Origin of the sequence: Methylophaga sp. (assembly GCF_048266885.1) — a bacterium.
GTDB lineage: Bacteria > Pseudomonadota > Gammaproteobacteria > Nitrosococcales > Methylophagaceae > Methylophaga.
The window spans coordinates 1-52745 of the sequence record NZ_JBLWYR010000022.1 but is presented as its reverse complement, the minus strand read 5'-3'; the positions used below and the strand labels follow the sequence as shown (position 1 = coordinate 52745).

47 protein-coding genes are annotated in these 52745 nt (G+C 44.5%); 41 read left to right on the top strand and 6 right to left on the bottom strand.

Annotated elements, in window-relative coordinates:
* From ACN0V2_RS11255 to ACN0V2_RS11200, 12 genes are all read left to right on the top strand, one after another.
* Nucleotides 1–895, top strand: an 895-nt coding sequence (locus ACN0V2_RS11255) for an urease accessory protein UreD (RefSeq protein ID WP_417550913.1), incomplete at its 5' end; no start/stop codon positions are given.
* Nucleotides 896–922: 27 nt separating this feature from the next.
* Nucleotides 923–1225, top strand: a complete 303-nt coding sequence (gene ureA, locus ACN0V2_RS11250) for an urease subunit gamma (RefSeq protein WP_226076361.1) — start codon at nucleotides 923–925, stop codon at nucleotides 1223–1225.
* Nucleotides 1226–1236: 11 nt separating this feature from the next.
* The gene (locus ACN0V2_RS11245) at nucleotides 1237–1545 is read left to right on the top strand and encodes an urease subunit beta (protein WP_417550912.1); all 309 of its coding nucleotides are present in this window, start codon (nucleotides 1237–1239) and stop codon (nucleotides 1543–1545) included.
* Entirely contained in the window at nucleotides 1542–3260 is a 1719-nt protein-coding gene (ureC, locus tag ACN0V2_RS11240) for an urease subunit alpha (protein ID WP_417550911.1), read from the top strand. The genes ACN0V2_RS11245 and ureC overlap by 4 nt, the downstream gene beginning before the upstream one ends.
* Before the next feature lie 22 nt (nucleotides 3261–3282).
* Entirely contained in the window at nucleotides 3283–3789 is a 507-nt protein-coding gene (gene ureE / locus ACN0V2_RS11235; RefSeq protein ID WP_417550910.1) for an urease accessory protein UreE, read from the top strand.
* A 1-nt stretch (nucleotide 3790) separates the two neighbouring features.
* Nucleotides 3791–4471 (top strand): urease accessory protein UreF, encoded by a 681-nt coding sequence (locus ACN0V2_RS11230; RefSeq protein ID WP_417550909.1) that lies wholly within the window; start codon nucleotides 3791–3793, stop codon nucleotides 4469–4471.
* Nucleotides 4472–4487: 16 nt separating this feature from the next.
* Nucleotides 4488–5096, top strand: a complete 609-nt coding sequence (gene ureG / locus ACN0V2_RS11225; RefSeq protein WP_069295852.1) for an urease accessory protein UreG — start codon at nucleotides 4488–4490, stop codon at nucleotides 5094–5096.
* 25 nt (nucleotides 5097–5121) lie between these two features.
* Entirely contained in the window at nucleotides 5122–5691 is a 570-nt protein-coding gene (locus ACN0V2_RS11220) for a HupE/UreJ family protein (RefSeq protein ID WP_417550908.1), read from the top strand.
* Nucleotides 5692–5890: 199 nt separating this feature from the next.
* Nucleotides 5891–9277, top strand: coding sequence for an ATP-binding protein (locus ACN0V2_RS11215; protein ID WP_417550907.1), 3387 nt, complete (start codon nucleotides 5891–5893; stop codon nucleotides 9275–9277).
* Nucleotides 9270–10226 (top strand): response regulator, encoded by a 957-nt coding sequence (locus ACN0V2_RS11210; RefSeq protein WP_417550906.1) that lies wholly within the window; start codon nucleotides 9270–9272, stop codon nucleotides 10224–10226. The genes ACN0V2_RS11215 and ACN0V2_RS11210 overlap by 8 nt, the downstream gene beginning before the upstream one ends.
* A 113-nt stretch (nucleotides 10227–10339) precedes the next feature.
* On the top strand, nucleotides 10340–11218 hold the full coding sequence (locus tag ACN0V2_RS11205) for an MOSC domain-containing protein (protein WP_417550905.1): 879 nt from the start codon (nucleotides 10340–10342) through the stop codon (nucleotides 11216–11218).
* A 141-nt stretch (nucleotides 11219–11359) separates the two neighbouring features.
* Nucleotides 11360–12004, top strand: coding sequence for a hypothetical protein (locus ACN0V2_RS11200; protein ID WP_417550904.1), 645 nt, complete (start codon nucleotides 11360–11362; stop codon nucleotides 12002–12004).
* Nucleotides 12005–12077: 73 nt separating this feature from the next.
* Here ACN0V2_RS11200 and ACN0V2_RS11195 read toward each other — a convergent pair whose 3' ends face one another.
* Complete coding sequence (locus ACN0V2_RS11195) at nucleotides 12078–12788, bottom strand: 4'-phosphopantetheinyl transferase family protein (protein WP_417550903.1); 711 nt, start codon at nucleotides 12786–12788, stop codon at nucleotides 12078–12080.
* Complete coding sequence (locus tag ACN0V2_RS11190; protein ID WP_417550902.1) at nucleotides 12778–13218, bottom strand: hypothetical protein; 441 nt, start codon at nucleotides 13216–13218, stop codon at nucleotides 12778–12780. The genes ACN0V2_RS11195 and ACN0V2_RS11190 overlap by 11 nt, the downstream gene beginning before the upstream one ends.
* Before the next feature lie 189 nt (nucleotides 13219–13407).
* Between ACN0V2_RS11190 and ACN0V2_RS11185 the strand changes: the two genes are divergently transcribed.
* From ACN0V2_RS11185 to ACN0V2_RS11100, 18 genes are read left to right on the top strand one after another with little or no spacing between them, the layout of a single operon-like run.
* Nucleotides 13408–14136 carry a beta-ketoacyl synthase chain length factor gene (locus tag ACN0V2_RS11185; RefSeq protein WP_417550901.1) on the top strand — a complete coding sequence of 243 codons (729 nt, stop codon included), beginning with the start codon at nucleotides 13408–13410 and terminating at the stop codon, nucleotides 14134–14136.
* Nucleotides 14136–14906 (top strand): lysophospholipid acyltransferase family protein, encoded by a 771-nt coding sequence (locus tag ACN0V2_RS11180; protein ID WP_417550900.1) that lies wholly within the window; start codon nucleotides 14136–14138, stop codon nucleotides 14904–14906. The genes ACN0V2_RS11185 and ACN0V2_RS11180 overlap by 1 nt, the downstream gene beginning before the upstream one ends.
* A complete protein-coding gene (locus tag ACN0V2_RS11175) occupies nucleotides 14899–15159 on the top strand; it encodes a phosphopantetheine-binding protein (protein ID WP_417550899.1) in 261 nt (86 codons plus the stop codon). The genes ACN0V2_RS11180 and ACN0V2_RS11175 overlap by 8 nt, the downstream gene beginning before the upstream one ends.
* Before the next feature lie 9 nt (nucleotides 15160–15168).
* Nucleotides 15169–15420 (top strand): acyl carrier protein, encoded by a 252-nt coding sequence (locus ACN0V2_RS11170; RefSeq protein ID WP_417550898.1) that lies wholly within the window; start codon nucleotides 15169–15171, stop codon nucleotides 15418–15420.
* A gap of 4 nt (nucleotides 15421–15424) precedes the next feature.
* The gene (locus tag ACN0V2_RS11165; RefSeq protein WP_417550897.1) at nucleotides 15425–15970 is read left to right on the top strand and encodes a hypothetical protein; all 546 of its coding nucleotides are present in this window, start codon (nucleotides 15425–15427) and stop codon (nucleotides 15968–15970) included.
* A gap of 3 nt (nucleotides 15971–15973) precedes the next feature.
* A complete protein-coding gene (locus ACN0V2_RS11160) occupies nucleotides 15974–17662 on the top strand; it encodes an AMP-binding protein (RefSeq protein ID WP_417550896.1) in 1689 nt (562 codons plus the stop codon).
* Entirely contained in the window at nucleotides 17655–18419 is a 765-nt protein-coding gene (locus ACN0V2_RS11155) for a glycosyltransferase family 2 protein (protein WP_417550895.1), read from the top strand. The genes ACN0V2_RS11160 and ACN0V2_RS11155 overlap by 8 nt, the downstream gene beginning before the upstream one ends.
* A gap of 49 nt (nucleotides 18420–18468) precedes the next feature.
* On the top strand, nucleotides 18469–19353 hold the full coding sequence (locus ACN0V2_RS11150) for a hypothetical protein (RefSeq protein ID WP_417550894.1): 885 nt from the start codon (nucleotides 18469–18471) through the stop codon (nucleotides 19351–19353).
* Nucleotides 19350–19757 (top strand): acyl-CoA thioesterase, encoded by a 408-nt coding sequence (locus ACN0V2_RS11145; RefSeq protein WP_417550893.1) that lies wholly within the window; start codon nucleotides 19350–19352, stop codon nucleotides 19755–19757. Before ACN0V2_RS11150 ends, ACN0V2_RS11145 begins: the two co-directional genes overlap by 4 nt.
* Entirely contained in the window at nucleotides 19754–20317 is a 564-nt protein-coding gene (locus tag ACN0V2_RS11140) for an outer membrane lipoprotein carrier protein LolA (RefSeq protein ID WP_417550891.1), read from the top strand. Before ACN0V2_RS11145 ends, ACN0V2_RS11140 begins: the two co-directional genes overlap by 4 nt.
* Nucleotides 20314–22653: an MMPL family transporter gene (locus ACN0V2_RS11135; RefSeq protein WP_417550890.1), complete on the top strand. Its 2340-nt coding sequence runs from the start codon at nucleotides 20314–20316 to the stop codon at nucleotides 22651–22653. Before ACN0V2_RS11140 ends, ACN0V2_RS11135 begins: the two co-directional genes overlap by 4 nt.
* Nucleotides 22628–23869 carry an NAD(P)/FAD-dependent oxidoreductase gene (locus ACN0V2_RS11130; protein WP_417550889.1) on the top strand — a complete coding sequence of 414 codons (1242 nt, stop codon included), beginning with the start codon at nucleotides 22628–22630 and terminating at the stop codon, nucleotides 23867–23869. The genes ACN0V2_RS11135 and ACN0V2_RS11130 overlap by 26 nt, the downstream gene beginning before the upstream one ends.
* Entirely contained in the window at nucleotides 23854–24402 is a 549-nt protein-coding gene (locus ACN0V2_RS11125) for a DUF3261 domain-containing protein (protein ID WP_417550888.1), read from the top strand. Before ACN0V2_RS11130 ends, ACN0V2_RS11125 begins: the two co-directional genes overlap by 16 nt.
* Complete coding sequence (locus tag ACN0V2_RS11120) at nucleotides 24402–25577, top strand: beta-ketoacyl-[acyl-carrier-protein] synthase family protein (RefSeq protein WP_417550887.1); 1176 nt, start codon at nucleotides 24402–24404, stop codon at nucleotides 25575–25577. Before ACN0V2_RS11125 ends, ACN0V2_RS11120 begins: the two co-directional genes overlap by 1 nt.
* Entirely contained in the window at nucleotides 25574–26026 is a 453-nt protein-coding gene (locus tag ACN0V2_RS11115) for a hypothetical protein (protein WP_417550886.1), read from the top strand. Before ACN0V2_RS11120 ends, ACN0V2_RS11115 begins: the two co-directional genes overlap by 4 nt.
* The gene (gene fabG, locus ACN0V2_RS11110; protein WP_417550885.1) at nucleotides 26023–26748 is read left to right on the top strand and encodes a 3-oxoacyl-ACP reductase FabG; all 726 of its coding nucleotides are present in this window, start codon (nucleotides 26023–26025) and stop codon (nucleotides 26746–26748) included. Before ACN0V2_RS11115 ends, fabG begins: the two co-directional genes overlap by 4 nt.
* Nucleotides 26748–27974 carry a beta-ketoacyl-ACP synthase gene (locus tag ACN0V2_RS11105; RefSeq protein WP_417550884.1) on the top strand — a complete coding sequence of 409 codons (1227 nt, stop codon included), beginning with the start codon at nucleotides 26748–26750 and terminating at the stop codon, nucleotides 27972–27974. The genes fabG and ACN0V2_RS11105 overlap by 1 nt, the downstream gene beginning before the upstream one ends.
* A gap of 25 nt (nucleotides 27975–27999) precedes the next feature.
* Nucleotides 28000–28731 (top strand): hypothetical protein, encoded by a 732-nt coding sequence (locus ACN0V2_RS11100; protein ID WP_417550883.1) that lies wholly within the window; start codon nucleotides 28000–28002, stop codon nucleotides 28729–28731.
* On the opposite strand, the gene galE is transcribed toward ACN0V2_RS11100, so the two are convergent.
* Nucleotides 28728–29759, bottom strand: a complete 1032-nt coding sequence (gene galE / locus ACN0V2_RS11095; protein WP_417550882.1) for a UDP-glucose 4-epimerase GalE — start codon at nucleotides 29757–29759, stop codon at nucleotides 28728–28730. The two genes, ACN0V2_RS11100 and galE, sit on opposite strands and share 4 nt — an antisense overlap.
* 239 nt (nucleotides 29760–29998) lie before the next feature.
* Between galE and ACN0V2_RS11090 the strand changes: the two genes are divergently transcribed.
* The 7 genes from ACN0V2_RS11090 to ACN0V2_RS11060 all read left to right on the top strand — a co-directional run bounded on the left by ACN0V2_RS11090 (nucleotide 29999) and on the right by ACN0V2_RS11060 (nucleotide 38887).
* Nucleotides 29999–33589, top strand: coding sequence for a DUF748 domain-containing protein (locus ACN0V2_RS11090; protein WP_417550881.1), 3591 nt, complete (start codon nucleotides 29999–30001; stop codon nucleotides 33587–33589).
* Nucleotides 33590–33647: 58 nt separating this feature from the next.
* On the top strand, nucleotides 33648–34280 hold the full coding sequence (locus ACN0V2_RS11085; protein WP_417550880.1) for a DUF1294 domain-containing protein: 633 nt from the start codon (nucleotides 33648–33650) through the stop codon (nucleotides 34278–34280).
* 347 nt (nucleotides 34281–34627) lie between these two features.
* Nucleotides 34628–35140: a hypothetical protein gene (locus ACN0V2_RS11080; RefSeq protein ID WP_417550879.1), complete on the top strand. Its 513-nt coding sequence runs from the start codon at nucleotides 34628–34630 to the stop codon at nucleotides 35138–35140.
* A gap of 96 nt (nucleotides 35141–35236) precedes the next feature.
* The gene (locus ACN0V2_RS11075) at nucleotides 35237–35965 is read left to right on the top strand and encodes a hypothetical protein (RefSeq protein ID WP_417550878.1); all 729 of its coding nucleotides are present in this window, start codon (nucleotides 35237–35239) and stop codon (nucleotides 35963–35965) included.
* Between the two features lie 67 nt (nucleotides 35966–36032).
* Complete coding sequence (locus tag ACN0V2_RS11070) at nucleotides 36033–36908, top strand: hypothetical protein (RefSeq protein ID WP_417550877.1); 876 nt, start codon at nucleotides 36033–36035, stop codon at nucleotides 36906–36908.
* On the top strand, nucleotides 36901–37134 hold the full coding sequence (locus tag ACN0V2_RS11065; RefSeq protein ID WP_417550876.1) for a hypothetical protein: 234 nt from the start codon (nucleotides 36901–36903) through the stop codon (nucleotides 37132–37134). Before ACN0V2_RS11070 ends, ACN0V2_RS11065 begins: the two co-directional genes overlap by 8 nt.
* Complete coding sequence (locus ACN0V2_RS11060; RefSeq protein ID WP_417550875.1) at nucleotides 37127–38887, top strand: DUF2326 domain-containing protein; 1761 nt, start codon at nucleotides 37127–37129, stop codon at nucleotides 38885–38887. The genes ACN0V2_RS11065 and ACN0V2_RS11060 overlap by 8 nt, the downstream gene beginning before the upstream one ends.
* A 168-nt stretch (nucleotides 38888–39055) precedes the next feature.
* On the opposite strand, the gene amt is transcribed toward ACN0V2_RS11060, so the two are convergent.
* On the bottom strand, nucleotides 39056–42481 hold the full coding sequence (gene amt, locus ACN0V2_RS11055; protein ID WP_417550874.1) for an ammonium transporter: 3426 nt from the start codon (nucleotides 42479–42481) through the stop codon (nucleotides 39056–39058).
* Between the two features lie 272 nt (nucleotides 42482–42753).
* On the opposite strand from amt, the gene ACN0V2_RS11050 reads away from it, so the two are divergent.
* The 3 genes from ACN0V2_RS11050 (at nucleotide 42754) to ACN0V2_RS11040 (ending at nucleotide 43598) form a co-directional block, all read left to right on the top strand.
* A complete protein-coding gene (locus ACN0V2_RS11050) occupies nucleotides 42754–43017 on the top strand; it encodes a BrnT family toxin (protein WP_417550873.1) in 264 nt (87 codons plus the stop codon).
* On the top strand, nucleotides 43007–43255 hold the full coding sequence (gene brnA / locus ACN0V2_RS11045) for a type II toxin-antitoxin system BrnA family antitoxin (protein WP_417550872.1): 249 nt from the start codon (nucleotides 43007–43009) through the stop codon (nucleotides 43253–43255). Before ACN0V2_RS11050 ends, brnA begins: the two co-directional genes overlap by 11 nt.
* Nucleotides 43256–43322: 67 nt before the next feature.
* Nucleotides 43323–43598, top strand: a complete 276-nt coding sequence (locus tag ACN0V2_RS11040) for a hypothetical protein (RefSeq protein WP_417550871.1) — start codon at nucleotides 43323–43325, stop codon at nucleotides 43596–43598.
* A gap of 137 nt (nucleotides 43599–43735) precedes the next feature.
* Here the strand turns inward: ACN0V2_RS11040 and ACN0V2_RS11035 are convergent, their stop codons facing one another.
* Nucleotides 43736–45910 (bottom strand): glutamine synthetase III, encoded by a 2175-nt coding sequence (locus tag ACN0V2_RS11035; RefSeq protein WP_417550870.1) that lies wholly within the window; start codon nucleotides 45908–45910, stop codon nucleotides 43736–43738.
* Between the two features lie 687 nt (nucleotides 45911–46597).
* On the opposite strand from ACN0V2_RS11035, the gene pqqA reads away from it, so the two are divergent.
* Nucleotides 46598–46669 (top strand): pyrroloquinoline quinone precursor peptide PqqA, encoded by a 72-nt coding sequence (pqqA, locus tag ACN0V2_RS11030; RefSeq protein ID WP_081443609.1) that lies wholly within the window; start codon nucleotides 46598–46600, stop codon nucleotides 46667–46669.
* A gap of 80 nt (nucleotides 46670–46749) precedes the next feature.
* On the opposite strand, the gene ACN0V2_RS11025 is transcribed toward pqqA, so the two are convergent.
* A complete protein-coding gene (locus ACN0V2_RS11025) occupies nucleotides 46750–52728 on the bottom strand; it encodes a GH36-type glycosyl hydrolase domain-containing protein (RefSeq protein ID WP_417550869.1) in 5979 nt (1992 codons plus the stop codon).
* Nucleotides 52729–52745 lie beyond the last annotated feature (17 nt).

Below are 52745 nucleotides of genomic sequence, written 5' to 3'. Positions count from 1 at the left end.
TGGCATGAATGTGCGCTCAGAAACGGCTTTACCAGTAACACAACAAATTGAAAAATCTGCAATTAATCAGTTGATGACTGGCTGGGATGCCAGTCTGAAACTGATATTCGATAGCCGCTCCAACAAAACCATCCTCGCCCGACGCCAGCATCATGGCCCTTTAGTCATTCAAAAAGTACTGTATCCAGAAGGTAATAATCCAGCACACGGTGTCATCATTCATCCTCCGGGTGGTGTTGCTGGTGGCGATCGTTTACAGCTAACGGTAGAAATGCAACCCGAAAGCTCCGCCTTATTGACCACTCCCGGTGCAACTAAATGGTATAAATCAGCAGGAAGACAAGCCAGTCAGCATATTGAAATGACATTGGATGAACATAGTCATTTGGAATGGCTGCCTCAGGAAAATATCGTATTTGATGGGGCGGATGTGGCATTAAAAACCCAGGTTAATCTTAATGAAGCTGGCACTTTTGCAGGTTGGGAAGTGATTTGTCTGGGCCGACAGGCCAGTGGTGAACGTTGGCAAACAGGTCGTTTTCGTCAACAATTACTGATAAAACGTGAAGGTAGACTAATTTGGAACGAATCCGCCGTTCTCACCCCTGAGAGTAAGGTTTTGAATGCGATGGCGGGTTTACAAAATCACGTTGTGTTTGGCAGTTTTGTGGTGGCCGCCGGGCAAACGCCGACTGATATTTTACAGGCTTGTCAGGAAATCAGCCTGGACTCTTCTGCCCGTGTCGGCGTGTCAGCATTGCCGGAAATTTTTACTGCACGTTATATCGGCCCCTGTGCACAAGAAGCTAAACACTATTTTGAAAAAGTATGGCACTGCTTACGACCATGGTATGCCAAGCGTGAAGCTGTTCGACCACGTATTTGGGCGACTTAGACATAGATAAACAAGGCTGGAAAAGCAATGGAACTGACACCAAGAGAAAAAGATAAATTACTGATATTCACCGCAGCTTTAGTGGCTGAACGACGTAAAGACCGTGGCTTAAAACTCAATTATCCCGAAGCAGTAGCCTATATTTCTGCGGCAATTATGGAAGGTGCACGCGATGGCCGAACCGTCGCCGAATTGATGGATTACGGTGCCACCCTGCTGGGACGAGATGATGTGATGGACGGTATTGCTGAGATGCTGCCAGAAATTCAGATCGAAGCGACTTTTCCTGACGGCACCAAACTGGTCACCGTGCATAACCCAATTATCTGAGGACACGCACTATGATTCCTGGAGAAATGCGAATAAAAGCGGGTGATTTACAAATGAATGTGGATCGCGCCGTTGTCACCATTGATGTTTCAAACAGTGGTGATCGACCAGTGCAGATAGGATCGCATTATCATTTTTTTGAAGTGAACGATGCGCTGCAATTTGATCGCGAAAAGGCTTATGGTTTTCGCCTGAATATTGCTCCCGGCACTGCAGTTAGGTTTGAGCCCGGCCAAACGCGAACCGTTGAATTAGTTGCCTTAGCGGGATTGCGACAAGTTTTTGGATTTGCTGGAAGAGTCATGGGAGCCCTGTCATGAGCTTAAAAATTGGACGACAAGCCTATGCCGAAATGTTTGGGCCCACGGTGGGCGATAAAGTCCGGCTAGCCGACACCGAATTATGGATTGAAGTCGAACAAGATCTCACCACTTATGGTGAGGAAGTGAAGTTCGGCGGCGGTAAAGTCATTCGCGATGGTATGGGACAATCTCAGCTAGTTGCTAAGGAGGTCGCAGATACGGTTATCACTAATGCGCTGATCGTAGACGCCATTACTGGCATTATTAAAGCCGATGTGGCCATCAAAGACGGCCATATCTGGGCTATCGGCAAAGCCGGAAATCCAGATATTCAACCGAATGTGACTATCCCCATTGGTGCCGGTACCGAAATCATTGCTGGTGAAGGCATGATTCTTACTGCAGGCGGCATTGATAGTCATATTCACTGGATTTGCCCACAACAGATTGAAGAAGCGTTAATGTCGGGCATTACCACGATGCTTGGTGGCGGCACTGGACCAGCAACTGGAACTTATGCCACAACCTGTACTCCAGGACCTTGGCATATTCACCGGATGCTGGAAGCTGCTGAAGCCTTTCCGATGAATCTAGGTTTTTTTGGCAAAGGCAATGTATCTCAGCCGGAACCAGCCCGTGAACAGGTCGAAGCCGGCGTTATCGGGTTGAAGCTACATGAAGACTGGGGCACCACCCCTGCGGCGATCGATAATTGTTTATCCGTGGCTGACGAGATGGATATTCAGGTGGCGATCCACACCGATACCTTAAACGAATCAGGTTTTGTAGAAACCACCTTGGCTGCCTTTAAAGGTCGCACCATTCACACCTTTCATACCGAAGGTGCTGGTGGCGGTCATGCGCCAGATATTATTAAAGCCATTGGTTCTTCCAATGTATTGCCATCTTCCACAAATCCAACACGACCGTTTACCGTCAATACACTGGATGAGCATCTGGATATGCTGATGGTGTGCCATCATCTGGATCCTTCGATTGCCGAAGATGTGGCATTTGCCGAATCACGAATTCGCAGAGAAACCATTGCCGCTGAAGACATATTGCACGATACCGGTGCCTTTGCGATGATGTCATCGGACTCTCAAGCGATGGGGCGGGTTGGTGAAGTAGTTATTCGTACCTGGCAGACCGCGCATAAAATGAAAGTTCAACGTGGCGCTTTAAAAGAAGACGCTGAACAAGGTGATGGTGACTGCGATAACTTTCGGATTAAACGTTACATTGCCAAATACACTATTAATCCAGCCATAACGCATGGTATTTCGCATAAAGTCGGATCCATCGAAACCGGTAAATTTGCCGATTTAGTATTTTGGCGTCCGGCATTTTTTGGCGTGAAACCGACACTGATTTTAAAAGGTGGCATGATTGCCGCTGCGGCGATGGGCGACCCCAATGCATCCATCCCAACCCCACAACCGGTACATTATCGGCCAATGTTTGGTAGCTTTGGCAAAGCCTTAAAAACTTCGTTAACCTTTGTTTCTGAAGCGGCTTTATCCAATCCTGCGGTCAAAGCGCTGGACTTACAAAAGCCCTTGGTTGCGGTGAAAAATTGTCGAAATATTAGCAAAAAAGACATGGTGTTTAACGATGCCACACCTAAGATCGAGGTGGATCCAGAAACCTATCAGGTGCTGGCCGATGGCGAGTTATTAATCTGTGAACCAGCCACCGAATTGCCGATGGCACAGCGTTATTTCTTGTTTTAGCAGCACCTAGTTAGGGACAAATATGTTATCGATTTCCACCAAGCTTGATCATATCCATACCAATACGGTGATTGATGATGTGGTTAGCCTGAGTTTTGATTTACGGCAGAAAAGCCGTATTCGGGTGACCATGCAATCGGGAAACGAAGCGGCCCTTTACATGCAACGTGGCACGATTTTACGCGGTGGTGATTTCCTACGTGCCGATACCGGGGAAGTCGTCGAAGTCATTGCTGCCGATCAGGCGGTGATGAAAGTAACTGCTACCAACTCAAAGGCTTTAACCCGAGCGGCTTATCATTTGGGTAATCGACATGTTCCACTGGAAATTGGTGATAGCTGGCTTAAGCTGGAAACCGATTCAGTGCTGAAAGATATGTTGCTGGGGTTAGGTGTTGAGGTAGAAGAACTTCAAGCGCCGTTTGAACCGGAATCTGGTGCGTATGCTGGTGGTGGACACCACCATCATCATGACGATGAGCATTCACACGATCATGTTCACCCACACGAACATGGACACAGTCACTAAAATGAGTTCAGCCTCACTTTCTCGTCTGTTACAACTTGCCAGCCCTATGCTGCCGGTAGGTGCATACAGTTATTCGCAGGGACTGGAGTGGGCGATAGAATCTGCAGACGTTAAGGATATTGATTCGTCAAAACAATGGATTGGCGATGTGTTATCGATCTATTTTGCCAGCTTTGAATTACCCGTTTTGCTGAGGTTATATAAAGCCTGGCAGCAGATGGATGGTCCGCAGATTCAATACTGGGATGAGTATTATCAAGCGGGTCGCGATAGTAGTGAGGCCTTAGCGGAAACGCGCCAAATGGCCTATTCACTACTAAGACTGCAACGGGATTTGGCCACTTGGCCGCCACAAGTTGTCTTATTAAGTGGCACTCTGCAGCAGCCTGCTTTTCCGACAATCTATTCCGTCAGCGCTTTATGTTGGGAAATTTCGCTAAGTGATATGTTGCATGCCTATGCCTGGTCGTTTCTGGAAAACCAGGTCAGCGCAATTATGAAAGCTGTGCCATTAGGCCAAGTGGCAGGGCAACGCATTTTGTCGGATTTAGCCATGACATTGCCTAAATTAGTAGACCAAGCCCTGCAGTTGCCGGATGAGGATATTCACAATTTTTGCCCTGCACTGAGCATTGCCGGTTGTCGGCATGAAACCCAATATTCCCGATTATTTCGCTCATGACTAAGAGAAATATAAGATGAAAGAACCTTTACGAGTTGGCATAGGTGGTCCGGTTGGTTCCGGTAAAACAGCATTAACGCTGGCTTTATGTAAGCGTTTGCGCGATAAATATAATATTGCGGTGGTGACCAATGACATTTATACCAAAGAAGATGCCGAGTTTTTAACGCGCAACGAAGCGCTGTCAGCAGATCGCATTATTGGGGTCGAAACGGGGGGATGTCCGCATACCGCCATCCGTGAAGATGCGTCAATGAATCTGGAAGCAGTTGCCCAGTTGAGTAAACGCTTCGACCCATTAGATATCGTATTTGTGGAAAGTGGTGGCGATAATCTGGCTGCCACCTTCAGCCCGGAATTATCCGATCTGACCCTCTACGTTATCGATGTATCTGCTGGTGAGAAAATTCCACGAAAGGGTGGACCAGGAATTACCAAATCCGATTTGCTGGTGATCAATAAAACCGATTTAGCGCCGCTGGTAGGGGCTTCATTGGAAGTCATGGATCGCGATTCAAAACGTATGCGTGGTGAACGACCATTTGTGTTTACCAACCTGAAGCAGGAAGACGGATTGGAGACTATTGTCGCTTTTATTGAAAAGCAGGGATTAATGTTGAATTAATCGTCTTAACATACAAGGAAATGACATGAAAAAAATGCTATTAACGCTATTGGGCACGCTGGCATTCCCAGCCATTGCTTTTGCGCATCCTGGTCACGATATGGCTAATTTTGCCAGTGGTTTTAGTCATCCGTTTACCGGTATTGATCATCTGCTGGTAATGCTGGCAGTGGGCTTTTGGGCGGGCCAATCTCATTCATCAGCACGTTGGCAGGTGCCGATGCAGTTTGTCATGTTTATGTTGGGTGGTGTGGCGCTAGGTGCAATGATTCCAGGCTTAGCCTTTATCGAAGTCGCCATTGCGGTCAGTGTATTAGCAATGGGCTTGGTGATTTTGTTAAACACTTCTGTCAATCGTGTATGGCAACTGCTGTTGACCGCGATGTTTGCACTGTTACATGGCTTTGTTCATGGTCAGGAACTGGTGGCTGCCGGTAATGGCATGGCTGCGGTAGTGGGTATGTTGTTGGCTACAATGATTTTGCTTGGTTTGGGTGTTTATCTTGCCAGTTTTAAAAATCAACTGGGTTTATTACTACAACGTGGGTTTGCTGCATTATTAACACTTAGCGGCGCCTATTTATTGATCATGTAAATCACATTCTAGAGACGGGGGATTGCTTATCCCCCTTCTGTTCTAGCTTTGAAAACCTCAATACGCAATATTACGTAGATAAAAACTCGTCAATCATACGTTATGATGTGACTGGGTAAGCTATGTGTATTTAACTCAATCTTAATTGAGTGCCGAGATCCATCAAGCCATGGGCTAAATTTATCGGGAAAATGCTTTGATGGAGTCATCAGAAAATAACGCACCGCAACGTATTGTTAAAATCCGCCGTGATTACAATACTTGGGTCGCCAATGAAACGCTGGAAGATTATGCCTTGCGTTTCACACCGCACTCTTTTAGAAAGTGGTCGATTTTTCGTGTCTCCAATACCGCACTAGGCGCGATTTCCTTTCTGGTTTTAGAAGTTATTGGTGGTGCACTTGCCGTCAATTTCGGTTTTGTGAATGCCTTTTGGGCAATTCTGACTATCAGTCTAATTATTTTTCTAACCAGTTTGCCCATCAGTTATTACGCGGCCAAATATGGCCTCGATATGGACTTACTGACCCGGGGTGCCGGGTTTGGCTATATCGGCTCAACCATCTCTTCGTTTGTCTATGCCACTTTCACCTTTATTTTATTCGCGCTTGAAGCGGTGATCATGGCCTATGCGCTGAGTATGTATTTCGATTGGCCTATCTATGTCTGGTATTTGATCTCTGCGGTGGTGGTTATTCCGCTGGTGACGCATGGTGTGACATTAATCAGCCGGATACAGATGATTACGCAGCCGATATGGCTGTTTTTAATGGTGCTTCCATTTATCTTTATTTTTGCCAAAGAGCCGGATGCACTTCGAGGTTTAATGAGTTTTGCCGGTGGTTCGGGCTATGACAGCGGCTTTAATATTTATATGTTTGGCACGGCCATCGCCATCGGCATGGCACTGATTCCTCAAGTGGGCGAACAGGTAGATTTTCTGCGATTTATGCCCGAAAAGACGCAAAAAAACCGATTTAGGTGGCATTTAGGGGTGATTTTCGCCGGTCCTGGTTGGATCTTTATTGGCATGATCAAGATGTTTGCCGGTGTGTTATTGGCCTATCTGGTGTTAATGGGCGCCAAGTCGGTTGAAGAAGCAGTCAACCCGACATATATGTATCACGTCGCGTTTAGCTATGTTTTTTCCAACGCCGATGTGTTGCTGGCGGTGACAGTATTTTTTGTGGTGTTGTCACAAATCAAGATCAATATCACCAATGCTTACGCTGGTTCCCTGGCCTGGTCGAACTTCTTTGCCCGCTTAACACATAGCCATCCCGGCCGCGTGGTGTGGTTGTTATTCAATGTTTTGATCGCCACCATGTTGATGTTGCTGGATGTGTTTCAGGCACTTGAACAGATTTTGGGTCTGTATTCGAATATTGCGATTTCCTGGATCACTGCCGTAGTGGCAGATCTTGTTATTAATAAACCGTTGGGTTTGAGCCCTAAAGGGGTCGAGTTCCGCCGCGCTTATTTATACGATATCAATCCAGTTGGTGTTGGCGCGATGGCCATCGCGTCAATACTCTCGGTATTGGCGTTTGTAGGCGCTTTTGGTCTGGAAGCACAGTCATTTTCCTCCTTTATTGCCATGTTTTCCGCATTGATTTGTTCGCCGTTATTCGCTTGGTGGACCAAGGGGAAATATTATCTAGCTCGTCAGCCATATAAGTTTCATCCTGGAAAAACCAAAGAAACCTGCAGTATTTGCGAACGTGAATATGAGATAGATGACGTCGCGTATTGTCCGGCTTATCAGGGGGCGATTTGTTCGCTTTGCTGTTGTCTGGATGCACGCTGTAATGATGCCTGTAAACCACATGCCAAGCTGGATTCCCAGTGGCAGGCGGCGATGACCAAACTGCTACCGAAGTCGCTTTGGGGTTATATCCAAAATGGGGTAGGTCATTACATTCTGTTGATGGGCATGACCGTGTTATTGCTGGCGTCGATATTCGGTTTGATTTATCTGCATATCTCATTAACCCTGACCGGAAATGCCGCGCAGATCCTACCTGAGATCAGGATAGGCTTTTTAAAAGCGTTTTTTGCACTGGTTTTAGTGAGTGGCATTATTGTCTGGTGGTTAATTCTGACATCACAAAGTCGTAATGTGGCACAGCAGGAATCCAACCATCAAACCAGCTTGTTACAACGCGAAATTATTTTGCATGAACAAACCGATGCTGAATTACAACAAGCCCGAGTCGTTGCCGAGCAGGCCAATCAGGCCAAAAGTCGTTATATCACCGGTATCAGTCATGAACTGCGAACGCCGTTAAATAGCATTTTGGGCTATGCCCAATTAATGGATAACAACGCCGATGTAACGACCGAAAACAAAAATGCGATTAAGGTTATTCTGCGTAGTGGTGAGCATTTACTGTCATTGATTGAAGGCACGCTGGATATTGCACGGATAGAAGGTGGAAAACTGCAATTTGACATCAAATCCCTGCGTTTTCCTGAATATATCCAGCAAATTATCAGCATGTTTGAGTTACAAGCAATTAATAAAGGGCTGAAATTTGAATATGAAATCAGCTCGGATTTGCCAAGAATCGTACGCGCCGATCATAAACGCTTAAGCCAAATCCTCATTAACATCATCGGTAATGCGGTGAAATATACTCAAGAGGGAGCGATTTATTTACGCTTTAACCATGCCCGTGAATTTTTATCGATAGAAGTCGAAGATACCGGCCCAGGCATTAAACAATCTGAGTTAGATAAGATATTTGAACCATTTGTGCGGGGCAGTGCAGCACAGGGTGTCGGTGGCACCGGATTAGGGCTGACCATCAGCAAGTTGCTCACAGAGTTAATGGGCGGTGTGTTGCATGTGGAAAGTCAGGTTGGCAAAGGCACCACATTTTTTGTCCGACTGTTTTTGCCATCTGTGCGGGTTGAAGAAGATTTACCGTTAATCTCGACCCGGATGCCTGTGGGATACAAAGGACCAAGACGTAAACTGCTTGTGGTAGATAACGAGCCGGTGGATCGTGAATTACTACTCAATATTCTTGAGCCGTTAGGCTTTGAGGTAAGAGAAGCCGCATCGGGCGCGGAATGTTTGCGTATTTATCCAGAATTTCAGCCAGAAATCATTTTTATGGATTTGGCGATGCCAGAAATGGATGGCTGGGAAACCTGTCATTTGATTCGTAATGTACACAAATCGGATGTGAAAATCGGCATAATCTCGGCCAATGCCTTTGATAAAAACCTCGAAAACTCATCGGGTATTACCGATAAAGACTTTATTTTAAAACCTGTCAATTTATATGAATTAATCAACTGGATCGGTGAGCGACTGGACCTGCAATGGATAGAAAGCAAGGAGGAATTGGCAAAGGAATCTGCCGTAATGGACTATAAATTGCCCCCAGAAGAAGTGTTGAACGACTTATTAGAGATGATCAACATGGGATATCTGGTCGGGGTACGTAAACTGATTCAGGAAATTGATGAAAAAGGGTTGGCCTGTGCACAATTTGTGGCAGAAATTCGCCAAATGTCTGAAAAATTTCAATTAGGGACGATGAAAACCTTTATAGAAGAGAAATTAGCTGATGTCTGAAAGTTCGCTTAATGCTGTGGTGTTGGTGGTTGATGATACACCCGATACGCTGGCACTTTTACACGATGCTTTAGTCGAGTCCGGTTATACCGTGTTAGTGGCTGATAATGGTAAGTCGGCCCTAAAAATTAGCCTTGAAGCCACCCCGGATATTGTGTTGCTGGATGCGCTGATGCCAGGTATGGATGGCTTTGAAGTCTGCCGTATTCTTAAGCAGGATTTGAATACCCGTCATATTCCAGTCATTTTTATGACCGGTTTGACTGAATCCGAGCATGTTGTTGCTGGATTCTCAGCTGGCGGAATTGATTATGTGACCAAACCATTGAGTCCCATCGAAGTCATTGCCCGTATTAATACCCACCTGAAAAACTCACGATTAATTAATCAGACCCAGGGCGCTTTGGATGCATTTGGCCAGGCAGCCATCGCAGTGTTACCCAAAAACGGCAAGATTGTTTGGCAGACGCCATTAGCTCGTCAATTGATTGAAAAATACATGAGTGCGGATGACGATCTATTGATTCAGGATACCCCAGAAGCATTACAGGAATGGGTGATGCAGTTGCACCAAGGCGGAGAGCGACGTTTACGTCCTCATATCGTGCACAAACCAACGGGACGACTGATATTTAATGCGGCCGATCTGCAAAGCGAAGAGCAATGGTTGATTTTATTACGCGAAGAGTCTGAAACCGCACAGATTGAAGCTTTGCGGGCGATATTCAACTTAACTAATCGTGAGTCAGAAGTTCTACATTGGGTGATTCTAGGTAAAACCGATAAGAGTATCGGAGAAATCCTCGGGACCAGCCCTCGTACAGTGAACAAACATATGGAACATGTGTTTACCAAGCTAGGGGTAGAAACTCGCACAGCTGCAGCGTCATTAGCAGTAAACAAACTTCGCTCGTTAAGTGGTAGCAACAGCTTTGGCGCGGTGGAATAACGTTTAATCAAATTATCCACACATCCCCACTAAAAATTTCGTGCATTACAACGGCGTGATCATGAAACAACACTGAATAGGCTTAACAGCCTTGAGATATTTCAGGAGTACGCATGATTAAAGTCGGAACCGTACAACAAATATGGCGTTACCCAGTGAAAGGCATGGCTGGCGAGAGCCTGAATTTCTGTCATCTTGGCGATATGGGCCTGCAAGGTGATCGCATCTGGGCGCTACAAGATACCGCACGTCAAGAAATCCAAAGCTGCAAATTCAGACCACAATTATTACGTTGTGTAGCACGTTGCCGTAGCCCACAAATGACCGGACCACATGATGAAGTGGATATTTTGTTACCTGATGGTCGAATGATGGGTAGTGATGATCCGTTGATTCACCAAGCGTTAACGGAATTAACCGGCCATGATTCAACTCTGGAATCGCTTCGCCCATTAGCAGAACTTGATTTTTACCGTCGTCACAAAAAAGATGACCATACTTGGCTGGAAGAATTAAAAGCGACATTCGATCGGGAAGAAGGTGAACCTTTGCCAGAGATCCTCGATGACTTGCCTTCAGCAGCAAAGGATTTTGTTTCTATTCCGGGGACGTTTTTTCTGGTAACACCTTTTCATCTACTCACCACCGCCACACTGGCTCATATGCAACAACTCAATCCTGAAGCTGATTGGAATGTGCAACGGTTTCGGCCCAATCTGGTGATCGAAACCCTGCCCGGAATGGAAGGTTTGGTAGAACAGGCCTGGGTGGATAATAAATTACGAATTGGGCGCGCCACCATTGAATGCAATAGCACCACTCCACGTTGTGGTGCGGTAACGAGATCTCAACAAACACTCGAATCAGATAGCAGTATTTTACGAACCATCGTGCAAAAAGCTGATCAAAATCTGGGTGTTTACGGGGCAATTAAACAAAGTGCGGTGATCCGTCTGGGCGATGAGGTTTTTCTGCAAAATAACGACTGCTAGAAGCAAGTTAGGCTTGATCCCATTTGTGCATCCAGTAAACTGCATCATCCGCAAAAGTAGTGTCGTTTCACAGTTTAATCATGCTGTGAACGGCACAAATCATTGCTCGCAATTGATATAAATATCCCGTAAGGAATCCGCATGGCGTCGCGCTCTAAGGCATTGATCTATAAAAGAGTATTGCTATTTAGTTTGTTACCGTTTTCTTTTATCAGTTTGATGTTTTTGCTGTTGCAAAAGCCCGTTTCCATCGATTTGTCTGACAATAATCAAACAGAAGTGGCATCGCTTAAATCTAGTTGGGAAAACGGTGAAGTGATTGCCGTCATTCATCATCTTGAGAGCTGTGAAGGTAAAGACGTTCAATGCTGGCACACCGAAAATGGCATCACTAAACAATCGCTTGGTGTCGGCTACGCCTTGGCAGAAGATCTGCAAATTTTAGGTTTGCACAAAGCTGATATCTATTACAGCCCACAGCAACGCAGCGAAGAAACCTCACAAGTCCTATTTGCCCATGAGGCTGTGGCCGATGAAAGTCTGGCTCAATGCAATGTTGATGATCAGCTATTAAATGCCGTAATGGAAAATAAAAAAGCTGAGCGAAATCTGATTTTTGTGGTTTACGGTGATTGTATAACCGAATTTCAAAAGAGCCTGGGAGCCACCCGAGATATCCCTAATTACGCGACCACCCTGTTTGCTATCAATCGCTCTGTAGGAAGTAAACCCCGCTTAGTAGGATTTGTGAATGCCGAGGACTGGCAGTCAACGTTCGGCTGGTAACGGTTTGGAAAAACCTATGAATGTGATAATCAGAGAGCCAAACGGGTCAGAAAATATCCTCAATTGAGGATAGTTAAAAATTATCGACTACAGGGCCGAAGTTGTTCATAAAATCTTGGTCGCTGTCATTTAGTGCAAAACAATTAATAGCATCGAGTTTTTTCTCGCTATGAACCGCCAGCACATATCCAATTAATCTATCGGTAATAATCGTGCTGCCGTTTTTGTCAGAACGGATATAGGAAGAGTCAATTTTTTGCAGAGAAAGATTCTGCTGTTCATGCGCGGGTAATGATTTGAAATAGGCTTCTTTAATGCACCAAGTTTGATAAAAATATAACTCCCTATTTACATGCTGGTGAAATAATTCCAGTTCTTCTGGAGTCATGAATAATTCAGCCATTTCAGCAACGTTTTTTCGCTGAATCTTTTTTTCGATATCAACCCCAATAGGGCCATCGGACATGGCAAACATGATTCGGTCGTGACTGTGTGAAAGGCTCAGAAAAGCGTCATCTGGCAAGTTGTGAATAACAGGGAATTTACCAGTAATCTCTTCGATATTCCAAAAAGCCATTGATTGATGGTATGCATGTGATAAAGCATGGCGTATCAACCATCGACTTAATAAATATTGTCTTTGTTTAGAGGGCGATTGGATGGCTTTGAAACGTCGGTATTCAGATATTGATAACAAACTTTTGCATGCTTCTTCGTTTTGCAGAGAAGCATGCTCAACTTTGGCGAACCAAAGTTGAGGAAATTCAGCTAGCTTATTCGGCAATTTTTACCACATCGCCTTGCAGCGCAACGCCAGCCATGATGCCACCTGCATGACATTCATATTCAGTCTCACTGCTGAAGCTGTTCTTTTTATAATAACTGTTCAGATTGACCACTGCGTTACCACCTTCGGCTTTTACCCGATCCTGAAATGAAAGCAATGCACTGAGCAGAACCCATTCACAAGCTGCTTCATCCGATTTACCAAAAGCGTTGGTTTTTTTGTTACTGACAAAATTTCCAAATGATTGCTCGATTTCTGGGTGAGCCTGAGTGCCAAAATAAAAATGAATATTGGGATCCAGTCGTTCTTTGAAATCGGCAGAGTTCATTGCTGCTTCGATGGAAAGCATGTGTTGGGTATCGCGACTAGATGCCGGGGTAGAAAACAATAATGCTGATAATGTTAGAAGAAAAAAGATTTGTTTCATGCAATTACCTCCGTGTAGGGTTGAAATAGTAAAGCGGCAGAGTATAGGTCAAGAGTTTGTGCCGCTCAATTGCATTTTTGACTTGCATAAACATTTACGCAAAGTAAAATTCACCTTCCTATAAAAAACAAAAAAGCCGAAGATGGAACTTTGGACCTGAATGATAATGATAATAAATGAGTATTTGGGGTGGTAAATCTTGAGTTAGAGTCTTGGTCTGCATTAGCACCGGGACTTAACACAAGTGAATTATGGCAAGCTTGGTTTGCCGATGCATCTAATGATGCGTTTGAAGATAAACCTCCTGCATTAAAACAAATTCCTGCATTACTGCGTCGCCGTTTCAGCACTTTGGGTAAATACGCTGCAGCATCAACCTTGAACTTGTTGGCCGAAGGTGAAAGTTTGCCAAGTATTTTTGCTTCTCGGCATGGAGATACAGGTCTTACCTTGTCATTACTCCAGGAAATTGGCCAGACTCAGCCTATCTCCCCGACCGGGTTTAGTTTAGCGGTACATAACGCCGTTGCCGGTATTATTTCCATTGCACGCGACGATAAATCACCCATTACCGCCATCTCATCAATGCAGGGTTTGTTATTACAAACTTTGTTTGAAGCAATTGCTCAGCTGGAATCACATCCGCGTGTTTTATGTATCATTTACGATATTCCACTACCGGATTTATATCGGCCATATCAATTAAGTCCACCATTTCCTTTTGCGTTGTCATTCATTGTCCGTCGTTCAGATTCTTCAGATGCAAATCTCATTTTACGGCCGACACCGGACGCAAATTCACAACTGGGTACTTATGATGAAATTTTTCAATTCATCAAAATATTAGTGGAACAACAAGGCAGCCAGGTTATTAAGGCAAATCAGATGAGTTGGTCGCTGACATTGGGTAAACGGTGATGATGAGTCGTTTGGACCGTGGTTGGCGTTTATTTGCCACGGCCTTAAGTTTTGTATTGTTTGGTTTAGGTGGTATTTTTATTTCTTTAGTGGTGGCGCCAATACTGCTTTTGATACCCGGCTCGACCGACAAACGACAACAACGCGGTAAAGCCTGCATTCATCATGTTTTTCGCTGCTATATCGCTGTGATGAGAGTTCTAGGTGTACTGAGTTATGAGGTTAAAGGCTTAGAACAATTGAAAGGTGCCAAATTGATATTGGCAAATCATCCGTCGTTAATCGACGTGATCTTTTTGATTTCGCTGGTACCTAATGCCAATTGTGTGGTGAAAAGTTCGTTGTTACGCAATCCATTTACTTATGGGCCCGTGAAAGCAGCAGGCTATATTATTAATGATGATCTGGTTGATGACGTTATAGAGTCTGCACAACAAGCTTTTGAACGAGGCGATGCATTGATTATTTTTCCCGAGGGAACTCGATCCAAACCGGGACAGCGGCTCATCTTAAAACGTGGGGCTGCCAATGTCGCGATTCGCACTGCAGCCGATGTCACTCCTGTGATTATTGACTGTAAGCCAATCACGTTAACCAAGGGTGAACCCTGGTATCGCATTCCCCCCCAACGGCCACATTTTGTGATCAGAATTGAGCGGCCTATTGAGATGGCAACTTATATAAACAACGTAAAGCCTTCAATGGCAGCCCGAAATCTGACGGCTGATTTAACTCGCTTTTTTAATGAGGAGATTGGATTACATGAGTGATCTGAATCATGAAATAAAACTAATGATAATTGAGAGCCTTGATCTTGAAGATATTGAGGTGGACGACATTGAAGATGATGCACCTCTGTTTGTGGAAGGCCTGGGATTGGATTCTATTGATGCACTGGAAATTGGTCTGGCTCTTCAAAAACGCTACGGCGTTAAGTTAAAGGCGGATTCGGAAGAAACTCATCAATATTTTGCCAGCGTCAATGCGTTAGCGATGCTGGTTGAATCTCACAGAACTAAATAAGTGATAACCATGAATAATCAGGAAGAAATTTATAGCAAAGTGGTTGCTGTCTTTGAGGAACTGTTCGAAATTGATCCCAACGATATCAGTCCCGATTCCAACCTGTATGAGGATTTAGATATCGATAGCATTGATGCCGTCGATTTAGTGATCGAGCTGCGAAAAATGACCAAGAAAAAGATCCAGCCAGATGACTTCAAAGCGGTCAGAACGCTGCAGGATATCGTGGACCAAGTTGATAAGCTGTTAAATACTCCCTAGCTAAATGAACTCAGCTATCAAAACCAGTTTATTGCTGTTGTCGTTGTTGTATCCCTTTATCGTCTATTGGGGGCTGCAGCATAACGGTTATGCATGGTTATTGATGATGATGATGGCTGGCTTGTTGGTGTTGCGCTGGTTTACAGCATCCTCCTCCCAGGAACGTTTCTTCTTAGTGTTTGCCGTCATTATTGTTGGGGCTGTGGTGTATTGGCTGGGCAGCAGAAGTGGTATCAAACTTTATCCGGTCATTATCAACCTGAGCTTGCTGGTGTTATTTGCTTCCAGTTTATTGGGCAAAGAGAGTTTCGTTGAAAAACTGGCAAGAATAACTGAGCCGGATCTCCCTGAAAAAGCGGTGATTTATACCCGTAAGGTCACGCAGACCTGGTGTGTGTTTTTTGCTGTGAATGCAACGCTATCGTTGATTACCGTGCTTATGAAAAATGATGAATTATGGTTTTGGTATAACGGTGTACTGGCCTACGTATTTATCGGCATGTTAATGGCCGGAGAATGGTTGGTCAGACAGCGAGTAAAGGCTGTTTAGCTCGTGTTGACTGCGTTATCTCAATGGTGGAATCGCCCAGCAGACAGTCAGGTGGCTGTCTCCGGCAAAGATGTAATAAGCGCAAAAGGTTTTGAAAATCGGGTTTCGGCCTGGGTCTCGCTACTGGAGCAAACTTCCGGAACACGCTGGGCCGTGTTTCATCATGATGCGGCAGAATGTTTGGCGATCATCTGTGCGTTGTGGCAGTTATCGAAAACCGCCTGTCTGGTGGGAGACAACCTTCCCGATACTGCTGATCGTTTGGCACCAGAAGTTGATGGATTTGTTGGTCAGTTTGCGATTAAAAAAACCATACAATTAGCCAGTAACAATGATGTTAATCAGAAAGTTAGCTGGAAAAAAGTATCAGCAGATCATCCAGCTATAGAGGTATATACCTCTGGCTCGACGGGTGAACCCAAGGTCATCAAAAAAACCATGCTTCAGCTTGAAACGGAGTTGATGGCACTGGATTGTCTGATGCCAGAATCTCCCTCTGAAATAGTCGCAGCAACGGTTACTCATCAACATCTATATGGACTGACGTTTCGTTTGTTCAGGCCTTTCTGTTATCAACAAGCATTCACCACCCATCGCAGCCAGTATCCTGAAGATTTAATTGCACTGGTCACCCAGTTTGCGAGCTTTAGTCTGGTATCAAGCCCATCACATTTAGGGCGAATGAGCGGTCAGCATGATTGGCATTTAATTGCCGATAAATGTGTTGAAGTTTATTGTTCTACCGCGCCTTTAAATCTGCAAGACAGTCTGAATGTAAGCCATATTCTCCAAGCGCCAGTGAAAGAGATTTATGGCAGTTCGGAGACCGGCGCACTGGCATGGCGTTGCCAGCAATCTGCTGAGCCAGCCGCTCTCTGGCAAGCATTGCCTCATGTGGAATTATCTCCAGCGGCGGATAGCAGTTTAAATGTGGTTTTTACTGAGGATGCTCGTCAGCTTAACCTGGCTGATCAGGTGACATTTTATCAAGCGGGTCGTTTTGAACTGCAGGGCAGAATCGATCAGATCGTTAAAGTGGAAGGTAAACGTGTTTCATTAAATGAAATGAATGCAATGTTGCAAGACTCAGAATGGGTGGAGCAAGCGCAAGCACTCACATTAGAAGGTCATCGATGTGAAATGGTGGTGGCCATTATTCTCAGTGATGCAGGTAATGACGCGATGCAGCAATTAGGCAGAAAACAGCTGATCGCTACATTAAAAAAACAGTTAAGCCAGCATTTTGAAGCAATCGTGATTCCCAGACGTTGGCGATTTGTTTCGGCATTTCCCGTCAATTCACAAGGGAAATTGCCTAGGCAGAATCTACTGAAGTTATTTGAAAAAGAACAGATTAAATGGCCCGACATTCTTAACGTTGAAAAAAGCGTTGAGCAAGTGACATTAACTTGTCTTTTGCCAAAGCAATTGATCTATTTTGATGGACATTTTGATCAACAGCCGATTTTACCTGGCGTTGTACAGGTACATTGGGCGGAGTTTTATGGCAGACAATTTTTCCAAGTGCAGGGGAAATTCAGCCAAATTGAAGCATTGAAATTTCAATTATTATTGCTACCTGAACAGTTGGTCTCAATCCGTCTTAGCTATGACGCCGATAAGCAAAAACTTCTATTTAGTTACCTTTCTGAAACCGGCACCCATTCAAGCGGCAGGATCTGTTATGCATGACGTTCTCAAATCACAGGCTTTTAACCCGGCCGTACTGATACCGGTCTACAATCATGAAAACGCGATTGGCAAAATACTGGAAGCGATTCTGCCCTTCGGTTATCCGGTGTTATTGGTGGATGATGGCAGTTCCCCTGCCTGTGAACAGACATTAATTCGACTACAAAACGATTATCCGGAGCAGGTTTCATTGATTCGCTTACCGCAAAATGGCGGTAAAGGCGCAGCAGTAAAAGCAGGCTTAATGTGGCTAAATCAACAGCGCTTTACTCATGCATTACAAGTTGATGCTGATGGACAGCATGATCTGGATGATGTGGAGTTATTTATGGCAACCGCTTCGGAAAACCCACATGCACTGGTCGCTGGTTATCCCGAATATGATGCCTCGGTACCCAAATTACGTTTTTACAGTCGTTATCTGACGCATATCTGGATTTGGATAAACTCACTGTCGTTTGAAGTGAAGGATAGTATGTGCGGGTTTCGGGTTTATCCTGTTGCCCCATTGGGTCAATTATTGGCTGAACAAAAATGTGGTGATCGCATGGATTTTGATCCGGAAATCATGGTGCGATGGGTGTGGCAAAAAGGCAAGGTGATCAACCTGCCTACTAAAGTGCATTATCCAATTGACGGCGTATCTCACTTCAATCTGTTCAACGATAACGTATTAATAACGGCCATGCATACGCGGTTATTTTTCGGCATGCTGTGGCGCTTGCCACGGCTACTGTGGCAAAAACTTCATGGTTAAAAAGCCCCATCACTGGTCAAAAATATCGGAGACCGGCACTGTATTAGGAATGAAAATACTGTTGCTGGTATATCGATTGCTGGGCCGGCACGGATTTCGTGTATTTCTGTTTCCGGTCATCGGCTATTACTACTGGCGAAACCGTGATGGCAGACTTGCTTCACAAGAATATCTTTCAAAAGTTCAGCCTTTTTTACCCTCACAACCGCGATTGAGCTCTTTCAAACACTTCCTCTGCTTTGGGGAAACGCTGCTGGATAAGTTTTTGGTATGGATGGGGCAAATCACCTTGCGGGATATTCAGTTTGAAACCGATGGTTTTTTTGAACAATCGCTTAGCCAAAAACAAGGCGGCATCATTGTTGTTTCTCATCTGGGTAATACCGAAGTATGTAATGCACTAGCTCACCAACAGCCGGATATGAAATTAACGTTGCTGGTGTACACGCAGCATGCTGAAAAATTTAACTCGTTAATGAAACAGGTAAATCAGCAAACAAAAATTGAAATGTATCAGGTGACTGAAATGTCACCAGCTTTTGCCATGATAATGGCCGAGCGAGTTGCCGCAGGCGAATTTCTGGTGATTGCCGGTGATCGTACGCCGGTGACCGGGCAACAAAGGGTGTCAGAAGTTGATTTCCTGAATGCTCCAGCACCGATGCCACAAGGTTGTTTTATTTTGGCGAGTTTGCTTAGCTGTCCAGTGTATTTGATGTTTTGTCTGAAACAGTCAGATCGATACCATATCCATGTTGAACGGTTTACTGAAAAAGTAAATCTGACGCGTAATCAGCGCCAGCAACAATTGGATATAGTCGTACAACAGTACGCGAATCGCTTACAGCATTATTGTCTGCAAGCTCCGTTGCAGTGGTTTAATTTTTATTCGTTCTGGTCGTCTTCCAGAGATCACAGCAGGAAATCCGAATGAAACAAACAGAAGTAATCATCGAGATACCTTTTCATGATGTCGATGTGATGAAGGTTGCCTGGCACGGCCATTACGTGAAGTATTTTGAAATCGCCCGCTGCGCCTTATTGGATGTTATTGACTATAACTATCCGCAAATGGAAGCGTCAGGTTATGGCTGGCCGGTGATTGATTTACGAGTGCGTTACGCTCAACCGTTGCGGTTTCAGCAGAAAATCCGGGTCATTGCCACATTAGCTGAATGGGAAAATCGGCTAAAAGTAGATTATTTGATTGAAGATGCCCAAACCGGTCAACGGTTAACAAAGGGCTATACCGTTCAGGTGGCAGTTGATATGCAAAATGGCGAAATGCAGTTTGTATCCCCCGAGATTTTGTTTGATAAATTGGGGCTGCAACCATGATCCGAGGCTTGATGCTATTGTTCTGTTGCCTTGCCATGCTGCCTGCTCACGCAGAGTTGTCATATGAATTGTTGACCCAATTAACCGACTCGCCAGATGAATTAAAGGGTGATTTCAAACAGGAAAAATACCTTGCAGAGTTTGATACCACATTAGTCTCAACCGGGCATTTCAACTATCAACGCGATAAATTCATTCGTTGGCACACTCAAGAGCCCATTGAAAATGAATTAATGATGCAGCCGAACCGCATCACTTCCAGCCAGGATAACGAACTGATCTCGCTCGATTCCGATAAAGACCCCGCCACCAAAGTACTGACAGAAATCTTTTTTTCGGTGTTGACCGCTGATTGGTATGCCCTGTCGGAGTATTTTTTTGCCAATGGCGAATATCAAAATAACCGTGACTGGCAGGTCAAGCTGACGCCCCGACACCAGATGCTCAAGCAGGCTATCAGTCATGTGGAATTATCGGGCGATAGTTTGATGCGTGAAGTGGTTTTATACGAAAAAAGTGGTGATATCACTCATATCAACTTCATGAATCTGCAAAAATGATGACCCGTTTGCTGGCATCGAAAGTCACGGCTTTCGCGTGGATAGTATTGGTTCTAATGTTGGTGGGTCTGGCTTGGCTGAAACAGCCGACAATTGATACCAGCATGATGAGTCTATTACCTGAATCTCAGCAGCAGCCACTGGTTCGAGAAGCCTCAGCCCAAATGGGTCAGCGATTTGCGGAACGCTTATTAATTTTGGTAGCCGGTCAGGATAAACAAGCTTTACAAAAAGCCACACAAACCATTGCTGAACGCTATCAAACTATCCCTGAAGTTGATTCGGTTCTCTGGCAAATAGGCAGTGAAGACATTGAACATTCTCAACAGGCATTAACAGAAAATCGTTATGTATTGCTTATTGACAAGATCCGCAGCGCTTTACTGCAAGACAATACCGATTTTGTAAGCAAGCGTGCTTTAAACATGATTTACAGCCCGATGCAAATGGGCGGACAAAACCTTAAAACCGATCCATTTGCCTTAGCTGCTGGCTGGCAGATGAGCCAGTCACCCTTAATAAATGTGGGCATTACGGATCAGGGATATTTTGAGCTTCCTGATGATAACGGCTTTACCAATCTGCTCATTCTGCAGCTTAAAGACGATGCTTTTTCAATCAATGTACAACGCGCCGTATTATCTGTTCTAGATGACTTTAAAACCGAGTTTAACGATCAGGGAATTGCACTATCGGCATCAGGTTTGTTGATACATGCTGATGCTGGCAGCCGTCAGGCAGAACAAGAAATTTCCACTATTGGGCTTGGATCATTAGCAGGCATTTTGCTGTTAATGTTTTGGGTATTCAAAAAACTGCGTTTAGTGGGTTTTATCTTGTTGCCGATAATGGTGGGTACTGCCGTGGCCACGGCAGTCGCCTTTTTAATTTTTGAACGGGTGCATATCGTCACGTTTGCATTTGGTGCCGGGCTTATCGGTGTCGCCATTGATTACGCCTTACATTTTATCTGTGAGCGGCAACAGCATCAGCAAGTATTAAAGCGAATCATGCCGGGTTTGTTGTTAGGACTTTCTTCCAGTGTGCTGGCTTATGCCGCAATGGCCATGACACCTTTCCCAGGACTAAGACAAATGGCGGTATTTTCGGCCGTTGGATTGATCGCCGCTTGGCTCACCGTAGTGATCTGGTTACCCAGACTGACAAAGAGTGATTCGCTTAATGAGCTTATAGCCGCCAATCGATTAAAGCGGTGGCAAGCCGTCTGTCCAGCGCTTGCTCAACAGAACTGGTTCAAGGTAGTGCTCAGCATTCTGGTCATATTAGCTATCGTATCTATCTGGACCGGAAAAGCAGAAGACGACATCCGTTTATTACAAACATCTCCACCACAGTTACTTGAACAGGAAACCCAGATCCAGACACGTTTGGGCTTGAATAGCAGTACTCAATTTTTATTGGTTCCTTGTGATGCATTAGAGCAGTGTCTGCAACAAGAAGAGTCCATCAAACCATGGTTGAATCAGCTGGTTGAGCAAGGAATATTAGTGAACTTCAGCTTACTGGCTGATCGTTTACCCTCTGAAGCCAGGCAAACTGAAAATGCCAGTTTGGTGGAAAAACTGTATCAAACAGAGCTCAGCACACTTTTTAATACATTAAACCTGCCAGAAACAGCATTAAGCCAATCTATGGAGTTGATGCAGCAGGGACTCATGTCACGATTAACCGTCGAACAGCTTTCCAATAATAACTTTGGCGGCATGCTGAGTTCGCAAATCATCCAGACAGAGCAAAATGGTTTTGCCACCATGATTAGCTTAACTGCCAGCCAGCCTAAGCAATTGTCTCAGCAATTAAATTTAACGCAACACTTCCCACAAGCCGTATTGGTTGATCAGGTTGAGGCCATTTCCAGTTTAATGGCGGATTATCGTCAGCAAATCATGATATGGGTCGCACTGGCTTATATCCTGGTGTTTATGATTTTGTTTTCACGCTATAAAATAGCCGCCTGGCGAATTATATTGCCGCCGATGTTAGCGTCATTATTCACTCTCGGTATATTGATGCAGTGTCTGCCGGGCATCAATTTATTTCATTTTATGGCCTTGATTCTGGTCCTGGGCATAGGACTGGATATGGGTATTTTTTTAATAGAAACACAGCAGGCTGCAAATACCTGGTTGGCCGTGACCTTATCAGTGATAACAAGTTTATTGGCTTTTGGCTTGCTTTCCGTCAGTCAAACGCCGGTATTGCAGCATTTTGGATTAACGGTTTTTCTGGGGTTAGCCATGGTTTGGCTATTAACAATGTTGTTACGCCAGCCTTTTCAGGGAGTTGAATGTGCAAACACAAACAGGGATTTTTGATGTCATTGTTATCGGCGCCGGTCCATCTGGCGCTGTGGCATCAGCGTTATTGAATAAACAGGACTATAAGGTTTTGGTGCTGGAACGCACCCATTTTCCCCGTTTCTCTATCGGTGAAAGCCTGCTTCCACAAAGTATGAGCTTTCTGGAACAAGCCGATATGCTCGAAGCCGTTCAAGCCGCTGGGTTTCAGTTTAAAGATGGTGCGGCATTCAGCTGCGGTGAACAATATGAGTTTTTTGACTTTAACGAAAAGTTTACCGAGGGCTGGGGCACCACGTTTCAGGTTCAGCGTGATAAGTTCGATAAAGTGCTGGCGGATGAAGCCGCCCGACAGGGCGTAGAGATCCGTTATGGTCAAGCCGTTACCGCTTTTAACTACGACGAAGAAAATGCCATTGCCAGTATTGATGTGGTAGATGAAACCGGCACCAGCCAACGGTTTTCTGCCAAGTTTGTCTTGGATGGCAGTGGTTATGGTCGAGTGTTACCGCGGTTACTCAATCTAGAAAAAGCGTCAGAGTTCGAACATAGGACTTCGTTATTTACCCACGTCGAGGATCGCATCACTGACCTGAATTATGATCGTAATAAGATCCTCATCACCGTGCACCCACAACATCGTGATGTCTGGTATTGGTTGATTCCGTTCAGTAATGGCCGAGCCTCGGTCGGCGTTGTAGCAACAAAAACGTTTATTGATTCAATGTCTGGTAACGAAGCCGACAAATTAAAGCAGCTAATTAACGAATCGGGCTGGATGAGCAATTTACTGAACGACGCTGATTTCGATACACGGGTTGGCTCATTAACTGGCTATGCCTGTGATGTGACCAATATGTACGGACCCGGTTATGCCTTGCTGGGTAATGCAGGCGAGTTTTTAGATCCAGTGTTTTCTTCCGGGGTAACCATCGCGCTCAAATCTGCCAGTTTGGCTGCCGGTGTGCTTGACCTTCACCTACAAGGCGACAAACCAGATTGGGATAAACAATTTGTTCAGCCATTGCAGCAAGGAGTGAATACCTTCCGAGAGTTTGTAGAAGGCTGGTATGACGGACGTTTACAGGATGTTATTTTTACCGCGCAAAAAAATGAACCGGTAAAACGGATGATTAGCTCCATATTGGCGGGTTATGCCTGGGACATCAAAAATCCCTATGTAAAAGATTCCTCACGACTGAGTGCGTTGGCAGAAATATGCCGAAGTATGTAATCGCTTACCTGCTGTTGAGTTTAGTGATGCTCAACGGTTGCAGCCTGAACCCATTCAAAGGTCAATCACAACAACCTTTGCTTTTACTGTCCCCAGCAATGGGGCCAGAGCCAACCTTGTTGAAGCAAAAGCTCACCTTTACCACCTCAGGCAAACAGCAGCAGTTTGTGGTGTTGAGTGATATCAAGCCGAATCAATTTAAGGTATTAGTGTTAATGCCAACCGGTATGACGTTGTTAAAGATGTCTTATGATGGCAATGATTTTAGCCAACAGAACCTGACGGATATAGACATTCCGGCTGAACAGATTATGGCCGAGATACAATTTGCTTTATGGCCAGAAAAATCGCTATTGGAAAGCTATTCAGCAGAAGCTGGATGGGATCTGCAGTTAGACGACACTGCCCGAAGCTTATATGAAAACAATACCTTACGATTACAACTGCAATACACTGAAGAAATGATACTCATTGAAAATCACCGGGATCGTTACCAAGTGAAAATACAATTACTCAACGCGGAGTCGGATTGATGCAAAACGATGTGTATCTCAATACCGTCGGTTTATTATGCGCTGCGGGAAATTGTGCTGACTCGCTGAAAAAAGGCTTGATGTCGGATAACGATTTTCTGACCAATGAAGATTCGTTTGGCGGCAACGCCATGCCGCTGGGAATGTGTAAAGAAGTACTCCCGATCATTCCATTTGAAGCGCCTTACTGGCACAGCCACAATAATCAGTTTGCCTTGGCAGCTTATCAACAAATCCAAGATGAGTTAAAACAAGCTATTGCTCATTACGGTGCCGATCGGATCGGAGTGGTGATTGGTACCAGCACTTCTGGAATTTCCGATGCCGAGCCAGCGATTAAATGTTCTATCGAATCGGGCAGCTTGCCTGAGAACTATCATTACAGTATTCAGGAAATGGGCAATACCGCTCAGTTTATTGCCGAGCTAAGCGGTGTGAAAGGGCCGGTTTATGCCATTTCTACAGCCTGTTCCTCAGGGGCAAAAGCATTGGCCAGTGCGAAACGACTGATAACCTCAGGTTTATGTGACGCAGTGATTGCTGGAGGTGTTGATACCTTATGTCAGCTCACGGTGCAGGGCTTTTCAGCTCTGGAAGCGGTGTCTTCGGAAGTGTGTAACCCGTTTAGTAAAAATCGAAATGGAATCAATATCGGTGAAGCTGCAGCGTTATTTTTAGTGTCCCGGCAACCGTCCGGGGTGATTCTGCGTGGTGTGGGTGAGAGCAGTGATGCTCATCATATTTCGGCTCCTGAACCGAATGGCGTAGGTGCAGCAAGTTGTATGCGTCAGGCACTGACAGATGCCGGGCTGGAAGCAAAGCAGATTGATTATATTAATTTGCACGGTACAGCCACCACGCTCAATGATCAGATGGAAGCGACAGCGGTGAACCAGTTGTTTGGTTCTCAAGTGTTATGTAGTTCAACCAAACCGTTTATGGGACATACATTAGGTGCGGCTGGTGCGATTGAGGCAGCAGTATGCTGGTTGATGCTGATGGATGAGCAAGGATTTACCCCCAAACATCGCTGGGATGGCCAATACGATCCGGCGATCCCAGAGCTGAATCTAACAACGGACAACCGGCATGATCAAGCTTTCAACTATGTATTAAGTAATTCATTTGCCTTCGGCGGCAATAACATCGCTCTCATTCTGGAACGAGCTTCATGACTGAGCAATATCATGTTAGCGATCTAGTTCCACACACAGGCACCATGTCGTTATTATCGAGAGTGACCGCTTACAGCGATCAATGGTTGGAAGCGGAAGTGGACATTCATTCTGCCAGCATTTTTGTTGAAGAACAGGGCGTGCCGGCCTGGATTGGCGTGGAATATTTAGCGCAGGCCATTGCGGCTTACGCCGGTTTACAACAAAGACAACAATCTAAAACACCCAAATTAGGTTTTTTGTTAGGCACCCGTCGTTATCAATGCAATATCGATTGGTTTGAAACCGGCCAGACACTTTCCATCCGGGTGGAATGCGAAATGCAAGCCGAAAATGGACTGCATGTTTTCCGTGGGCAATTAAAAGGCGAAAAGGTAGTGGCTACAGCGAATCTAAATGTTTACCAACCTGAAGATGCCAGCCAGTTTATAAAGGATGCAATTCAATGAGTCAGACCATTTTAGTCACCGGATCGAGCCGTGGAATAGGCAAAGCAATCGCCTTAAGGCTCGCCCAACAAGGTTATGACATTGTGTTGCATTGTCGGAATAATCGGCAACAAGCCGAAGCGGTATTAACTGAAATAAATGCCCTGGGCCGTCAGGGACGAATCCTGCAATTTGATATTGCTGATCGTGAACAAGCCGCTTTGATACTCGAACAGGATGTCGAACAGCATGGTGCTTATTATGGTGTGGTGTGTAACGCTGGTGTTGCTAAAGATAATGCCTTTCCAGCGATTCCGGGTGATGAATGGGATGTGGTAATTCGCACCAACCTGGATGGTTTTTATAATGTATTACAGCCGATTATCATGCCTATGATTCGTCGTAGAAAACCTGGCAGAATCGTCACCTTATCGTCAGTTTCAGGTGTGGTCGGTAATCGGGGGCAGGTCAATTATAGTGCAGCAAAAGCCGGTATTATCGGGGCTTCCAAGGCCCTTGCAGTTGAACTGGCTAAACGTAAAATAACCGTCAACTGTGTTGCCCCTGGCCTAATTGATACGGAAATGACAGAAGATGTTCATATGGAAGAAGCGATGAAAATGATCCCCATGCAACGAGTCGGCACCGTCGATGAAGTCGCGGGGGTGGTGAATTTCTTGATGGGTGAAGAGGCTGCGTATATTACCCGCCAGGTTATTTCTGTAAATGGCGGAATGTGCTGATGAAACGAGTAGTCGTCACTGGAATGGCTGGTTTTTCGCCGATTGGCAATGATTGGCCTGCTATCCGTGAGCGGTTACAAACTATGCAAACGGGTATTCAACGTATTTACGAATGGGATAAATATACCGAGCTCAATACCCGGTTAGGCGCACCGGTTGAAGACTTTGTGATGCCTGCTCACTATAAACGTAAAGATTTGCGCAGCATGGGCCGTGTTGCACAGTTGGCTGTTCGCAGCACGGAATTGGCATTGGAAGATGCTGGCTTATTGAATGACGATATCCTCACAAGCGGCGAAGTGGGTGTGGCTTATGGATCTTCTGCTGGTGATACCGATGCCATTGCGGATTTCGGCAATATGCTGCTCAACCATACTAGTGATGGGCTGAATGCCAATTCCTACATTAAAATGATGTCTCACACTTCACCAGTTAATATCGGCATCTACTTTGGTTTACAAGGCCGAATTTTAACCACCTCCAGCGCTTGTACCTCTGGTAGCCAGGCAATTGGCTATGCCTATGAGGCCATTAAATATGGTCATCAGACGATTATGGTTGCCGGTGGTTGTGAAGCGCTGTGTGCAACCGAAGCAGCGGTATTTGACACGCTTTATGCAACCAGTATCAAGAATGACACGCCTGAGTTAACACCCCGACCTTTTGATAAAAACCGTGATGGATTGGTAATTGGTGAAGGTGGCTGTACGTTGGTTCTGGAAGAACTCGAACATGCTGTCGCACGCAATGCCCCTATTTATGCAGAATTAATTGGTTTTGGCACAAACTCTGATGGCCGCCATGTTACCCAGCCTTCCGCCGTTACGATGGAAAAAGCCATTCGATTATCACTAAGTTGTGCCAACGTAAGCGCAGAGGACATTGGCTATATCAGTGCGCATGGGACGGCAACGGATCGCGGTGACATTGCTGAATCGACAGCGACGGCTGCAGTGTTTGGCAAACATACACCGATTAGCTCGTTTAAAAGCTTCACCGGCCATACGCTTGGCGCTTGTGGCGCGTTGGAATCTTGGGTAGCTATTCAGATGATGCGAGAAAACTGGTTTCATGCCACGGCAAATCTGGATGAAGTTGACCCAGAATGTGGTGATCTTGATTACATTGTCAATGAATCACGGCAGATCGAGACTGATTTAGTCATGAGTAACAATTTTGCATTTGGAGGAATCAATACCTCACTCATTTTTAAACGATGGAAATAATTTAAACAACGTAGGGATACAAAAAATGAATTTAAAACAATTAGTTATTGCTGCAAGCTTGTTGGCTTTCAGCGGCATGTTGCAGGCGTTTGAAACAGATCAACAACGTATTGAACACAACCTGAAAATCATGGATTCCGGTAGTGTTGAACAGAAAGAGCAGATGTTGGAGCGACTGCAGTGGTCTGGTCTTTCTGATCCGTTATTGTTTGATCGGTTGGAGCAAGATGTGTTGGCCGCTCAAGAAACGAAATATTTTGAGCGCGATGAATTAAGCGTTTTGTCTTATGAGATGAGGGCTTTGGGTTACAGCGGCAACGCTAAATATCAGCCAACGCTGCAATTAATGGCAAATAAAGCAGAAAACTCAAAGTTAAAACGTCATGCCTCAAAAGCTAAAACAGATCTGGTGCAATTCCAGGCTATCCAAAATAAACTTGCTACGGTAAATGTCACAGATGCCGGATTACCGGCTGAAGTTGTTAGTTACATTAAGTTATTAGAGACCAATGATGCTTACGCTCAACGATTAGCTGCCAGAGCGATTTTCCACGAGCAGAGAAAAGAGCCAGCATTATTAGAAGTGACAGCGGCCAAGCTGGAAGCGATGTATATGGATACTAATCTGGATAAAACCGCACAGGATTCTGCCGCATGGATGTGTAAAGCGTTAAAGCAGGCAGGAGGTTATGAAAGCCTATTGCAGAAAGTAGCGTCAGACACACCACATAAGAAAATCAAAAAATACGCGAGCTAGTACCCATCAGGATTGTGCGTCTGCCAGTGCCAGCTGTCAGCGCACATCCTGTTGATATCCAGCTCGGCTTTCCAGCCCAAGGTTTGAATAGCCAGTGAGGGATCGGCAATACAACGTGCCAGATCTTTGGCCCGACGAGCAACAATCTCAAACGGGATTTTGTGGCCCGAAACCTGCTCAAACGTTGAAATCATTTCCAACACGGAATAGCCCCGGCCAGTGCCAATATTCAAAGTCAAAATGTCCGAGCTTTCCAGGCTTTTTTGTAAAGCTTTAACGTGCGCCTTCGCTAAATCCGTTACATGAATGTAATCACGTACTCCGGTTCCATCCCTTGTGGTGTAATCATTTCCATAAATAAACAACTTGTCGCGTTTGCCTAAGGCTACTTGCAAAAGGCATGGCATCAAGTTGCTAGATATGGCGTTGGAGGTTTCACCGATCAGGCCGGACTTATGCGCTCCCACCGGATTAAAGTAGCGAAGCAGGGCAATCGACCAAGCCGGATCAGCGCTGTGCAAATCGGTTAATATCTGTTCAATAATTAACTTGGAACGACCATAGGGATTATTAGCTGCGAGTGGAAAATCTTCGCGGATTGGCTGTTGGGATGTTTCGTCGTAGACCGTCGCTGACGAACTGAAAATCAATGTTTTGCAGCCAAATTCAGCCATCACCTTACAAAGGGTGAGCGTTCCACTGACATTGTTATCGTAGTACTGCATTGGCTGTGACACAGATTCATTTAACGTCTTCAAACCAGCAAAATGAATGACAGCACTAATGTTGTATTGACGAAATATGGCTTCCAACGTTTCTTGGTGGCGAATGTCGCCCTGCACAAAGGTGATTGTTTGCTGAGTAATGCTTTCGATGCGAGGTAAAACATTTGCTGAAGAATTTGACAGGTTGTCCAGCACAAGCAGTTTATAACCACTTTTGGCAAGTTCAACACAGGTATGTGAACCAATATAGCCCGCGCCACCAGTGACTAAAATCACCCCATCATCCTTGTTATTTCGCTCCATATACAATCGCTTTTCTTGTTTAAGTGCTGCGTAGAGACTTACCTGAACCATGCCGCAGGATTATAGGAGGTAATTTTTATCGATGAAAGAATTTATTCCGAGTTAAGAAAGCTGAAGGCTGACGTCGCATTTTTATGTTCAATATGAATAAGCCAATCAATTTAAGCCGGTGAATTCAGATCAAACCACATTATTTCGGTAAACTGGCTTATCTCCACCACTGAGATAAGCCATCAGCCATGAAATCTGCCAAAAACACCTTTCTAAAATATCGAAGTCTGCTGATCGGGGTTATCAGTATTTTGATGTTGTATACCCTAATAGGCTTTTTGCTGCTGCCCTGGCTGGCAGAACGTCAAATGGTCAAAACACTGCAGCAAAGGCTAGGTGTTGAAGCCACGGTCGAAAAAATTCATTTCAATCCGTATACCTTTGAAGCGTCAGTCGACAAGCTACAATTAACCACTGAGCAGGATGAACCGCTGGCAGCATGGGATGCGCTTTATCTCAATCTTCAACCGTTACATATTTTCACACTCACGCTACGCATCGAAGAAATCAGCCTGGCGAATACCGAACTGCATTTCCGGCGTTATACCAATACAGACAATACGTTAACTCGATTAGCCGATAAGTGGGTTGCAACCGCCGAGGCTAAAAGCGATACCGAACCAAAAGAAGTTAGCGATCAAGATGATCCATTATTCACACTGGAAATAGGTGCGTTTGATTACACTGATGGCAAAATTCTTTATCGGGATGAGGTGCCTAAAGCGGAATTTGAAACGGTATTGAGTCCGATCAATATTCACCTTAAAGATTTTTCCACCGCCGCCGGCCAAACCGCCCACCAGGATCTGGTCATTAATTTGGAAAATGACGCCACGCTGACATTAGACGGTGATTTGAGTTTGTCACCGTTACAACTGGCAGGTCAGGTTAAGCTGCAAAATTTCAGCCTGCAAACACCTTATCGTTATCTACAGGCGCAACTGCCATTTGAACTCAAACAAGGTCGGCTGGATCTGCAATTGGCCTATGATATTGATATGGCGGGTGAAGCGGCAGAGATTGATATCAGTGCTATTGATATCGATCTGACAGACTTCAGTATTCATCCTTCCGAAGCCGCAGACGCAATATTGCAGGCGGGAACGCTTACGGTTAGAAATGGACGTTATAGCTATCCGCAAAACCAACTGATATTGGATGAGGTATCGGTGGCCGATTTCAAGCTGGCGGCGACCCGAAACAATAAAGGCAAACTTGACTGGTTACAATTAATCGCTGACATGCCCGGACAAGATTCCGAATCGGCGACTGAAGAAACCGAGCAGCCAACCGCTGAACAGACGGGGTCACCGTTCACGCTACAAATCGGAAAGTTTAGTTACAGGAATGGTGCGTTCGCTTATCGTGATGAAGTGCCCGATGAACCGTTTGAAACCGTTCTCAATCCTATTAGTGTTCAGCTAGAAAATTTTTCAACAGAGGCCGGGCAAACAGCCGACGTAGATCTGCTGATCGAGTTGGAAAATGACGCCAAACTGGCGTTAAGTGGTGATTTGAGTTTGTCACCATTACAGTTATCAGGTCAGGCGAACCTGGATAATTTTAGCTTACAGATGCCATATCGCTATTTTAAGGCGCAAATCCCCGTTGAACTGAATGACGGCCGCCTGGATCTGCAAGTGAATTACGATGTTGATTTGACCGATGAAATGCCAAAAGTGAATCTCAGCGCCATTGACCTAGCTTTGGCCGATATCAGTATTCATCAGCCTGGTGAATCTGATGCATTACTCAAAGGCGGAACGCTGGCAGTCACCAATGGTAATTATGCCTACCCCGAAAATCAGCTCAGCATGGAAAACATAGCACTGGATGATTTCAAGCTGTCAGCAAGCCGAAACAAGCAAGGCGAACTCAATTGGCTGCAATTAATGGATTCATTGCCGAAATCTCAAGACGAACCAGATCAAACTAATCAGCCAGCCTTGCAGCTGGATATTGCCAATATTGAAATCAATAACACCGCTCTGGCTGTGGAAGACCAAATGCCCACTACGCCAGCCAATCTGGCTTTGATGTTGTCTGCCAATATGCAGGACTTCAGCCTGGCACAAGATCAACAGATGCCATTTACCAGTAATATCGTTCTGGAATCCGGCGGTGACATTCAGATTGGCGGCGATTTACAGCTATTTCCTGCTGTGGCGGTAAATGCCGAGGCGAATGTAAATCAGTTATCTCTAGTGCCTCTCCAAGCCTATTTAAGTGACTATGCCCATATTGACATTCAGGATGGCAAAGTTGACGTAATCGCCAGCTTGGTTAGCGATCAACAAGAACCCTTTGCCTTACAAGGCGATCTCACACTTGTAGATCTCCAAATGGATAACCAAAAACTCAATGAAAAGCTGCTTAGTCTCGACAGTTTATCCGTTAATAAAGTGGACTTTTCAGTTGCAGAGCAACGCGTGGCCATCTCTGAAGTTGTCGTCGATGCTTTATACAGTCGGGTATTAATCAACGAAAATGGTGATACCAATCTGGCGTTGCTGATAAAAGAGCAACCGGCAAGTGAAAACCCAGAAACCGATACGTCAAAATCAGATGACTCAAACGGCTATGACATTTCACTGGGTCGGGTGAAGATTAATGATGCCAGCTCGCAGTTTACCGATCAGAACTTGCCCATTGTTTTTGATGCAAATATGCAGAAACTCAATGGTGAAATCAGTGGCTTTTCTTCCAGCTCGAAGCAACCTGTCGATATTGAGTTGGAAGGCCAAGTAGACGAATTTGGTCTGGTTGAAATCAATGGCGCATTGAATCCGTTGAATGTGACCGGTCAGACCAATATCACGCTGGCGTTCAGTAATCTGGATTTACCATCAATGACGCCCTATACCGTCAAGTTTGCCGGACGGGAGATTGCTGAAGGTAAAGCCGATATCGATCTCACTTATGAAATTGTTGAAAGCGACTTATCGGCATCAAACAATATCGTGATCCGTGATATTCGCTTAGGCGGACGCGTTGAGTCACCTGATGCCATGGATCTTCCGTTGGATCTTGCCGTGTCATTACTCAAAAACAGTGATGGTGTGATTGAACTCAATATCCCTGTTAGTGGAGATATAAACGACCCTCAGTTTGCCATTGGGCCGGTGATCCGGGGGGCTATCGGTAACGCAATAAGAAATATTGTCACAGCGCCTTTCCGGTTCCTCGGTAGCCTGATTGGTAGTGACGATGATCCCATTGATTCGATTCGCTTTCGCGCTGGGCGCAGTGATATTGCCCCTCCGGAACAGGAAAGACTGCTTAAATTAGTTGAGGCCTTATCTCAGCGCCCACAACTGGCCTTACAAATACCTGCGCCATTTGATGAAACCGCGGATAAACAAGCACTGCAAGAAACAGCGGTTGAGCAACGCATTGAGAGTCTGATGAATGAAGCAAACTCAGAAGATCAACGGGAAAAGCAACGCCAAAAAATACTGGAACAACTCTATACAGCAGCAGGTGTAAGCCCCGATTTGCAAACGATCCAGCAGCAATTGACCCGCACCGCAGAAGAACAGTCTGAAGCTAAATTAGATGTGCTGGCCTACAACGCTGAACTCAAAAAACAACTCATCGAAGTTGAATCTATCTCTGATTCACAGCTGCAAACCCTCGCCAGAGAACGACAAAATGCCGTTTTTGAGTTCATTAAACAAAACGGCAAATTAAACGCTGATCAACTGCAAACCCAAGACAGCGTTTCCGCTGAAACAGATGATGGTTGGCTGAAAATGAAATTTGATTTAGGGACCATCTAAACGATTAGCTTAGTTAGCAAATTGGCTGTGCGGTTAGATATAAAACGCGAGGGAAAGCATGAAGCTGCAAGGGCGAATATCAAACTGGAATGATGATCGAGGATTTGGTTTTGTCGAGCCAAATGGTGGTGGAGAGCGTGCTTTTGTTCATATTAAATCCTTTAACACTCCATCCCGTCGACCAGTGAATGGTGAAGTCATTATCTATGAATTAGCTCGCGATAATAACAATCGTTATAAAGCTGAAAACATCCAATTTGCTCGTGACATTTCCAAGTCCAAAAAACGAGAAAAAGTAAAAAACCAAAGAGGCTTTGGGGGCGTCTTTACGATTATCTTTTTCATTGGACTGTTGGTCTCAGTCTTTAGTGGAAAGTTGCCTTTAGTTATTTTCGGTATGTATCTAATCATGAGCCTAATTGCGTTTATCGCTTACGCAATTGATAAATCCGCAGCTCAAAATGGCCGATGGAGAACTCAAGAAAGCACATTGCACTTAATTTCTCTAATGTGTGGTTGGCCAGGTGCTTATATTGCCCAGAAGAAATTACGCCATAAATCGATTAAGAAAGCGTTTATCAATGTTTATTGGGTAACTGTTTTGTTGAATTTAGCTGGTTTGTTTTGGCTTCATACAGAGAAAGGAGCAAACTTCATGAATAATGTGGTTCTGCCATTATTCAATGGCTAATCAGCGGTGGCCCCTTATCAAGATTGCGACCAGAGACAAACTGTGAAATATTGAGAAACACTTTGTCATGCACATAACATCAGTATGACTATTTAACTGTCAGCAGCAAAGCAGCTAAAAAAAGGGGGCATGGAATCTAGTTCAAACACGACGCTGGTGTTCACAGGCAATCAACCTTGCCCGAAAATTATTACATTTCTGCATATTTGGCTTATATTTTGTCCTTCGATAAAAAGCGCACCAAAAAACATCAAACCACGGAATGATACTCAATTTGCTTTTGTAGAATCATGAATTAAAAGTTTGCCCGCTAAAATTATCAATATGAGACCAAAGGACCCATTAGCATGCCGTTAGACATTAAGATTCCTTCGCACATTTGTAATCTCGCCATGCTTTTTAAGCATCAACCAACAAGAATGATCCAGCCAGGCTATAAAATGTTTCGCGGTTGTTGGTTGGCACAAAATACCTTCCCGGGTGGAAACTGGTTTGCTCCAACCCTTGATGGGGCAGCCCAATATGTAGCATTCCATGCAAAAAGTGGTAGAGAAAAAAATTATACCCCTTATATTTTTGAAGGTAGCGTGAATCATGCTCTGGATTTTGTTGACTTGAATCAAAGCCACATAGATGCTTTTTCTCTAGCTTATAGTGGTATCTGGAGTCATGAGCAAATTATCAAGGATATTCCATTGGCGTTTGCATCACTTAGCAAAACTAACTGGGCAGGCTTTTTCTGCACCCCCTCGCAGGAGTATTTTGTCTGTAATCCAACTAGTAATCTCACACAGCAAAAAACATGGGCGAACCAACAGGCATTGGCTGAAGCTTCCCGCGTGAAGGGCTTCAATGTCTAAAAAGTTGTTTCAGAAAACTCTAGCTACAAAAAGTGTTTCATTCGTGGGGCTTCCACTCCACGGCAGCCCCTTAGCAAAACATTAAGGCTACTTGGCATGGACGACACTCCCTATAAAAAACTACGGTACACGAAGCGCTGGTTTGCCTATTTTGACCTTTTAGGCTTCGCTCAGCTGGTCCGAACACGTGAGATCCAAAGTGTTCTCCCGATATATGAGCGAGTTCTTGAAACCATTGAAGAAAAAGCTAATGCTAAGAAATCTCAAGGCATTGGTTACTCTTGGTTTTCTGATACATTCATAATTTTTTCCAAGGGGAATTCTTTGGAGGAGTTTGGGGTAATAGAGCAAATAGCCCGGTTATTTTTTCAGAAGCTGATCTTGCATAAAATCCCAGTTCGTGGGGCTATTTCTTACGGGAACTTATATTCTCAGCAAGAGAAAAATATCTTTCTTGGTGAGGCTTTGATGGATGCATATGAATACGGTGAAAAGCAAAATTGGTTGAATTTTGTAATAACGCCTTCAGCAGCGGTGGCATTGGAAAAGTTAGAATTTCCTATGAACGAAAGAGCCCATTATCGTTTAATAACGAAAAGTGGCGTTATCACACACCCGGGTGATAAAAAGATTTTCGCCTATGCATTTAATAATGGAACGGTAAATGGTATTAATCCACTACTTAAAGCATTACGCTCAATGAAAGAGGTGTCTCCTAAGGAACAAGGTATAAAATATGAGAATACTATTGAATTCATTGAGCTGTATGGTTGGAAAAGTCATAACAATTCAATGCAGCCGAATGCTAAAGCGTCTGCTGATTGAGGTGTTATGTTTAGTCGATATTCATTTCTCATGCGCCCACTTTCAAAAAATAAGCTGAGTATAAATTGTGGATAATATTTTGAGAGAGGTTTTGAAAACTAAACTTATGGCGCTAAAAGCTACCGCCTTTCAAGACGCGCTGGATCGAATATACCTGTGCATCCATGGAGAAAGCGGGTTTCAACGAGTGAAACAGAAGCATGACGGAGGTTCAGATGGAATTGTAGATAACGAAACTGTCTTGGCAGCCTATGCTCCAGAAAAATATTACTTGAATGATTTTAAAAAAAAGGTTGGAGCAGATTTTAAATCTTACGCAACAAACTGGGAATCCACGCATGGTAAGTGGCTGGTCGTAACAAATTTAGAATCTACCGCACTAATGATCAAGTTTGTGAATGGGCTTAAGCCAGGTTCATCAATTGTATGCATTGAAGGTTTATTACAAAAAATATCCAATCAAACATGGACTATTAAGATGGCTATTTTTAGAGCACTTGATATTCCAGAGCAATATTTGTCTAACGATGTCATCTCCACAATAATCGAAGATTTAATTCACATAAGTGACCAGAGTAGTTCATTTCAAGAGTATGCAAAGCCAGCTTATATAAAAGACAAAATCGAACTGAATGTTAGCGAAGAGCACCAAGCTGCATTTATCGATGAATATGAGGAATCTTTAACCATTTTTCCTTTGGTGTCGAGTATTGTCGGGGCTCGAACGCAAGTGAATATTGCTGCAATAAGAAGTAAAGTTAGATCCACCTATACCTCTTTATCTGGGAGCTTTGAAAAAAGGCTAAATGAGCTCGTTGTTATTATGTCTCAAGGTAAGTCTCAAGATGATTACTATAGACATAATATGCGTATGGTAATGCTTTATTTTTTTGAACAGTGCCTGTTTGGTCTTAAACCAGATTCGGAGATAAACAATGATTAATGCGCATATCGAAATGGATTTAAATCAACACATTTCTGTTGTGTCTGCAAGAATTATTGAGCTAGTTGAAGCTGGAGATGAATTGATTTTAGAAACTTTAATGAGAAAGTTTTTAAAAAAACATGAGTTCTATACCCCTGATCAGTTCATGGATGGACTCGTTTTCCTGTTTTCAATCGATTGTTTGAATATTCAGGACTATAGGGTGATATTAAAAAATGTTTAAGCTTATTTCTTTGACTTCACCTTCAGGACTGTTCAAAGACATTGTCTTCAAGAATGGATTAAACATTATTCTCGGAAAATACTCCAAATTGGGTAAAGACATTAACGGAATTGGCAAAACCACAATTATTAACCTTATCGATTATTGTCTCTTAGCGGATGGTGTTAAATCTGAACTATTTAAAGACAAATATAATTTTTTGAAGAATGAGAGTATTCAGCTAGATTTTATTCTTGGAGGTAAAAGATATTCAATTGAGAGAGGCTTTGAAGATAAGAAAAAAGTGCTTTTCACGGTAAACGAGGGAGAGCCTAAGGAATTTATAGATAGTGATCTTAGATTGATATTAGGGGCCGAAATGGGTAAAGGGCAAGTTGGTATATATGAACCAATTTGGTTTCGGACACTGATGTCTTTTTTTGTACAGAATGATCATAATTTTTTGCAAAGAGATGCATCGAACGTTTTGAAGTTTACAGTTGGCAAGCGCCAACCTGAGCTATTTACTTACATTTTTTTGCTTTTAGGTGTCGATAATAGCCTTGTATGGGATTTCGATAATAGTACAGTTGAATTAAAGAGCTTGCGAGCAGATCAGACGCGTATTAACAAGCAAATATTTGAGCAAACAGGGAAATCAATAGAAGACTTTAGAGGTGAGTGCGACTCCGTTGTACGGAAAATCGATAAGTTAGAAGAAGGCTTGGATAACTATCATTTTGATGAGAATAGTATTGACCTTGAAGAGAAGATCCAAGCTCTCAGTGTCCAAATATCGGCTTTAAATAAACAACATATATCATTAGTCAGTAAATACAGAGATATCCAAGAAAGTCTACAGATCGATGTTGATGTGAATCCTGATAAGGTTTCTGAATTTTACTCAGAAATTCATTCTGAGTTTTCAGACTTTATAAGGAAAAGTCTTAATCAGGTAGTTGATTTTAGACAGGAAATTTCTACCAATAGACGAAAGTTTCTTAAAGAAAGAGAATCACATTATCAACAACGTTTGAATGAAATAAAGAATAAGCTTGTTTCACTTGAAAAAGAACGCTCTACAATTTTCAGAATGTTAGATGAAAAGTCAGCTTTTGATGCTCTAAAATCTGCTTACACTAATCTGGTAGAGGAGAAGGCTCGCCTTTCTAGCCAACTTGTGTATGTTGAACAATTGGATTACATAGAAGAAGCAATAGCAACAAAGAAATCTTCAGTAAGCTCGACGATAGCAAAAATGTTGGCAAAAAAAAATGAAGCGTTAGGAGCGATAGACGAAGTAAAGAATATTTTCTTAGATCTGGTGGACGGCTCGGTAGATATTGATAGCTCGGATGTTAGTCCATACTTTAATATTGAGTTTAAATCTAATCAGAGTAGTCCAATCAAGCTTACGCTAGAGGTACCTAGAGGCAGCTCTTTGGGTAAGGGGCGATTCAAAATACTAGCTTTTGATCTCACCGTCTTTATTTCATCAGTGATGAGGCAGAATAACTTTCCTTGTTTCTTGATACATGATGGCGTTTTTCATGCGATTGCACACAAAACCCGGATAAAGTTTCTGAATTATATTAATAGAAAATTGGATTCTTTAGGCGATGTTCAATACATAATTACTGTAAATGAAGATGAAATAACCTTTCCAGAGAGTGAGGGTGTTTCAGTAGGCTTGGATTTCAAATTGGAAGATAAAACGTTAATAACTCTCGAAGATAATTCCGAGCATATGCTATTAGGAAGAGAGTTTGGGTAAGTGGCGGATTATTGGAAGTTTTCAATAAAAACGTGGCACCTAAGAACCTATTTTTTCTCGCTCCAACTTTATGCGTGGGAATGACTCACATGATTCCCTTCGGGCCCCTGGGAATCCCACAAAAATAATGGCCCTTTAATCTGAACGCTGCTCTTATATATTCTTCATTCAACGTGGCATTACCCGGACGCTCATGAGTGATTCCAACGGTTCGGGACGTGACAGGTAAAAGCCCTGAACATAATCCACTCCAATCTGACGCAGGATATTCAGTGTTGCAGCGTCTTCAACAAATTCGGCAATGGTCTTTAGACCCATAATATGGCCGATGTTGTTAATCGAGGCGACCATGGCTTGGTCAATCCGGTTATTGGCTAGCTCTTGAATGAAAATACCATCAATTTTCAAGTAATCGACCGGTAATTGTTTCAGATAACCGAAGGAAGATAAGCCACTACCGAAATCATCCAGAGCAAATTGGCAGCCTAAGCTTTTCAGTTCGGTAATAAAGCGAGCGGCATTGGCTGGATCAGCGATGGCGGCGGTTTCGGTGATTTCAAAGCAAATATTATTTGCCGGTACTTTACGTTTCTCCAGTTGTTCCTGAATTAATTGCAGGATGTCTTCGCGACCAATGGAGGCACCTGACAGGTTAATCGAGCAAAACACCGGCTGCTGATTCTGGCGAAGTTGATCGCCCATCCAGGATAGCGTGTTACGAATCACCCACTGGTCGATCTTGGGCATTAAACCAAAACGTTCGGCTGCCGGAATAAAGGCACCTGGTGGAATGATTTCTCCTTTTGGACCTATCATGCGAGCCAAAATCTCATAATGCGGCATAATGTTATCGCTGTTTTCCAGCGGAACAATTGTCTGAAAATAGAGCCGGAAAAGGTCTTTATCAAGCGCTTCTTGCAAGCGACTGGCCCACTGAATTTGACCTTGGCGCTCTTGCGCCTCAATGTCATCCGGTTGGAACAGATGCACTCGATTACGACCACGATCTTTCGCTGCGTAGCAAGCAGCATCGGCATGACTTAACACTTCATCCAAGCTGCCACTTTCCTCGGTAATACTCACCAAACCGATACTAACGCCTACTGAAAACACCTGACCTTCCCAGGAAAAACGAAAAGCAGTGACAGTTTTTCGCAATGCTTCGGCAATGTCCTGTCCTTTTTCAATTGGACAATGCGTGAGCAGAACCCCGAATTCATCGCCCCCCAGCCGAGCCAAGGTATCGCTCTGACGCAGTACGGGTTTTAATAGATTTGAGAGCTGCTTTAACAGAACATCTCCGGCTCTGTGTCCACAGGTATCATTCACTAATTTGAACTGGTCTAAATCCAGATAGCAGAGCAGATGTTCGGCTTTATCATGATGCGCTTCATAGATCAGCGATTCCAAACGCTTTTCAAACTCACGTCGATTGATTAGGCCAGTTAGGGTGTCATGCACCGCTTGGAAGGTGAGCATCTTCTCTAAACGGCTGTTTTGAGTAATATCTTGTAACGCCACCACCCAGCCTATGTTTTGCCGATTGGTATCCAACAAGGGGGCACAGTTGAGTTGGACTTCAAATTCTTCACCTTTTTTGTTTTTCAGGGCAAAAAGACGCTTTTGGCTGGTGTTAGATAATTTATCTGAATACTGCTTACACAATGTTGTAATGTTAATTGGATCCGCTTCGCTATCCTCAATCAGAATAATCTCGTCAATCGGTTTACCGAAGGCTTGCACGGATGTCTGCCCCAGTAGTTCACTGGCCATCGGGTTAAGATAGACGACGTTATAAGCTGCATCACAGGTGACAACTGCTTCAGTGATGGCTTCCAGCGTCACTTGTGCCAGTTCAGAATGACGGTGCAGACGATCTTCCATCTTTTTTCTTTCACTGATGTCCCTCAGCATGGCGCTGTATTGCACGCCTTCTTCGGTTGGGCTGGCAGTGGTGGTGACCTCCAGTGTGAAAGGCTCACTTTTACCGTTTCTGGCGATGATTTCATAAGGGCCCGACTGTTGGCTGCTGGCCAGAGTGACAAATAATTTCTCAGGCAGAATCGCCGAAAAGGTTTGTTTATTATTTGCATGAAGCAATACTTCAGTGGGTTGTCCCACCAACTGGTGGGCAGGCAATCCGAACAGAATTTCAGCTCCTGGATTAGCGCTAGTCACAATGCCCTGACTGGAGAAGGTGATAACCCCGTCACGCATATCGCGCACAATCAATCGGGTGCGGGTCACCATACGATTCAAGTTAGCAATAACTCGATTGTATTGAGTTGCTATCTGGCCGACTTCGGTAAACGGTTCAACTGGAACCCGCTGTTTCAGATCACCACTGCGCTCTTGGGTTTGCATAGCAGAAAGCAGATCCGTCAGTTCTGTTTTTGCACCATGCTCTGAAACATTAAGCCCTTGTTGTTCGGCTTCAAAACTGACGCGTAATGGCATGAATCGATTCAATAGAAAGAGAAAAGTGAGTGACAGGGGGAAAATAAACAAAGCGCATACAGATATACCAAGCAGCTGCACTTGTAATTGGCCAGCACGGCTTAAGCCGGTATCAAGCAGTTGCAAATCACCAAAAATAGCGACTGCCAAGGTCCCCCAGATACCGGCAGCCAAATGGACTGGCACAGCTGAAATAGCATCATCTAGCTGCATACGGTGCATCTGTTTTTCAGCCAGAAACATCACTAGCGCGCCCAGGCTGCCAATCACCGCTGCTTGTGGTGTTGAAACGACATGACAACCTGCGGTAATGGCGACTAGTCCGGCTAAAGTGCCATTAATAGTAAGAGAGGTGGTTTGGCTATTATCCTGTTGCGTTTTGGACAGCAGGATTGCAGTGATTCCCCCGGCAGCGGCTGCGATGATGGTGTTGACGATAATACCGGCAATGGCGGTAGTAAAAGCCAATGTACTGCCACCATTAAAGCCAATCCAACCGATCATAAAAAACAACATGCCCAATATCGCCAGCGGCAAATTACTACCTGGAATGTTTTGTACTTGGCCGCGGATGAAACGCCCAGTTCGAGGCCCGATAACAATCACAGCGGCAAGGGCAACCCAGCCACCGACACTGTGCACTACTGTGCTGCCAGCAAAATCGGTGAACCCCATTGCTTCCAACCAACCAGGAGATTCATTGACAGCGCTACTCCAAACCCAGTGACCAAATACTGGATAGAGCAGCAGGCTGATAAGGGCAGTGATAATAATGTAAACCGAAAACCGGCTGCGTTCAGCGATGGCACCAGAGACAATCGTGGCGGCTGTGGCACAAAAGGTTAATTGAAAAAAGAAAAAACTGGCGTGCCAGAATTCATCTCTGGAAAAATCTGCAAGAAACCAGTGAGTATCGAGAGTCATGCCTTCATGAGCACCAAACATGATGCCAAAACCCACTAGCCAGAAGAGCATGGCGGTGACAATCAAATCAAACGCGTTTTTGAGTGCTACGTTAATCGCATTTTTACTGCGGGTAAGCCCCGACTCCAGACACAGGAATCCACCCTGCATGATTAACACCAGCATGGCTGCAATTAACAACCATAATGTATCTAACGCACTCATTTCAGGCATTGAACATTCTCCAAAGGTGAAGTCGGCACACTATCAGTGCGAGAGCTTTGCTTTCACGGGAGATAAAGCGCCAGCCTGCTTCGTATAGAGTGTCGTTAGGTCTTAAATGAGCAGTATTTGTGCCATTTCAGCTAGGGATAATTACCCTGAAAAAAGGGAGGGGGATAAACGATGGATTATGCAAACAAAAAGGACCAGATGAAATTCTCTAACGTTTTTTATATCCAATCTTCTGCCTTGAAAAATGAGTAAAAAAGGAATAATTTATACTCATGAACGGTTTTGAGTACGATGATGATAAGAGTCAGGCCAATTTGGAAAAACATGGGATTGACTTTGATGCGGCCCAGGAACTTTGGTATGACCCAGATCTTCTGGAATTCCCTGCCAAATCCGACAATGAACCCCGATTTCTAGTCATTGGCCGCATCGCAACTAAGCACTGGTCTGCCGTGATCACGTACAGAAATGAAAGAGTCCGTCTGATCTCTGTCAGGCGCTCTCGACCAAAAGAGGTAGAACTATATGAAAGCTAAAGATTTCGATAAAAAATTTGATGAAGGCCAAGAAGATATTATTGACGATCTTGATCTTTCGCGTGGTCGACGCATCAACCAAGTGCAGAAACGTATCAATGTCGATTTCCCGTCTTGGGTAGTTGAATCCCTAGATCGTGAAGCGGCTCGCATAGGCGTTACACGGCAGTCCATTATAAAAGTCTGGCTGGTTGAGCGTTTGCAGGCTGAAGCTGCTAAAGAAACCAATCGAGTCTGACCTTAATTGGAGTTCGGGATCTTCATTATGCTGAAGCTCTTTAATTAGAAAGTTATAAGTAGGAAACATGGATTGGTTGAATCAGCATTGGAACGATCTCATAGCAATAGGGGTTATTGTTACTGGTATCTACTGGTGCGTTAAAAAAGAGGTGAGCGTCGGTTGGCAAGGATGCGAGCCATCTTTCTATTTCAAAGGTCGTTGGGCCGTATTTTTTGGAATAGTGTTAATTGTTGTTGGTACTTTCCTCTTATTTATGAATAGCGACTTCATGCAAGTGGATCATTGTTTAGATTCCGGTGGTAGCTACAACCACCAGCAAAAAATTTGTGAGCATAACTAAAAGTCTCGGCAATTGGTGAAGGGCTGGTTCCATGAAGCAAGGGGTAGCATGCTGATTTAATTGATTGTGCGTTACAAACAAAAGGGCCAGAGAAAATTCTCTGGCCCTTTTTTGTTACGTGTAACTGAGGTGATGGTTTATTTAATAAACAACATCTCACGGTATTTCGGCAATGGCCATAAGTCATCAGATACTTCTGCTTCCAAGGCATCTACGTGAGCACGTACTTTCACCATTAAGCCACGGATATCATGCGCACAGAAATTCATGTGTGCTTCAATGGAGTCAAAGTCATGCTGCTTAATCGCGGTAGAAAGCTCGGCAACTGCTGCAACCATGGCGTTAGTTTCATTGGCAATTGAAAGGGCGATGGCGTTATCCATTTCAATGCCCAGCTCTGCCATGCCGTTATTGGCCATGGATAACTCAGCTAGATATTGCGTAGCAGCTGGATAAATCATGGTTTTGGCCATTTCGATAACCAGTTTGGCTTCGACTTCAATCGATAAGATATATTGCTCGGCATATACCTCAAAGCGGCTTTCCAACTCGACTGGTGAAAACACGCCAGTACGCGAGAACAGTTCACGAATCGATTCATCACGCAGGTAGGGCAGAGCATCAGCTGAAGTCGGCAGATTTTTCAGACCGCGTTCTTCAACCGCCATTCTGTGCCATTCAGAAGAATAACCGTCACCGCCGAATACTACGTTGCCGTGCTCTTCCATCAATGTTTTCAGCACTGCCAGTACGGCTTCGGGTTTAGCTTTGCCACTAGACAGTTCAGCATCCAGTTTTTCAGCAATCCAATCCAATGAGTCAGCCAGAATGGTATTCATCGCGACTAATGGACCAGATACTGATTGTGATGAACCGACTGCACGGAATTCAAAACGGTTGCCAGTGAAAGCAAATGGAGAAGTACGGTTACGGTCACCTGGATCGCGTTCGAATTTGAGGATTTGCGATAGACCTAAGTCCATTTCGCCGCCTTTAGACGAGGTAGCGATTTTGCCTTCTTTAATATCTTGGAACACTTTTTCTAATTGGTCGCCAAGGTACACAGACAAGATCGCTGGTGGCGCTTCATTTGCACCTAAACGGTGATCATTTGATGCTGAGGCAATTACGGCGCGCAATAAAGCACCGTATTTATGAACACCACGAATGACAGCGCCACAGAATACTAAGAAGTTGAGGTTATCGTGTGGTGTGCTACCTGGATCCAGTAAGTTGCCTTGTGTGGCATTACCGACAGACCAGTTAACGTGTTTACCAGAACCGTTGATGCCAGCGAATGGTTTTTCATGTAACAGGCACATGAAGCCATGTTTTTTCGCTGTGCATTTCATCAAGGTCATCATCAACTGCTGGTGGTCGGCAGCGATATTGGCTGATTCAAAATATGGTGCAATTTCGAACTGGCCTGGAGCCACTTCGTTGTGATGGGTTTTAGCAGGAATGCCCAAGCGATATAGCTGATCTTCAAAATCCTGCATAAAGATTTGCACACGTTCCGGAATCGCACCGAAGTAATGATCATCAAATTGCTGACCTTTGGCAGGCGAAGCACCAAACAATGTACGACCCGCTAACAATAAATCCGGGCGGGCATTGGCAAAGTTAATGTCGATCAAGAAATATTCTTGTTCTGCACCACAGCTTGAGTTCAGCGTGGCAATTTCTTCTTCACCCATTAATGCCAGGACTTTGCGAGCGGCTTTATCCATCGCTGCATTTGAGCGTAACAACGGAATTTTTTTATCCAGCGCTTCGCCAGTCCAAGACATAAAAACGCTTGGGATCATCAAAGTTGAACCATTTTCGGTATGCATGATGAATGCAGGGCTGGTTGGATCCCAAGCTGTGTAGCCACGTGCTGCATTGGTCATGCGCAGGCTACCGTTAGGGAATGATGAACCGTCCGGTTCGCCTTTAATTAATAAACTGCCTGAAAATTCGGTAATCGCATTACCTTCAGAGTTTGTCACAATAAAACCGTCATGTTTTTCTGCGGTGATATTGGTCATCGGGTAGAAAATATGTGAAAAGAATTTAACGCCTTTAGACAATGCCCAGCTTTTCATCGCTGCTGCCACAACATCCGCCACGGCTGGTGCAAGAGGTGCACCGGTTTGCACTGTTTGTTTAACCGCTTTAAAAGCCGATTTATTCAAGGCATGTTCCATTGTTGCCAGGTTGAATACATCGGTTGCCCAAATCTTATCTAATGATTCAGGTGTTTTTACCGCGATCTTTTCTCGGTTGGTGATTTGAGAAATTGCTGTTAGGCGTGCTTCGTTTCCACTCATTTCGTTATCCTTTAGGCGGTGATTGTTTAATTTGTGTTTTCTCTATTTTCAACACAATAAATAAGAGCTTAATTTCGTAAAGATTGATCATGAGTAGAGCGACGAAACAGAACACGACCATTAAGTTCTTTTGTCCAACCACAGTCATAAGCAATAAGCAGTCCAATTATCATCGAAAATGTCATATTCAGCAAAACAAGTTATGCCGTAGGATGCAGGGTTTATAAGGCATCAGAGTGGAGCATAAGTGTTGTCAGACGTGAGCGAAGAAGGTGCAGGTGGCACCAAAATGGAGCACAAAAGATCGTCACAATATTGTCATAAAAGGATCTCTATGGCGGCGTTTGGAGCGGGGAAAAATGAGGAAACGCACTGATAAAATGTGAAAAGCTAAACAATAATTAGATGGCTTGATGCCGATCTACATAAATATCTGAATTGATTCACGGTTTTTCCGTTGATTTAGGCGGATAAGTGATCTCAACAGAAGAACCTTCTGGTAGTTGATTCAGTATCTCTCTCGTTGTCTTTTTGTCAGGCTTAGGCCTGACATTTTTTTAACTAACGTAAGTAAATTCAATCAAGCAAAATCCTGAGCCCGTCCAAGCATTTCACCTTATGGCTTTTTTTAAGTGTCGGCGTAACATGGGAACCGTAAGTCAACGAAACAACCAAGAGGTGATTATCATGTGGACTAAACCAGAATATTCAGACATGCGTTTTGGCTTCGAAGTAACGATGTATATCTGCAATCGTTAAGATTCGAAACAACGCAAAATAAAAAGCCCCGAGAGGGGCTTTTTTTATGGCTGTCATTTACAATTTTGATCAGCTAACTATTAGCTATTAAGCTCAATCACAACCTGATGAACCTGCTGATCGTTGACTACCGGGAATTTACCATTGTTAGCGCCCACTTCGCGTGCAGTGGTTATTTCCACATCATCTAGTAACAAGCTAGTAACTTGTAGTGGCTGCCCTGAATGACAGTTGATGGTAATGTGGTACAACGTTTCGTGATAACGGTAATGCACTTTAAACGATGTCCAGTCAGCAGGCACACAAGGGGCAATTCTCAGATGGCCGTCTTCAAGGTTGATCCCTAAAAGGGTTTCAACCGTCAGTCGATACATCCAACCTGCTGCGCCGGTATACCAAGTCCAGCCGCCCCGGCCGGTATGCGGCTCTGAGCCATAAATATCCGCGCTCATGACGTACGGCTCGACTTTGTAACGGGCAATTGCTTCAGCCGTATCACCATGATGAACAGGATTAAGCATGCCGTAAAATTCCCAAGCCCGCTCTTTATCGCCCATCGCGGCAAATGCCATGGTGGTCCAGATGGCGGCATGGGTATATTGACCGCCATTTTCGCGAACACCAGGCACGTAACCTTTAATATATCCGGGTTCCAGATCCGACTTATCAAACGGTGGGTCCAATAATTGAATCAGTTGTGCATCGCGGCGCACCAAGCGTTTATCAACAGCATTCATCGCTTGGTTGGCACGATTTTCATCACCACCTTTGGAGAGTATCGACCAGCTCTGACTGATTGAATCGATCTGGCATTCGTCATTGCTGGCGGATCCTAGCGGCGTGCCATCATCAAACCAGGCACGTTGATACCATTCGCCATCCCAGGCATTTTCTTCGATGTTGTAACGCAGTAATTCTGCTTGTTGCTGACATTTATCAGCAAACTCAGCATCGTTAAACGTGATGGCGAGCTGTGAAAATTGCCGCAAATTGTCATATAAAAACCATGCCAGCCAGACACTTTCGCCTTTGCCATGTTGCCCGACCAGATTCATCCCATCATTCCAGTCACCACAACCCATTAGCGGCAGCTGATGTGCGCCAAAACGCAGACCATGTTTAAGTGCTCTTACGCAATGCTCATATACACTGGCGATTTCTGCCGAACGTTGTGGTTGGTCGTAATACGCTTCCTCATCAGCACTTAATTCGCGGCCTTCCAAGAAATGAATCTGCTCATCAAGAATGCCAGTATCACCCGTGGTCATTACATAACGACAGGTGGCATACGGTAACCACAGATAATCATCGGCAAAATGCGTGCGTACACCCTGACCATTTGGCGGATGCCACCAATGCTGTACATCGCCTTTGATAAACTGCCGTCCAGCACACAGCAGGATCTGTTCACGTGCCAGCCAAGGCGTGGCGTGAATTAAAGCCATGGTGTCCTGTAATTGATCACGGAAACCATAAGCACCACCCGACTGGTAATAGCCGCTGCGTCCCCACAAACGACAAGAAATAGTTTGATAAACCAGCCAACCATTGGCGAGTACATTCAATGCCGGATCCGGGGTATCAACATTGATGGTGCCCAAGGTGTGATTCCAGAATTCCCAGACAGATTCCAATGCTTGTTTGGCACCGACTGGCCCGCCGTATTGATTAATCAGTTGATTCGCTTCATACACACTGGTTGCTGAACCAATGATAAACACCACCTCACGTGACTGACCCGTCGCCAATTCAAATTTGCTTTGTATTGCTGCACAGGGATCAAACCCCGCGCCAGTATTGCCGGACAACTGTTGTTTCGCCATTGCCGCCGGATTTGCCAATGAACCGTTACGACCAATAAATTCTGTGCGATTACCGGTCATTGATTGTTTTTGTTCACTGATATGCACAAAAGCCACTTGGTTTGCGTATTCACGACTATAAGCATTACGACCAAATATCGCGCCTGAATGCGGCTCACTTTCAGTGACAATATGCATCAAGTTACTATGACGCCATTCACCCAGCACCCATTCCCAATAGCCGGTTAAGGATAAATTACGGGTTCGTTTTGATTGATTGGTCAGTTTCACCACTACAAATTTCACCGCTGCATCCATCGCGACATAAGTGGTGAGTTCAGAAGTGATTTCCGCTTCATGATGTTCAAACACGCTATAACCAAAGCCATGGCGACAGACATATCCAGTACGGCCACGTGCCGGTAGTGGAGTAGGTGACCAGAACTCACCCGTTGACTCATCACGGATGTAAATTGCTTCACCACTACTATCGCTGACTGGATCATTCAGCCAAGGCGTGAGTCGGAACTCATGAGCATTTTTGACCCAGGTATATGAGCCGCCACCTTCACTGACCACGGTTCCAATATGTTGACTGGCAATCACATTCACCCAAGGTGCGGGTGTCGTTTTGCCGGGTTCGAGTTTGATAACGTATTCATGGCCATCTGGGGTAAAACAGCCTAAGCCATTTTTGAAAATACCCTCTCGTGGCTCCAGCGGTTTAACCGGTAGTAAGGTCGGTTTTGCGGTTATCGTTAACTGATCCGAAGGTCGGGTAACTGAAACGCGACGATCCACTTGCTCAATCAAAGTGTCATGAATATCGCTGAACACAATACGGGCAACCGTTTGCAATAACACACGCTCATCTTCGGTCAGCTCATCGGAGCGGCGTAAAAATACACCACCGGGCTTATCCAGCACTTGTGCTTCAGGACCTGTATTAATGAGGGACATAATGTGGTCTTGAAGCTCGGCGCGATAGCTCGAATAGTCTTCATTGATAATGACCAAATCAGCAATCAGACCTTTCATTCGCCAGTAGGCATGCGCCTGCAAAGCTTGCTTGACCAAGTCGATACGATTGATATCACTGATATTTAATAACACGATAGGTAAATCACCGGAGATGGCAAAGCGCCATAACCGGGATTGTCCCAACTGATTGCGGGCAATGATTTCCGGTGCGATACGACGCATTCGATTACCAAAAATAACCGAATTGGCCAAACGGCCATAAATCTGAGCATCAGCTTCAGTAATATTGATATGACGTAATACTTCCTGGCTATGGAACCAGGCCATTTCAAAAGCTCGCTCGACAAAATGTCGATCACAATACTTATCTACCAGCGCCAAAGCGGCTTCACGACTTTCAGCAACTCCGGAGATGATCTGCACTACTGTCGAAATATCAGGTGACAACGTTAATGTACGGCGAATCGCGACAATCGGGTCCAGTACCGGTCCATCAGTATCAGATAACCGATATGATGCTGATTCAGTGTATTCATTGTTAGTGAGTACTTCTGGGTTAACGATTGTTCTTCCTCGTCCAATAAATTTGGAGCGATCTGTTTCAAATGATGGGTCATCACTGTTAGCACCTGGCGCAGACATTAAATGAAACATCCATGGCACCTTCTCATCGGCGGTTCGTGGACGTCTTGTGCAAATAATCGCCTGTCTATCAGCTAAGATTTCGGTTTGTACAAATAGATTGCTGAACGCACGATGCGCCAGATCAGAAGTTAATTGTGTCAGCACCACTTCGGCATAGCTGGTGACTTCAATACGGCGTAGCTCATCCGATTGGTTGGTTAAGGTGACACGGCGTATTTCAACATCATCCTCTGGCGAGACATTGATTTCAGTGTGTGCTTCAATCTCTAAATCCAATCTGCGATATTCGGCACGTGCTTGTACAAAAATCGCTTCGTAATGATCGGCTTTGCGTAATGTTGGTTGATAGGCTGTCGACCAATATTCGCCATTATCCATATCACGCAAATAGATAAAGGTGCCCCAGTTATCGGCGGTGACATCTTCACGCCAACGGGTAATCGCGAGATTATTCCAACGGCTATAACTGCCGCCCGAATTGGTTGCCATCACGTGATAACGGCCATTCGACAGCAAGTGCGCTTCAGGTATTGGGGTGTTGTGGGTAAATACCCGCATCATTGATCGACTATCAGCAATCGGTGGTTTGGCTGTCGCGCTGACTTCTGCCGCATGCGGATGCAAGGTGGCACTTTGTTTTGGCACGCGTTCTTGTAATAACAATTCGGTAGCACGAATTTGAGGATCAGACAGAAAACGCCGTTGCATCGGTTGATGCAATAACACATGAGCAAAAGACAACAAACTCATGCCCTGATGATGGGCCATAAAGGCTTGCACAATGGCACAGCTTTTATTTCGCGGCACCCGCAGCGGGGTGTAATCAATGGCTTCATAAAAACCGTAATCGCCTGAAAAGCCCAGTTCTGCGAGGGATTGTAAATTCAGACAAGCTTCGCGTGGCATTACCATTAACGCTAACGCGGTGGCATACGGTGCAATGACTAAATCCTCACCCAAGCCGCGTTTAAAGCCCAATCCAGGAACACCAAACGCACGATATTGATAGACCTGATTAAGATCGGTGGTGTTGTAACACGATTCAGAAATACCCCAGGGCACCGAGCGTTGCCGACCATATTGAATTTGGCGTGATACGGCAGCCTTACAGCTGTGGTCTAATAATGTATCGGGATAGCTGGGCATGATTAATTGCGGCATCAGATACTCAAACATCGAGCCGCTCCAGGAGATCAAACTGATATCGCCACCGTGGCTGGTCAATAATCGACCTAAAGCAAACCAATGTTTTTGAGGAACCTGACCTTGAGCAATTAACAGAAAGCTGGCCAATCGGGCTTCAGAAGCTAACAGGTCATAACATGACAAATCACGGCGTCTTTCGGTGACATCAAAACCGATGGTTAATAATTCGGCTTTGGCATCATAAAGAAAACCAAAATCCATCACCGCGAGTTGCTGACAACGGTGGATCAAAGTATCGATCTGCTTTAACTCTATCAATGCCTGGCTATTTTGCCGATCAGCTAAGCTCTGTAATGTCGGAATCGGGTTAGATAGAGAGGACTGAGCCAATAACGTTGAAGATAAAGCCTCTAATGCAGTTACATGCTTTTTAAAAGCTTCTAGCCAGTAATGACTGTTGGGTTCCATGTTGAGCGGAAGTATTTCATTAATCACTCCACTGCTTTTTTTGATATTTTGTAAAACAGTGGTGAAGTTGCTGATTGTCATAACAGAATGTTGCTGAATGCCTGATTGTAAAATCTCATTCAGATATTTGATTTCACCTGACAATGATTTATCAATGGAACCTGATAGAGAATCAACAAATACCTGCAACGTGTCCTGCAAACCTTGAAATGTATTGGCTGACAAGATTGGCTGATGTTTAAATTCGACGAGTCCTGCAGCTAAGGTCAGTAAACTGCCCGCTAGATTGCCACTATCTACCGATGAGATGTAATACGGTTGCAGTACTTGTAATGTGCGAGTGTCGTACCAGTTATAAAAATGCCCGCGATAACGTTCCAGCTTTTCCATTGTGGTTAAGGTGTTATCAATTCGCTCGATACTTTGGCTGATAGTGATATAGCCAAAGTCACATGCAGCCAGATCGGCTAGCAGCGACATGCCCATATTGGTTGGCGAAGTACGTGACGCAATTAATGGCGCTGGATATTGCTGAAAATTGTCGGGTGGTAACCAATTATCTTCAGCATTAACAAAGTCATCAAAATAACGCCAAGTTTTACGCGCCGAGATCCGCAGAAACTGTTGCTGCTCAGCGGATAGAGCTTTTGTCTTTTCAAGTGCTGGTTGACTGATCCACCATGCTATTCCTGGTGATATAAACCACAAAAGCAAAATTGGTCCGCAACAAACTAAAGCGACTAACGGATTGACTGCCGGTATCGATAGCAAGGCGGCTGTTAAGCCGATTGCCAACAATGGAGCAATCCACATCTCCTTGTAATAACTCGGTAGCGTCTGACATTTATTGCGACGGGCATAACTCGGTAGCTGCCAGATTAATAATCCTTTTTTAGTGAACAGCATCCTCAGACCAGACTGCACGATGGCACCAAGATTTATCAACGCGTCATACGGCAGAAATATCAGCATCATCAATGCCTGCATGATCGGTTGATCGGTGGATTGAGCCGTCATTTTTAAATGCAAGAACC

Coding starts and splice junctions, on each gene's coding strand:
- ACN0V2_RS11155 (WP_417550895.1), top strand. CDS start 17,655: ATGCATGACGTTCTCAAATCACAGGCTTTTAACCCGGCCGTACTGATA.
- ACN0V2_RS11150 (WP_417550894.1), top strand. CDS start 18,469: ATGAAAATACTGTTGCTGGTATATCGATTGCTGGGCCGGCACGGATTT.
- ACN0V2_RS11125 (WP_417550888.1), top strand. CDS start 23,854: ATGCCGAAGTATGTAATCGCTTACCTGCTGTTGAGTTTAGTGATGCTC.
- ACN0V2_RS11080 (WP_417550879.1), top strand. CDS start 34,628: ATGCCGTTAGACATTAAGATTCCTTCGCACATTTGTAATCTCGCCATG.
- ACN0V2_RS11145 (WP_417550893.1), top strand. CDS start 19,350: ATGAAACAAACAGAAGTAATCATCGAGATACCTTTTCATGATGTCGAT.
- ACN0V2_RS11210 (WP_417550906.1), top strand. CDS start 9,270: ATGTCTGAAAGTTCGCTTAATGCTGTGGTGTTGGTGGTTGATGATACA.
- ureA (WP_226076361.1), top strand. CDS start 923: ATGGAACTGACACCAAGAGAAAAAGATAAATTACTGATATTCACCGCA.
- ACN0V2_RS11230 (WP_417550909.1), top strand. CDS start 3,791: ATGAGTTCAGCCTCACTTTCTCGTCTGTTACAACTTGCCAGCCCTATG.
- ACN0V2_RS11085 (WP_417550880.1), top strand. CDS start 33,648: ATGAAGCTGCAAGGGCGAATATCAAACTGGAATGATGATCGAGGATTT.
- ACN0V2_RS11105 (WP_417550884.1), top strand. CDS start 26,748: ATGAAACGAGTAGTCGTCACTGGAATGGCTGGTTTTTCGCCGATTGGC.
- ACN0V2_RS11165 (WP_417550897.1), top strand. CDS start 15,425: ATGAACTCAGCTATCAAAACCAGTTTATTGCTGTTGTCGTTGTTGTAT.
- ACN0V2_RS11135 (WP_417550890.1), top strand. CDS start 20,314: ATGATGACCCGTTTGCTGGCATCGAAAGTCACGGCTTTCGCGTGGATA.
- galE (WP_417550882.1), bottom strand. CDS start 29,759: ATGGAGCGAAATAACAAGGATGATGGGGTGATTTTAGTCACTGGTGGC.
- ACN0V2_RS11170 (WP_417550898.1), top strand. CDS start 15,169: ATGAATAATCAGGAAGAAATTTATAGCAAAGTGGTTGCTGTCTTTGAG.
- ACN0V2_RS11060 (WP_417550875.1), top strand. CDS start 37,127: ATGTTTAAGCTTATTTCTTTGACTTCACCTTCAGGACTGTTCAAAGAC.
- brnA (WP_417550872.1), top strand. CDS start 43,007: ATGAAAGCTAAAGATTTCGATAAAAAATTTGATGAAGGCCAAGAAGAT.
- ACN0V2_RS11040 (WP_417550871.1), top strand. CDS start 43,323: ATGGATTGGTTGAATCAGCATTGGAACGATCTCATAGCAATAGGGGTT.
- ACN0V2_RS11245 (WP_417550912.1), top strand. CDS start 1,237: ATGATTCCTGGAGAAATGCGAATAAAAGCGGGTGATTTACAAATGAAT.
- ACN0V2_RS11115 (WP_417550886.1), top strand. CDS start 25,574: ATGACTGAGCAATATCATGTTAGCGATCTAGTTCCACACACAGGCACC.
- ACN0V2_RS11215 (WP_417550907.1), top strand. CDS start 5,891: ATGGAGTCATCAGAAAATAACGCACCGCAACGTATTGTTAAAATCCGC.
- fabG (WP_417550885.1), top strand. CDS start 26,023: ATGAGTCAGACCATTTTAGTCACCGGATCGAGCCGTGGAATAGGCAAA.
- ACN0V2_RS11065 (WP_417550876.1), top strand. CDS start 36,901: ATGATTAATGCGCATATCGAAATGGATTTAAATCAACACATTTCTGTT.
- ACN0V2_RS11180 (WP_417550900.1), top strand. CDS start 14,136: ATGATGAGTCGTTTGGACCGTGGTTGGCGTTTATTTGCCACGGCCTTA.
- amt (WP_417550874.1), bottom strand. CDS start 42,481: ATGCCTGAAATGAGTGCGTTAGATACATTATGGTTGTTAATTGCAGCC.
- ACN0V2_RS11190 (WP_417550902.1), bottom strand. CDS start 13,218: ATGAAACAAATCTTTTTTCTTCTAACATTATCAGCATTATTGTTTTCT.
- ACN0V2_RS11035 (WP_417550870.1), bottom strand. CDS start 45,910: ATGAGTGGAAACGAAGCACGCCTAACAGCAATTTCTCAAATCACCAAC.
- ACN0V2_RS11205 (WP_417550905.1), top strand. CDS start 10,340: ATGATTAAAGTCGGAACCGTACAACAAATATGGCGTTACCCAGTGAAA.
- ACN0V2_RS11050 (WP_417550873.1), top strand. CDS start 42,754: ATGAACGGTTTTGAGTACGATGATGATAAGAGTCAGGCCAATTTGGAA.
- ACN0V2_RS11120 (WP_417550887.1), top strand. CDS start 24,402: ATGCAAAACGATGTGTATCTCAATACCGTCGGTTTATTATGCGCTGCG.
- ACN0V2_RS11175 (WP_417550899.1), top strand. CDS start 14,899: ATGAGTGATCTGAATCATGAAATAAAACTAATGATAATTGAGAGCCTT.
- ACN0V2_RS11090 (WP_417550881.1), top strand. CDS start 29,999: ATGAAATCTGCCAAAAACACCTTTCTAAAATATCGAAGTCTGCTGATC.
- ACN0V2_RS11140 (WP_417550891.1), top strand. CDS start 19,754: ATGATCCGAGGCTTGATGCTATTGTTCTGTTGCCTTGCCATGCTGCCT.
- ACN0V2_RS11025 (WP_417550869.1), bottom strand. CDS start 52,728: ATGACGGCTCAATCCACCGATCAACCGATCATGCAGGCATTGATGATG.
- ureG (WP_069295852.1), top strand. CDS start 4,488: ATGAAAGAACCTTTACGAGTTGGCATAGGTGGTCCGGTTGGTTCCGGT.
- ACN0V2_RS11075 (WP_417550878.1), top strand. CDS start 35,237: ATGGACGACACTCCCTATAAAAAACTACGGTACACGAAGCGCTGGTTT.
- ACN0V2_RS11100 (WP_417550883.1), top strand. CDS start 28,000: ATGAATTTAAAACAATTAGTTATTGCTGCAAGCTTGTTGGCTTTCAGC.
- ureE (WP_417550910.1), top strand. CDS start 3,283: ATGTTATCGATTTCCACCAAGCTTGATCATATCCATACCAATACGGTG.
- ureC (WP_417550911.1), top strand. CDS start 1,542: ATGAGCTTAAAAATTGGACGACAAGCCTATGCCGAAATGTTTGGGCCC.
- ACN0V2_RS11220 (WP_417550908.1), top strand. CDS start 5,122: ATGAAAAAAATGCTATTAACGCTATTGGGCACGCTGGCATTCCCAGCC.
- ACN0V2_RS11200 (WP_417550904.1), top strand. CDS start 11,360: ATGGCGTCGCGCTCTAAGGCATTGATCTATAAAAGAGTATTGCTATTT.